General features: G+C 67.4%; 53 protein-coding genes and 2 riboswitches (1 of these 55 running past the window's edge). Of the genes, 32 read left to right on the top strand and 21 right to left on the bottom strand.

Features of this window, described 5'->3' with window-relative positions; all coding sequences use genetic code 11:
- Positions 1–10 precede the first annotated feature (10 nt).
- Both ABH900_RS04500 and ABH900_RS04495 read left to right on the top strand, forming a co-directional pair.
- A complete protein-coding gene (locus tag ABH900_RS04500) occupies positions 11–976 on the top strand; it encodes a hypothetical protein (protein WP_429621710.1) in 966 nt (321 codons plus the stop codon).
- On the top strand, positions 973–1,347 hold the full coding sequence (locus tag ABH900_RS04495; protein ID WP_429621708.1) for a hypothetical protein: 375 nt from the start codon (positions 973–975) through the stop codon (positions 1,345–1,347). The genes ABH900_RS04500 and ABH900_RS04495 overlap by 4 nt, the downstream gene beginning before the upstream one ends.
- 144 nt (positions 1,348–1,491) lie before the next feature.
- Here the strand turns inward: ABH900_RS04495 and accC are convergent, their stop codons facing one another.
- From accC to ABH900_RS04470, 5 genes are all read right to left on the bottom strand, one after another.
- Positions 1,492–2,859 (bottom strand): acetyl-CoA carboxylase biotin carboxylase subunit, encoded by a 1,368-nt coding sequence (gene accC / locus ABH900_RS04490; RefSeq protein ID WP_429621706.1) that lies wholly within the window; start codon positions 2,857–2,859, stop codon positions 1,492–1,494.
- A gap of 12 nt (positions 2,860–2,871) precedes the next feature.
- The gene (gene accB / locus ABH900_RS04485) at positions 2,872–3,351 is read right to left on the bottom strand and encodes an acetyl-CoA carboxylase biotin carboxyl carrier protein (protein WP_429621704.1); all 480 of its coding nucleotides are present in this window, start codon (positions 3,349–3,351) and stop codon (positions 2,872–2,874) included.
- A 54-nt stretch (positions 3,352–3,405) separates the two neighbouring features.
- Positions 3,406–3,831 carry a lysozyme inhibitor LprI family protein gene (locus ABH900_RS04480; RefSeq protein ID WP_429621702.1) on the bottom strand — a complete coding sequence of 142 codons (426 nt, stop codon included), beginning with the start codon at positions 3,829–3,831 and terminating at the stop codon, positions 3,406–3,408.
- Complete coding sequence (gene aroQ / locus ABH900_RS04475; RefSeq protein ID WP_429621700.1) at positions 3,828–4,277, bottom strand: type II 3-dehydroquinate dehydratase; 450 nt, start codon at positions 4,275–4,277, stop codon at positions 3,828–3,830. Before aroQ ends, ABH900_RS04480 begins: the two co-directional genes overlap by 4 nt.
- Positions 4,278–4,550: 273 nt before the next feature.
- Positions 4,551–5,288: a DOPA 4,5-dioxygenase family protein gene (locus ABH900_RS04470; RefSeq protein WP_429621698.1), complete on the bottom strand. Its 738-nt coding sequence runs from the start codon at positions 5,286–5,288 to the stop codon at positions 4,551–4,553.
- A 202-nt stretch (positions 5,289–5,490) separates the two neighbouring features.
- On the opposite strand from ABH900_RS04470, the gene ABH900_RS04465 reads away from it, so the two are divergent.
- Positions 5,491–6,318 (top strand): isocitrate lyase/PEP mutase family protein, encoded by an 828-nt coding sequence (locus tag ABH900_RS04465; RefSeq protein WP_429621696.1) that lies wholly within the window; start codon positions 5,491–5,493, stop codon positions 6,316–6,318.
- 55 nt (positions 6,319–6,373) lie between these two features.
- On the opposite strand, the gene ABH900_RS04460 is transcribed toward ABH900_RS04465, so the two are convergent.
- Positions 6,374–6,907 (bottom strand): hypothetical protein, encoded by a 534-nt coding sequence (locus tag ABH900_RS04460; RefSeq protein ID WP_429621694.1) that lies wholly within the window; start codon positions 6,905–6,907, stop codon positions 6,374–6,376.
- Between the two features lie 127 nt (positions 6,908–7,034).
- Here ABH900_RS04460 and ABH900_RS04455 point away from each other — a divergent pair, with 127 nt between their 5' ends.
- On the top strand, positions 7,035–7,631 hold the full coding sequence (locus ABH900_RS04455; protein ID WP_429621692.1) for an NAD(P)H-dependent oxidoreductase: 597 nt from the start codon (positions 7,035–7,037) through the stop codon (positions 7,629–7,631).
- Between the two features lie 16 nt (positions 7,632–7,647).
- Positions 7,648–8,241 carry a TetR/AcrR family transcriptional regulator gene (locus tag ABH900_RS04450; RefSeq protein ID WP_429621690.1) on the top strand — a complete coding sequence of 198 codons (594 nt, stop codon included), beginning with the start codon at positions 7,648–7,650 and terminating at the stop codon, positions 8,239–8,241.
- A 13-nt stretch (positions 8,242–8,254) separates the two neighbouring features.
- Here the strand turns inward: ABH900_RS04450 and ABH900_RS04445 are convergent, their stop codons facing one another.
- Entirely contained in the window at positions 8,255–9,037 is a 783-nt protein-coding gene (locus tag ABH900_RS04445) for a D-alanyl-D-alanine carboxypeptidase family protein (RefSeq protein WP_429621688.1), read from the bottom strand.
- A gap of 121 nt (positions 9,038–9,158) precedes the next feature.
- Between ABH900_RS04445 and ABH900_RS04440 the strand changes: the two genes are divergently transcribed.
- Positions 9,159–10,706, top strand: a complete 1,548-nt coding sequence (locus tag ABH900_RS04440) for an alkaline phosphatase (RefSeq protein ID WP_429621686.1) — start codon at positions 9,159–9,161, stop codon at positions 10,704–10,706.
- Here ABH900_RS04440 and ABH900_RS04435 read toward each other — a convergent pair.
- Positions 10,703–10,891, bottom strand: a complete 189-nt coding sequence (locus ABH900_RS04435) for a hypothetical protein (protein ID WP_429621684.1) — start codon at positions 10,889–10,891, stop codon at positions 10,703–10,705. The two genes, ABH900_RS04440 and ABH900_RS04435, sit on opposite strands and share 4 nt — an antisense overlap.
- A 99-nt stretch (positions 10,892–10,990) precedes the next feature.
- Between ABH900_RS04435 and ABH900_RS04430 the strand changes: the two genes are divergently transcribed.
- The 4 genes from ABH900_RS04430 to ABH900_RS04415 all read left to right on the top strand — a co-directional run bounded on the left by ABH900_RS04430 (position 10,991) and on the right by ABH900_RS04415 (position 15,133).
- A complete protein-coding gene (locus tag ABH900_RS04430; RefSeq protein ID WP_429621682.1) occupies positions 10,991–11,896 on the top strand; it encodes a LysR substrate-binding domain-containing protein in 906 nt (301 codons plus the stop codon).
- 89 nt (positions 11,897–11,985) lie between these two features.
- Positions 11,986–12,675 carry an HAD-IA family hydrolase gene (locus ABH900_RS04425; protein WP_429621680.1) on the top strand — a complete coding sequence of 230 codons (690 nt, stop codon included), beginning with the start codon at positions 11,986–11,988 and terminating at the stop codon, positions 12,673–12,675.
- Positions 12,672–13,967 (top strand): DUF5690 family protein, encoded by a 1,296-nt coding sequence (locus tag ABH900_RS04420; RefSeq protein WP_429621678.1) that lies wholly within the window; start codon positions 12,672–12,674, stop codon positions 13,965–13,967. Before ABH900_RS04425 ends, ABH900_RS04420 begins: the two co-directional genes overlap by 4 nt.
- A gap of 11 nt (positions 13,968–13,978) precedes the next feature.
- A complete protein-coding gene (locus ABH900_RS04415) occupies positions 13,979–15,133 on the top strand; it encodes a TIGR03364 family FAD-dependent oxidoreductase (protein ID WP_429621676.1) in 1,155 nt (384 codons plus the stop codon).
- 39 nt (positions 15,134–15,172) lie between these two features.
- Here the strand turns inward: ABH900_RS04415 and phnF are convergent, their stop codons facing one another.
- Positions 15,173–15,913, bottom strand: coding sequence for a phosphonate metabolism transcriptional regulator PhnF (gene phnF / locus ABH900_RS04410; protein WP_429621674.1), 741 nt, complete (start codon positions 15,911–15,913; stop codon positions 15,173–15,175).
- Positions 15,914–16,019: 106 nt separating this feature from the next.
- Between phnF and ABH900_RS04405 the strand changes: the two genes are divergently transcribed.
- A complete protein-coding gene (locus ABH900_RS04405; protein ID WP_429621672.1) occupies positions 16,020–17,162 on the top strand; it encodes an alpha-D-ribose 1-methylphosphonate 5-triphosphate diphosphatase in 1,143 nt (380 codons plus the stop codon).
- Between the two features lie 138 nt (positions 17,163–17,300).
- Positions 17,301–19,913 carry a TonB-dependent receptor gene (locus tag ABH900_RS04400; RefSeq protein ID WP_429621670.1) on the top strand — a complete coding sequence of 871 codons (2,613 nt, stop codon included), beginning with the start codon at positions 17,301–17,303 and terminating at the stop codon, positions 19,911–19,913.
- 47 nt (positions 19,914–19,960) lie between these two features.
- Here the strand turns inward: ABH900_RS04400 and ABH900_RS04395 are convergent, their stop codons facing one another.
- Positions 19,961–20,677, bottom strand: coding sequence for a transporter substrate-binding domain-containing protein (locus ABH900_RS04395; RefSeq protein ID WP_429621668.1), 717 nt, complete (start codon positions 20,675–20,677; stop codon positions 19,961–19,963).
- Between the two features lie 81 nt (positions 20,678–20,758).
- On the opposite strand from ABH900_RS04395, the gene ABH900_RS04390 reads away from it, so the two are divergent.
- Entirely contained in the window at positions 20,759–21,130 is a 372-nt protein-coding gene (locus tag ABH900_RS04390; protein WP_429621666.1) for a VOC family protein, read from the top strand.
- Between the two features lie 63 nt (positions 21,131–21,193).
- Here ABH900_RS04390 and ABH900_RS04385 read toward each other — a convergent pair whose 3' ends face one another.
- Entirely contained in the window at positions 21,194–22,033 is an 840-nt protein-coding gene (locus tag ABH900_RS04385) for an arylamine N-acetyltransferase family protein (RefSeq protein ID WP_429621664.1), read from the bottom strand.
- 204 nt (positions 22,034–22,237) lie between these two features.
- Here ABH900_RS04385 and ABH900_RS04380 point away from each other — a divergent pair, with 204 nt between their 5' ends.
- Positions 22,238–24,775 (top strand): methyl-accepting chemotaxis protein, encoded by a 2,538-nt coding sequence (locus ABH900_RS04380; protein ID WP_429621662.1) that lies wholly within the window; start codon positions 22,238–22,240, stop codon positions 24,773–24,775.
- A 78-nt stretch (positions 24,776–24,853) separates the two neighbouring features.
- On the opposite strand, the gene ABH900_RS04375 is transcribed toward ABH900_RS04380, so the two are convergent.
- The 5 genes from ABH900_RS04375 to ABH900_RS04355 all read right to left on the bottom strand — a co-directional run bounded on the left by ABH900_RS04375 (position 24,854) and on the right by ABH900_RS04355 (position 33,012).
- Positions 24,854–27,376 (bottom strand): PepSY domain-containing protein, encoded by a 2,523-nt coding sequence (locus ABH900_RS04375; RefSeq protein WP_429621660.1) that lies wholly within the window; start codon positions 27,374–27,376, stop codon positions 24,854–24,856.
- 500 nt (positions 27,377–27,876) lie between these two features.
- Positions 27,877–28,440 (bottom strand): TlpA family protein disulfide reductase, encoded by a 564-nt coding sequence (locus ABH900_RS04370; RefSeq protein ID WP_429621658.1) that lies wholly within the window; start codon positions 28,438–28,440, stop codon positions 27,877–27,879.
- Positions 28,437–30,818, bottom strand: a complete 2,382-nt coding sequence (locus ABH900_RS04365; RefSeq protein ID WP_429621656.1) for a protein-disulfide reductase DsbD domain-containing protein — start codon at positions 30,816–30,818, stop codon at positions 28,437–28,439. The genes ABH900_RS04370 and ABH900_RS04365 overlap by 4 nt, the downstream gene beginning before the upstream one ends.
- The gene (gene cutA / locus ABH900_RS04360) at positions 30,815–31,153 is read right to left on the bottom strand and encodes a divalent-cation tolerance protein CutA (protein ID WP_010481118.1); all 339 of its coding nucleotides are present in this window, start codon (positions 31,151–31,153) and stop codon (positions 30,815–30,817) included. The genes ABH900_RS04365 and cutA overlap by 4 nt, the downstream gene beginning before the upstream one ends.
- Positions 31,154–31,221: 68 nt before the next feature.
- The gene (locus ABH900_RS04355) at positions 31,222–33,012 is read right to left on the bottom strand and encodes an endonuclease (protein WP_429621653.1); all 1,791 of its coding nucleotides are present in this window, start codon (positions 33,010–33,012) and stop codon (positions 31,222–31,224) included.
- A gap of 357 nt (positions 33,013–33,369) precedes the next feature.
- Here ABH900_RS04355 and ABH900_RS04350 point away from each other — a divergent pair, with 357 nt between their 5' ends.
- The 3 genes from ABH900_RS04350 (at position 33,370) to ABH900_RS04340 (ending at position 36,133) form a co-directional block, all read left to right on the top strand.
- Entirely contained in the window at positions 33,370–33,657 is a 288-nt protein-coding gene (locus tag ABH900_RS04350) for a co-chaperone GroES (RefSeq protein ID WP_429621651.1), read from the top strand.
- 81 nt (positions 33,658–33,738) lie between these two features.
- A complete protein-coding gene (gene groL, locus ABH900_RS04345; RefSeq protein ID WP_429621649.1) occupies positions 33,739–35,388 on the top strand; it encodes a chaperonin GroEL in 1,650 nt (549 codons plus the stop codon).
- Positions 35,389–35,521: 133 nt separating this feature from the next.
- Positions 35,522–36,133: a DUF6445 family protein gene (locus ABH900_RS04340; RefSeq protein ID WP_429621647.1), complete on the top strand. Its 612-nt coding sequence runs from the start codon at positions 35,522–35,524 to the stop codon at positions 36,131–36,133.
- 117 nt (positions 36,134–36,250) lie between these two features.
- On the opposite strand, the gene ABH900_RS04335 is transcribed toward ABH900_RS04340, so the two are convergent.
- Both ABH900_RS04335 and ABH900_RS04330 read right to left on the bottom strand, forming a co-directional pair.
- Positions 36,251–37,414 carry a serine hydrolase domain-containing protein gene (locus ABH900_RS04335; RefSeq protein ID WP_429621645.1) on the bottom strand — a complete coding sequence of 388 codons (1,164 nt, stop codon included), beginning with the start codon at positions 37,412–37,414 and terminating at the stop codon, positions 36,251–36,253.
- A gap of 69 nt (positions 37,415–37,483) precedes the next feature.
- Positions 37,484–38,422: an aspartyl protease family protein gene (locus ABH900_RS04330; protein ID WP_429621643.1), complete on the bottom strand. Its 939-nt coding sequence runs from the start codon at positions 38,420–38,422 to the stop codon at positions 37,484–37,486.
- Positions 38,423–38,528: 106 nt separating this feature from the next.
- Between ABH900_RS04330 and ABH900_RS04325 the strand changes: the two genes are divergently transcribed.
- From ABH900_RS04325 to ABH900_RS04300, 6 genes are all read left to right on the top strand, one after another.
- Positions 38,529–39,236, top strand: a complete 708-nt coding sequence (locus tag ABH900_RS04325; RefSeq protein ID WP_429621641.1) for a response regulator transcription factor — start codon at positions 38,529–38,531, stop codon at positions 39,234–39,236.
- 32 nt (positions 39,237–39,268) lie between these two features.
- Complete coding sequence (locus tag ABH900_RS04320; RefSeq protein ID WP_429621984.1) at positions 39,269–40,567, top strand: sensor histidine kinase; 1,299 nt, start codon at positions 39,269–39,271, stop codon at positions 40,565–40,567.
- A gap of 72 nt (positions 40,568–40,639) precedes the next feature.
- Positions 40,640–41,140 carry a MarR family winged helix-turn-helix transcriptional regulator gene (locus tag ABH900_RS04315; RefSeq protein WP_429621639.1) on the top strand — a complete coding sequence of 167 codons (501 nt, stop codon included), beginning with the start codon at positions 40,640–40,642 and terminating at the stop codon, positions 41,138–41,140.
- Entirely contained in the window at positions 41,137–41,877 is a 741-nt protein-coding gene (locus ABH900_RS04310) for a DNA alkylation repair protein (protein WP_429621637.1), read from the top strand. The genes ABH900_RS04315 and ABH900_RS04310 overlap by 4 nt, the downstream gene beginning before the upstream one ends.
- Positions 41,878–41,990: 113 nt before the next feature.
- Entirely contained in the window at positions 41,991–42,251 is a 261-nt protein-coding gene (locus tag ABH900_RS04305) for a hypothetical protein (protein WP_429621635.1), read from the top strand.
- 258 nt (positions 42,252–42,509) lie between these two features.
- Positions 42,510–43,583: a 3-deoxy-7-phosphoheptulonate synthase gene (locus ABH900_RS04300; RefSeq protein ID WP_429621633.1), complete on the top strand. Its 1,074-nt coding sequence runs from the start codon at positions 42,510–42,512 to the stop codon at positions 43,581–43,583.
- 308 nt (positions 43,584–43,891) lie between these two features.
- On the opposite strand, the gene ABH900_RS04295 is transcribed toward ABH900_RS04300, so the two are convergent.
- On the bottom strand, positions 43,892–44,509 hold the full coding sequence (locus ABH900_RS04295) for a trimeric intracellular cation channel family protein (protein WP_106469254.1): 618 nt from the start codon (positions 44,507–44,509) through the stop codon (positions 43,892–43,894).
- Positions 44,510–44,591: 82 nt separating this feature from the next.
- Positions 44,592–44,697, bottom strand: a riboswitch (glycine riboswitch).
- A 13-nt stretch (positions 44,698–44,710) separates the two neighbouring features.
- Positions 44,711–44,800, bottom strand: a riboswitch (glycine riboswitch).
- A 40-nt stretch (positions 44,801–44,840) separates the two neighbouring features.
- Here ABH900_RS04295 and ABH900_RS04290 point away from each other — a divergent pair.
- From ABH900_RS04290 to ABH900_RS04280, 3 genes are all read left to right on the top strand, one after another.
- Positions 44,841–45,116 carry a GIY-YIG nuclease family protein gene (locus tag ABH900_RS04290; protein ID WP_429621631.1) on the top strand — a complete coding sequence of 92 codons (276 nt, stop codon included), beginning with the start codon at positions 44,841–44,843 and terminating at the stop codon, positions 45,114–45,116.
- Positions 45,117–45,184: 68 nt separating this feature from the next.
- A complete protein-coding gene (locus tag ABH900_RS04285) occupies positions 45,185–45,616 on the top strand; it encodes a nuclear transport factor 2 family protein (RefSeq protein WP_429621629.1) in 432 nt (143 codons plus the stop codon).
- 5 nt (positions 45,617–45,621) lie between these two features.
- A complete protein-coding gene (locus ABH900_RS04280; RefSeq protein ID WP_429621627.1) occupies positions 45,622–46,077 on the top strand; it encodes a hypothetical protein in 456 nt (151 codons plus the stop codon).
- A gap of 88 nt (positions 46,078–46,165) precedes the next feature.
- On the opposite strand, the gene ABH900_RS04275 is transcribed toward ABH900_RS04280, so the two are convergent.
- The gene (locus ABH900_RS04275; protein WP_429621625.1) at positions 46,166–47,446 is read right to left on the bottom strand and encodes an NAD(P)/FAD-dependent oxidoreductase; all 1,281 of its coding nucleotides are present in this window, start codon (positions 47,444–47,446) and stop codon (positions 46,166–46,168) included.
- A 123-nt stretch (positions 47,447–47,569) separates the two neighbouring features.
- Between ABH900_RS04275 and ABH900_RS04270 the strand changes: the two genes are divergently transcribed.
- Together ABH900_RS04270 and ABH900_RS04265 are read left to right on the top strand one after the other, a co-directional pair.
- Positions 47,570–48,349 carry an NYN domain-containing protein gene (locus ABH900_RS04270; protein ID WP_429621623.1) on the top strand — a complete coding sequence of 260 codons (780 nt, stop codon included), beginning with the start codon at positions 47,570–47,572 and terminating at the stop codon, positions 48,347–48,349.
- 112 nt (positions 48,350–48,461) lie between these two features.
- Positions 48,462–49,082 carry a glutathione S-transferase family protein gene (locus ABH900_RS04265; protein WP_429621621.1) on the top strand — a complete coding sequence of 207 codons (621 nt, stop codon included), beginning with the start codon at positions 48,462–48,464 and terminating at the stop codon, positions 49,080–49,082.
- 83 nt (positions 49,083–49,165) lie between these two features.
- Here the strand turns inward: ABH900_RS04265 and ABH900_RS04260 are convergent, their stop codons facing one another.
- Complete coding sequence (locus ABH900_RS04260; RefSeq protein ID WP_429621983.1) at positions 49,166–51,343, bottom strand: primosomal protein N'; 2,178 nt, start codon at positions 51,341–51,343, stop codon at positions 49,166–49,168.
- Positions 51,344–51,756: 413 nt separating this feature from the next.
- Here ABH900_RS04260 and ABH900_RS04255 point away from each other — a divergent pair, with 413 nt between their 5' ends.
- The 4 genes from ABH900_RS04255 to sppA all read left to right on the top strand — a co-directional run.
- Positions 51,757–52,761, top strand: coding sequence for a hypothetical protein (locus ABH900_RS04255; protein ID WP_429621619.1), 1,005 nt, complete (start codon positions 51,757–51,759; stop codon positions 52,759–52,761).
- On the top strand, positions 52,754–53,329 hold the full coding sequence (locus ABH900_RS04250) for a DUF3106 domain-containing protein (protein WP_429621617.1): 576 nt from the start codon (positions 52,754–52,756) through the stop codon (positions 53,327–53,329). Before ABH900_RS04255 ends, ABH900_RS04250 begins: the two co-directional genes overlap by 8 nt.
- A 209-nt stretch (positions 53,330–53,538) precedes the next feature.
- Positions 53,539–54,903, top strand: coding sequence for an MATE family efflux transporter (locus ABH900_RS04245; protein WP_429621615.1), 1,365 nt, complete (start codon positions 53,539–53,541; stop codon positions 54,901–54,903).
- Between the two features lie 115 nt (positions 54,904–55,018).
- Positions 55,019–55,279, top strand: the 5' portion of a protein-coding gene (gene sppA, locus ABH900_RS04240; RefSeq protein ID WP_429621613.1) for a signal peptide peptidase SppA. It continues 1,662 nt past the right edge of the window; 261 of the gene's 1,923 nt are visible here — the first part of the coding sequence; the start codon lies at positions 55,019–55,021; its stop codon lies beyond the right edge, outside the window.

Here is a 55,279-nt window from a genome sequence, read left to right as displayed (position 1 = left end):
ACCGCCGCCGATGGCCTTCGCTCCGACCCTGAAAACCTGGTTGCTCGTACTGCCGGCGGTGGCCGTGCTGGGCGTGGCCGGCTATCGGGCCAGTGGCCATGTTGGGGCGGGGCCGGTCGCTGCGTCGGACCTGCCGGCAGCGGTGGCCTCCGGCGACAGCAACGCAGTACTGCCGGTGGTGCCCAAGGCATTGGCGCGCCGCCTGGCCGCCTTCGAACGCGGTGATGCGCTGCCTTCGGGCCTGCCGCTGGACCTGCGCGCCGACATCGAAGATGCCAGCGACCTGTATGCCTACGCGCAGCGCCTGCGCGCGCAGGCCGACACCGGCAACCACGAGGCGCGCTGGATGCTCAGCCGCGTGTATGACTATTGCGCGCAGTACGCGCTTGATCCCGGCGGCTACCGGCTGGACAACAACGTACTGAGCGGGCTGGGGCTGACCGCGGCACCGGCCATGGTCGAAGCGCGCGAGCGGGTGGCGCAACGGTGCGGTGGATTCGTGCCGGGTGACAAGCTGGGCGCGGCGCTGGTGCTGTCCGAACGCCGCAAGGCGGCTGCGCAGGGCAACCTGGCCGCCGAAGCGTCGCTGTTCGCCGAGGGTGAGCCGCTGCATGACAGCGCCGCGTACCGGCGTGACCTGGTCGAGCGCGTGCGCACTTCGCGCGACCCGGAAGCCTACATGGCCATCGCGCCCGGCATGGGCGTGCGTGCCGCGGGTGATCGCGCGTTCGACGGCCTGGTGGCTGGCGAGCAGCTCAGTGAACTTGCATGGCGGCTTGCGGCCTGCGAACTCGGTCTACCGTGTGGAGCGGACAGCGTGCTGGTCAACAATTTTTGTGCGAATGGAGGGATCTGTTCGCAGGATGGAGCGCAGGATTTCCGGGATTTGGTGTATGACGCTGCGGTTTCGCGGCAAGGTGCTGGGAAAATGAAGGAATGGATCAGGCGATTGGTTGGAAAGAGGGACGGGCGATGAACTACCGTCGATTCCTGCACGGGGCCAAGTTCTGGTTCTGGGTGGCGCTGTTCGTGGCCTACTCGGCTGGTGCGGTCGGGCTGTTGATGATCGATACCTACGAGGATCGCTACCGGCATCTGTCGAAGGTGGAGCTGACCACGGTGAAGGCGCAGGAAGACATACGCCGCGCCGGTGCCAGCCAGGTGGCTGCGGTCTATCGCGCGCAGAGCGGCATGCCGTTCGCATCATTGCCGGCTGGAAGCACCTTCCAGGTGGTGTGGCCCGATGGTTCCACCGAGACCATGGTGATCGTCGACCCGACTTCGCCCAATGGCGTGCGTCCACTGGTCAATTCGCAGATTCCGGCGACGGCAGCCGACGCGCGCTGACGCCACACCGGTAGCGCCGGGCCATGCCCGACGACGGGTGGACGTCGGCAATGGAACGCCGCCGGGCATGGCCCGGCGCTACCGCAGAAAAGCAGAAAGGGCGGGGAAATCCCCGCCCTTTTCATGTCCAGCATCTGCAGCCGATCAGGTCAGTGCGATCGGCTTGCTCTTGCGCTCGGCAAGACGCTTTTCCAGATAGTGGATGTTCTGGCCACCGGCCTGGAAGCCCTTGTCGCGCATGATCCGCTGCTGCAGGGCGATGTTGGTCTTGATGCCATCCACCACCATCTCGCTCAGCGCCACCCGCATGCGGGCGATGGCGGTTTCGCGGTCGGGGCCATGCACGATCAGCTTGCCGATCATCGAATCGTAGTTCGACGGCACGCGGTAGCCACTGTAGATGTGGGTGTCCACGCGCACGCCGGGGCCGCCCGGCGGATGGAAGCCGGTGATGGTGCCCGGGCTCGGCACGAAGGTTTCGGCATCTTCGGCATTGATGCGGCACTCGATGGCATGGCCGCTGAGCACCACATCGCTCTGCTTGATCGACAGCTTCTGGCCGGCGGCGATCTTCAGCTGCTCGGCCACCAGGTCGATACCGGTGACCATTTCGGTGACCGGATGCTCCACCTGGATGCGGGTGTTCATTTCGATGAAGTAGAAGCGGCCGTCCTCGTACAGGAACTCGAACGTGCCGGCGCCACGGTAGCCGATGCGCACGCAGGCTTCGGTGCACACCTTGCCGATCTGCTCGCGCTGTTCGGCGGTGATGCCCGGTGCCGGTGCTTCTTCCACCACCTTCTGGTGGCGGCGCTGCATCGAGCAGTCGCGCTCGCCGAGGTGGATGGCGTTGCCCTGGCCATCGGCCAGCACCTGGATTTCCACGTGGCGCGGATTCTCCAGGAACTTCTCCATGTAGACCTCGCCATTGCCGAACGCGGCCTTGGCCTCGCTCTTGGTGGTCTCGATCGAGGTCTTCAGCGAGGCTTCGGCGTGTACCACGCGCATGCCACGGCCACCGCCACCCCCGGCCGCCTTGATGATGACCGGGTAGCCGATCTCGCGGGCGATCTTGGTGTTGGCGACGATGTCTTCGCCGAGCGGGCCACCGGAGCCGGGCACGCACGGCACGCCGGCGGACTTCATCGCGCGGATGGCTTCGACCTTGTCACCCATCATGCGGATGGTGTCGGCCTTGGGGCCGATGAAGATGAAGCCGGACTCTTCCACGCGCTCGGCGAAGTCGGCGTTCTCCGACAGGAAGCCGTAGCCCGGGTGGATCGCCTGGGCGTCGGTCACTTCCGCCGCCGCGATCAGCGCCGGAATGTTCAGGTAGCTCTGTGGCGACGGTGCGGGGCCGATGCAGACCGACTCGTCGGCCATGGCCACGTGCTTGAGGTTGCGGTCGACCGTGGAGTGCACGGCCACCGTGCGGATGCCCAGGGTATGGCACGCGCGCAGGATGCGCAGCGCGATCTCCCCTCGGTTGGCAATGACGACTTTGTCGAGCATGGCGTCCGCCCCTTAGCCGATCACGAACAGCGGCTGGTCGAACTCCACCGGCTGGCCGTTTTCGCCGAGGATGGCGACGATGGTGCCGGACTTGTCGGCTTCGATCGGGTTGAACATCTTCATCGCTTCGATGATGGCCAGGGTTTCGCCTTCCTTGACCTGCTGGCCAACGGTGACGAAGGCCGGCTTGTCCGGCGCGGCCGAGGCGTAGAACGTGCCGACCATCGGCGAGCGCAGCACGTGGCCTTCCGGCAGTGCCGGGCCCGGCTTGGCGGTGCCGCCGGTGGAGGCCTCGGTCGGGGACTGCATCGGCATGGCCTGCGGCGCCGGGGCGGGCGGGGCGGCATACATCGGGGCGGCGATCGGAGCGGCATAGCCGGCGACCGGGGCGCGCGACAGGCGCACGGACTCTTCGCCTTCCTTGATTTCGATTTCAGCCAGGTTCGACTCTTCCAGCAGGTCGATCAGCTTCTTGATTTTGCGGAGATCCATGGTGGCCTCTTTGCTCTTGATGTCAGTGTGGTGGGGAGCGCGGTTGCACTCGGGTCAAAGCAGTTCGTAGAACTCGCGCAGCTGCCGCGTACGGTCGCGCGCGAGGGTGATCAGGCAGCGCATCTGTGCGCCGTTGCGCGCCGTCCCGTCGGAATTGAGGGCATAGACCGCGTTGCAGTCGTGGTCGCGCAGCTGTATCCAGGCGCGCTGGGCCAGCACCAGTTCCTGTTCGGCGTTGCCACAGTAGCTGCAACTGCCACCGTTGGCCGGCGCGCGCAGCTGGCGGCGCGCCTGTGCATAGACCGTATTGAGTTCGGCATCAGCGGCTGCGGCCACGTCCGAGGCGCACAGGTCGCTCTCCATCGTGGTGACTGGATGGGCGCAGTCGATGCCTTCATCCTTGCGGTCCAGCGCCATGGCGCCGCCGCAGAGGCTGGCCCACGCCACAACGCCGGCGAGCACGCGCGGCAGCACGTTCACGCGCTGGCCGCCGGCACGCGCAGCAGCGCAGCGTCCATCGCATAGCGATAGCTGTCGGCACCGAAGCCGCACACCACGCCCACCGCCTTGTCACTGAAGTAGCTGTGCTGGCGGAACGGTTCGCGGGTATGCGGGTTGGACAGGTGGATCTCGATGAACGGCACCGCCACCGCCGCCAGCGCATCGCGCAGGGCGACCGAGGTGTGGGTGAAGGCGGCGGGGTTGATCAGGATGAAAGCGGTTCCGTCGTTGCGTGCGGCCTGTACGCGGTCCACCAGCACATGTTCGGCGTTGGACTGCAGGCTCTGCACGGCGTGACCGGCGGCGGCGGCCTGGGCGGCCAGGGCCTGGTCGATATCGGCCAGCGTGGTGTGGCCGTAGACCTCCGGCTCGCGGGTGCCGAGCAGGTTGAGGTTGGGGCCATGCAGGACCAGCAGCTTCGCCATGGGATCCGGAAGACGGGAAAGGGCGGCAGTCTGGCGGAAGCGGCGGATGCTGTCCAGTTCGGCGAAGTTTGCAGTGTTTCAATCGTTCGTTTGAAATTCGTCGAAGGGCTTGTGGCCGTATGGCGGGCGCTGGATCAAGGCGCGCTGAACGCCGTGCTGGCGGGGGATGCGTGCACGTAGGCCGACGATGGCGGCCAGGCCGGGCAATGACGGATGCCGTAATGGGCCCTGGTGCGGTAGATCCACGCCATGCGTGGATGGCGGCTCGATTGCTCAGGTCTCCAACGGCACAGACGGCACCACGTTCGGGAACACTTCCTCCAGCGGCTCCTGCTCGCCCGGCTTCGGTACCGGCCAGGTATAGGCGTTCACCGGCTGCGCCCGGTTCACCCACAACGCGTAGTAGAGATGGTCGGCGCGGCCGTCGCCGGTATTGGGATGGATCAGGATGGTCAGGCCCAGGCTGTTGAGCTGCAGCCACGGCACCAGCACCGGCAGCAGGTCGTTGGTGAAACCGAAGTAGAACGACGGCGTGACGTGCGGGCCGCGTGGCTCCAGGTTCCAGTTGCCCAGCTCCACCGGGAAGCGCTCGGCGGCCCAGCGCCGCAGCAGCGCGGCCTTCTCGAAGCTGTCCTCATCGAAGTAGATGTGTGCGTGATAGCTCTTGATGTCGGTGTAGGCGCGCGGCCGGGTGGGCAGCGTGGCCTCGCCGGGGCGCACGCTGGCCGGGCGCGGGGTGGCCTCGCTGGCGGTGGCCTGGCCCCAGGGGCTGTGTCCCGTTGCTGGCGGCGGGACGATGGCGCGGAAGCCCGGGCGCCCCGGCTCGGTGGTGTTCACGGCGCCGTCGTCACGCGGGGCCGCCGTGGCGGCGGCGCCAGCCAGGCCGCCCACCGCCACGCCGGCGGAGGCGATCAGGCGACGGCGCGCAGGCGAGAGCAGATCGGCCCACTGGGCGTCATCGTCACCGGCGTCGATGAGGGGGGCGGCGGGGACGTGCGGTTGTGCGGGCATGAGGGGCTCCGTTGTGACATGTGGCGGGGCGGAACCGGCACGCTGGTGCAGCAGGCCGGGCACGGTCCAATAAGCAGGAAGCATCACCTCATGCGGCCCGGAGCGGGAGGCGTCGCGGCCGGGAGGGTCGCCACCGCGTCGCCGGCATTGAGCGGGGCCGGTGGCCGGGATAGGGTGATGCTGTACCGTGCTGGAGTCCGTCATGACGTTGTCCAACGCCGACATCGCGTGCAGGCGCGCGACCTTCCGCCAGCTGCACGCACAGGGGTGTTTCGTGCTGCCCAACCCGTGGGATGCAGGCAGTGCACGTTACCTGCAGCGGCAGGGCTTCCAGGCCCTGGCCACGACCAGCGCAGGTTGCGCCTGGAGCGAGGGGCGACCGGATGGCGCCGTTTCACTGCAGGCAACGCTGGAACATCTGCGGGTGATGGTCAGTGCAACGGCGTTGCCGCTGAATGCCGACTTCGGTGATGGTTTTGGCGCCACTCCGCAGCAGGTGGCCGAGGCGGTGAGTGCGGCGATCGACACCGGCGTTGCCGCGTTGTCGATCGAGGACGCCAGTGGCATGGCCGACGCACCGTTGCGGCCCATCGACGACGCAGTGGCGCGCCTGCGTGCGGCCCGGGATGCCATCGACCGTGCCGGTGGTGGCGTGCTGCTGGTGGGCCGAGCAGAGAACTTCTTCGTTGGCGTGCCGGATCTGCAGGATGCGCTGCAGCGTCTGCGTGCCTATGCCGACGCCGGTGCCGACGTGCTGTATGCACCGGGCATCAGCACGCGCGAGCAGATCAGCGCGGTGGTCGCCGCGGCGGGGGCGAAGCCGGTGAACCTGCTGGTGGGTGGGCCGACACCGCTGAGTCTGCAGGAAATCGCTGCGCTCGGCGTGCGTCGGATCAGCCTGGGTGGAGCACTGGCCCGCGCGGCGTGGGGGGGATTGATGCAGGCCACACTGCCGATCGTGCAGGAAGGTCGTTTCGATGGCCTGCAGCAGGCGGCTTCCGGGGCGGCATTGAACGCGTTGTTCCGGTAGATCCACGCCACGCGTGGATGATGTCCGCCATGCGTACTGTGGCGTGGCAACGGCGCTACAGCGCTTCCACGTCGCCCTTCGGCAGCACTACGCCCGGCTCCAGCGCCGGCAGCAGCTGCCGCAGCAGTGCGGGGTTGTCGAGCAGACCGGCACCATCGAGGTAACTCCACTGCGACGTGCCGACACGGCGTACGGCGACCATGAACGAGGTGCTGCGCATCGGTGCTTCGCGAACGCGCAGCAGTGACTGGCGCGGTACGAAGCAGACTTCTTCTTCGCCGGCGGCATAGGTACGGCCGGGTACGCCGGCTTCGTCGCTGATGATGGCAACGCCAGCCTTGCGCAGTTCCTTGACGATGCCACGGGTTGCCTGCGCATAGGCCTCATCACCGCCGGCCAGCCGTTTCAGGCTGGGATGGGTGCGGGCGATGATCAGCTCGGCATCGCCGCGGCCGAACGCAGTCAGCATCGCCTGCACGTCCTGACGCAGTGCTGCCGAGTCGTCAGGGCTCAGCTCGCCAGCGAAAGCGGGAACTACGTTCATGGCCACCAGCAGGGCCAGCAACGGGGCAAACAGGCTTCGGCGCATCGTCCGTCTTCCATGGGAAACCGACGCACTATACGGGGTATGAATACAGCGTCCCATCGATGGCGTTGGTGTCGCAGGAATCATTACTTACTATTGGTAAGTAGTGATTCCTGGAGATCCCCTTCCCATGCACAGCCTCATTGTCATTGCCCATCCCGAGCCGGGCTCGCTGACCCACGCCATCGGCCAGCACATCGGCGGCGCCATCCGCGCTGCCGGTGCCGGCAACATCGTCGCCTATGCCGACCTGATGGCCGAGGGCTTCGACCCGCGCTTCAGCCCCCAGGACCAGGCGCTGTTCCGTGGCACGGGAGGAATACCGGCTGATGTCGCCGCCGAGCACGCGCGCCTGGATGCCACCGACACGCTGGTACTGGTCTATCCGCTGTACTGGTGGTCGTTCCCCGCGTTGCTGAAGGGCTGGATCGATCGGGTATTCACCCAGGGCTGGGCCTACCAGGATGGCGCCGATGGCAAGGTGCAGAAGAAGCTGCAGCGCCTGCGCGTGCATCTGGTCGGTATCGGTGGCGCAGGTGCGGAGATGATCGAGCGGCGCGGCTATGGCGCGGCGATGAAGACCCAGATCGACATGGGCATTTTCGACTACTGCGGCGCGCGGGTGATGTCGTCGGAGCTGCTGCTGGAGGCCGACACGGGGGCGGCGGATGCACATCTGCAGACCGCGCTGGAGATCGGCCGTAAAATCGGTACTCCGATGAGCTGATCGACGTGCTCCGCCGATGCCTGCCAACACCGCACCCACGCGCCGTCGTTTGACCCGCGAGCAACGCGCCCGCCAGTTGCTGGACGTGGCGTGGACGCTGGTGGGCGAAGAAGGCACCGACGCGCTGACGCTGGGGCGGCTGGCCGAAGCGGCAGGCGTGACCAAGCCGGTGGCGTACGACCACTTCGTGACCCGTAATGGCCTGCTGGCTGCGCTGTACGACGACTATGACGGCCGGCAGACCGCAGTGTTCAACGATCGCATCGGCAATGCCCGGGCGCGGCTGGCCGATCGTGCGGCGGCCATTGCTTCCGGCTACATCGATTGCGTGCTCAGTCAGGGCAGTGAAGTGCAGGGCATCCTCGCGGCGCTGGTCGGCGCACCTGAACTGTACGAGGTGCGCCGGCGCTACCAGCAGGACTTCATCGACCACTGCGCGGCCTGGCTGGGCCCGTTCGCCACCGGCGGTACGCTGCCGGTGGCGGCACGCTGGGCGATCCTCGGTGCGGCTGAAACCCTTTCAGAGGGCGTGGCTGCTGGCGCGCTGGACAAGGCCGACGCCGAGGCGGAGCTTCAGCGCTTGATTGTGGCCACGGTCAAGCGGCGCTGAGCCACAGGAGCGGTCAGCCGCCGGCCAGCGCGGCAAATCCTGCCGCCAACTGATCGCGCACCAGTGCGTCGCGCGCGTCGCGGCTTTCAGAGCCCAGCACCACGCTGATCAGGCGTACCGGCCGGTCCCGCCCGGGCACTGCCCGGCATGCGGTGGCGGCCAGGCAGAAGCCTGCGGCCTGGGTGTAGCCGGTCTTCAATCCATCCACGCCGTCTTCGCCAAGCAGGGCGTTCTGGTTGTTGCGGTTGAAGCTGCCATGTGCGAACGCGCGCTGCGCGGTGATCGCCAGTATCTGCGGATGATCGTTCAGCAGGCGGGCGGCCACCACCGCCATGTCGTGTGCGCTGGACGCATGCTTCGGTGTGGTGATGCCGGAGACGCTGGCAAACCACGTGCTGCGCAAACCCAGCTGGCGCGCGTGCCGGTTCATGCGTTCCAGGAATGCAGTCTGCGATCCGTCCAGATGGCGCGCGATGGCCAGCGCAGCGTCATTTCCGGAAATGATCATCAGCCCTTCCAGAAGGCGTCCCAAGGCGACCGTTTCGCCGGGCACCAGGCCCATGCGCGTTTCATCCTCGGCTACGGCGTGCACGTCATCGGCGGCGATGGTGACGGCCTCGTCCCAGCGGCGGCGTTGCGCCTGGACGCATTCGTAAGCGGCATAGGCCGTCATCAGCTTGGTCAGCGATGCCGGTGGTCGCATGGCTTCGGCGTTGTGCTGGTGGATCACCGCGCAGGTCGCAGCATCCACGGTGATTGCGGAGAGCGGCGGGCGCGGCGGGGAAGAGAATGACATGGGTGCAGCGATGGCAACGGGATCTGCGCAGGGTAGCCGGTGTCGCCTGCACGAAGCTGCAACAATGAAACTATATAACACTCCGTTATCGCGGGCCGCCGGTGGCTCGACAGGATGCACGATGACCACACCTTTCCCACGCCGCAGGCGGCATGCCTCCTTGCTGATGGTCCTGGCCGCCCTCACCGGCTGCCAGCCGAACCTGCGCGCCGATTCGGCGCCTTCTGGCGAAGTCCAACCGTACAACGTGATCGTCATGATCAACGACGGCGCCGGCTGGGGCACCTGGGATGCCGCTGCCTACTGGCAGTACGGCAGCCGCGAAGGTGCGCCGTACGCGGACTTCCCCCAGCAGCTGGCGATGACCACCTTTCCGCTGAACTCCAGCAGCCAGCCGACGCGCGACACCGTGCAGACCCTCAGCTATGACGCTGCGAAGGCGTGGGATGACACGCCGGTGCCGGCACCGGATCTGCCCTTCGTCGGCTACCAGTACCTGGCGGCGGTGGCGACTGACAGCGCAGCGGCGGGCACCGCGCTGTCGGCGGGTATCAAGACCTACAACAACGCCATCAACTACAACAACGATGGCCAACCCGTGGAGTTCAACACGCTGCGCGCCAAGCGCCTGGGCATGGCCACCGGCGTGGTCACCTCGGTGCCGTTCGCACATGCAACACCTGCGGCGTTCGCCGCGCAGAACGAATCGCGTAACAACTACCATGCCATCGCGCACCAGATGCTGGCGCAGGGCCACCTGGACCTGGTGATGGGTACCGGTGGCCCTGGCTACAGTGTTGATGGCCGTGCCTGCAGCGCAGACCGTGCCGCCGCGCCGGAAGAAGGTTGCGCGAACCCGTGGGAATGGGTTTCGCAGCAGGATTGGCAGCAGCTGGAAGCGGGCAGCACGATCGGCGCAAACCCGGACGGCCCGTGGCGTCTGATCCGCGGCAAGGAGGAGTTCGCCGCGCTGGCGCAGGGCCGTCTGCCGGCAGATCGTCCGCTGATCGGCGTGCCGCGCGTGGCCAATACGCTGCAGCAGGCGCGCCAGCTGCAGGTGCTGGGCAAGGATGCGAGCACGCCCTCCGGCGTCAGGAAGATCGACAGCGTTCCCGACCTGGCGACCATGACGCGTGGCGCGCTGCAGTTCCTGCAGCAGCGTTCGACCAAGGGCCTGTTCCTGATGGTGGAAGGCGGCGCCACCGACTGGGCGGCGCATACCAGCGCGTGCGGCACCGAATGGCACTATGGCCAGTGCAGCGACCAGCCGCAGTTCGGCCGGCTGATCGAGGAAACCGTGGAGTTCAACGACGCAGTGGCGGCGGTGGTCGAATGGGTCGAGCGCAACGGTGGCTGGGACCACACCTTGTTGATCGTCACTACCGACCACGACAACAGCATGCCGATGGGCCCTGATGCGCAGAACGTGGCCTTCGCGCCGGTGCGCAACAATGGCCGCGGGCGCATGCCGGGGATGAGCTTCCGCCCTACCGGCAACCACTCCAACGCGCTGGTGCCACTATGGGCCAAGGGCACGGGCGCGGAGTTGCTTGGAAAGCGCGTGCGTGGTGTCGATGCCGGTTACCGCCAGCATGTGCGCTGGAATGACGGCAGTTACATCGACAACACCGATGTAGCGGCGGCCGTGCAGGAAGCGCTGCAGCGTTAGGGGTGTGCCGGCCGCTGGCTGGCAACCTCGTGGACCGGGCATTCTGCGGCTGCCGGCCAGCGGCCGGCACTACCGGAAGTGCTGCTGGGCGGTGGTGCTGGCACTGGTGGGGCGGCCAGCTGGCGGGCCAGCTCGGCGCTGGCAATGTGGCCCTGCAGGAACAACAGGCTGCCGAAGATGTTCATGAGCGTGCCTCCACTTGAGTGAACTGCACGATACGGGCAGCATGGGGCTGCAAAAAAGCGACATTTCCGCAAGCTTGCCTTGAGAAAAATTCAAGCCTTATGTCCCGCCCACCATTGCATGCCCTGCAGGGTTTCGTAGCCGCCGCACGGCTGGGCAACCTGTCACGTGCCGCTGCCTCGATGAACCTGACCGTCAGTGCACTCAGCCATCAGATGCGGCAACTGGAAGAGCGCCTCGGCCAACCCTTGCTGATCCGCCAGGCGCGGGGTGTCACCCTTACCCTGGAAGGGCAGCGTCTGCTCGACCAGGTCGGCCCGCATCTGGACGCGATCAACGAAGCCTTCCAGCCCTATGCGGCCCGTGCCGAGCACGTGCTGACGATCAGTGCGGTGCCGTCGATGGCCTCGGCCTGGCTGGTGCCGCGGCTGGGTCACTTCGTCGCTGCGCATCCCCAGATCGAGATCAATCTGCAGTCGAGCGAACGCCTGGTCGATTTCGATCGGCAGCGGCAGTTCGACGCGGCGCTGCGGCTGGGCACCGGCCAATGGCCCGGGCTGGTGGTGGAACCGCTGTTCGACGAGTGGCTGCTGCCGATGGCCAGCCCGGCGCTGATCGAGCGCATGGGAGGGATCGACCGTGTGCCGCTGAACCAGTGGCCGCTGCTGGGTGATCCCGATGGCGCATGGGGCGAATGGTTCGCGTTGAGTGGGCAGAGCCCGCCGCCGCGCTTCGTGGCAGTGCTGGATGATTCGGAGGCACACCACCGTGCGGCGCTGGACGGGGTGGGCGTGGCGCTGGGGCGGGTGACACGGGCGCGCCTGTTGCTGGATTCCGGCCAACTGGTTGCGCTGTCCAGCCAGCGCCTGAAAACCGCCTGGCCGCATTGGCTGGTCTACCCGCAGCGCTCGGCCCGCCATCGCGGCTTTCTCGCCTTCCGCGACTGGCTGCACGCACAGGCTGCCGAGCACGTGCGGCACATGGCGGCGCAGGAGTCGCCAGGCTAGACAGGTGCACTGGCCTGTGCGGCCGTTGTCATCAGGGCGTGGCCGGGCGCGGCGAAGCTGGGCACCTCCGCCCAACGCTGCCTGCCGCCATGCGCTACCGCCTTGCTGTCCTTGATATCGCTGGAACCACCGTTGCCGACCCGGGCCTGGTCGCGCATGCCTTCGCCGAAGCGATGGCCGCTGCCGGCCACGCCATCGAGGTGGAGGACGTGCGCCCGCTGATGGGCTATCCCAAGCCGCAGGCGATCGCGCGGCTGCTGGGGGCCACGGTGGATGACCCGCGCGTGGCACCGATCCACACCGACTTCGTGGCGCGCATGCTCGCGTGCTATCGCCATGCACCGGGCATTGCACCGCTGCCGGGCGCCGAGGCATTGTTCGACACGCTGCGCACGCACGGCATCCGCATTGGCCTGGATACCGGTTTCTCGCGCGACATCGCCGAGGTGATCATCGAACGACTCGGCTGGCACGATCGCATCGACGCACTGGTGGCCAGCGATGAGGTGCCGTCGGGCCGCCCGGCGCCGCACATGATCCAGGTACTGATGCAGCGCACCGGCGTCGACGATGTTGCGACCGTGGTGAAGGTGGGTGACACCGAAGTCGACATCAATGAAGGGCGCAATGCCGGTGTCGGCCTGAATGTGGCGGTCACCACCGGCGCGTTCACCCGTGCCGAACTGCTGCCGTACGGGCCGGACCACATCATCGATCATCTCGACTGCCTGCCGGCGCTGCTCGGCCTGGCACGTTCCGGCACGGTCGCCGCTGCATGAACCGGGCATCGCTGTGGGCGCGCCTGCAGGGGCATCCGCTGGCACTGACGGTGTTCGCCGGCAGTGCCGCGCTGTCCACCTATGCGTGCATGTATGCCTTCCGCAAACCGTTTGCAGCCGCCTCTTTCGACAACCAGCATCTGTTCGGCGCCGACTACAAAGTGTGGCTGGTGGTGGCGCAGGTGCTGGGCTACATGTGCAGCAAGTTCATCGGCGTACGGGTGATCGGCGAACTGCGCACCGAGCGCCGCGCCAGCCTGTTGCTGGGCCTGATAGGTATTTCCTGGCTGGCCCTGCTGGGCTTTGCGTTGGTGCCGGCGCCCTGGAACATCCCGTTCCTGTTCCTCAACGGCCTGCCCCTGGGCATGGTCTGGGGCCTGGTGTTCAGCTATCTGGAAGGGCGACGGACCACCGAAGCGATGGGCGCGATCCTCGCCTCCAGCTTCATCATGGCCTCCGGCGTGGTGAAGTCGGTCGGCAAGTGGCTGCTGCTGCAGGGCGTGAGCGAGTTCTGGATGCCATTCCTGTGCGGACTGCTGTTCCTGCCGCTGCTGCTGGTGTCGGTGCGCATGCTCGAACGCATTCCCGCCCCGGACGCCGCTGACCTGCGCGAGCGCTCGCCACGCCTGCCGATGGACCGTGTGCAGCGTCGTGCCTTCGTACGCCGCTTCCTGCCGGGGCTGGCGCTGATGATCCTCTGCTACGTGTGCCTGACTGTGGTCCGCGATTTCCGCGACAGCTTCGAAGCCGAGCTGTTCCGCGAGCTGGGCTACGGTGGCAGCGCCGGCGTGTTTGCCGCCATCGAAACGCCGGTGGCGCTCGCGGTGCTGGCATTGACCGCCGGCCTGACCTGGTTCCGCAACAACCTCAACGGCCTGATGGCGTTGCACGTGCTGATGTTCATCGGCCTGGCCACCGCGGGACTGAGCACGCTGGCATTCCGCGAAGGCATGCTGCATCCGCTGGCGTGGCTGGGGTTGGTGGGCTTCGGCCTGTATCTGGCCTATGTGCCCTTCAACTGCGTGTTCTTTGAACGCATGATCGCCACCTTCAAGGTGGCCGGCAACGTCGGCTTCGTGATGTACCTGGCCGATGCCTTTGGCTACCTCGGCAGCGTGCTGGTCCTGCTCGGCCACGAGTTTTCCGGCCTGCAACTGTCCTGGGTGCGCTTCTTCTCCAGTGCCGTGATCCATCTGTCGCTGTTGGGCGGTGCCTGCCTGCTGTTGTCCCTGCTGTACTTCCATCACAAGGCGCTGCGCCTGGCCCGCATGCCGGCACTCGCCTCCGTCTGAGTCCATCCCCCATGAAGAACACAACCGCCCTCGTGGTCGGCGCCGGCATCGTCGGTCTGGCCGTGGCCCGCGCACTGGCCGTGCGTGGCTGCAAGGTCACCGTGCTGGAGCGCCATGAACGCGCTGTCGGCGCCTCCATCCGCAACTTCGGCATGGTCTGGCCGATCGGCGTGCCCAATGGACCGCTGTATGAGCGCGCGCTGCGCTCGCGGCAGATCTGGCAGGAGCTGATCGACACTGCCGGCCTCTGGCACGATCCCAGCGGTTCGTTGCACGTCGCCCATGCCGACGACGAATGGGCCGTGCTGCAGCAGTATGCGGCGGCCAATGCGCAGCTGCGCCCATGCCACCTGCTGGACCGCGACGCGGCACTGGCGACGTCGCCAGCACTGGTCGCGCGCGAGCTGCGCGGCGCGCTGTTCAATGCCGACGAGCTGGTCGTCGATCCGCGCCAGGCGATTCGTGCACTGCCGGATGTCCTGCGCGAGTGCCACGGTGTGCAGTTCCATTGGCGCACGCCGGTGACGGCGGTGGAGAGCGGTCGCGTGTGGTCCGGCAATCGCCAGTTCGAGGCCGACCAGGTCTTCGTCTGCAGCGGCCCGGAATTCGAGCAGCTGTATCCGGAACTGTATGCGGCAGCGCCATTGACCCGCTGCAAGCTGCAGATGCTGCGCCTGGCCGCACAGCCGTCCGGCTTCCGCCTGGGGGCCGCGTTGTGTGGTGGCCTGTCGCTGGTGCACTACGCCGGCTTCCGCGAGGCCGCGGACGTCGCCCCGCTGCAGGCACGTTACCAGGCCGAGCATGCCGACCTGATCGAACTGGGCATCCACGTGATGGCAGCGCAGAACGGTCTCGGCGAAATCACCATCGGCGATTCGCATGCTTACGCGCATACGCATGACCCGTTCGATGAGCACGCCATCAACCAGAAGGTACTCGACTACCTGGCCCGCTTCATGCGGGTGCCTGACGCGCGTATCGCACAGACCTGGCATGGCATCTATCCCAAGCTGCTGGATGGCGGCAGCGAATTCATTGCCGAACCTGCATCGGGCGTGACCATCGTCAACGCCATCGGCGGCGGTGGCCTGGGCATGACGCTCAGCTTCGGCCTGGCCGAGGAACTGGTGGACGGCCGCTACAGCGCATTGCGTCGCGCGGCCTGAGGCTATCCATGCGGCGGGTGCAATACCCGCCGCACCGCGCTAGGGATCGCTGCTGACCATCAGCTGCACCCAGTCACCGGCGAAGCAGGTGATGCCGAACTGCACCGGTTGCCCCTGCGGATCGACATTCAGCGAGTGCACGCACAGCACCGGCCGGCGCGTCGATTGCCCGAGTACGCGCGCGACGTCGGCATCGGGCAGGCGTGCCATGACCGTGGTATGCCGGCGCAGGTAGTCGGTCACCCCGAATGCGGCCAGCGTGCGGGTGACCGACGGCGTGCGTGCGAACACGTCGCCCAGCCCCGGGAAGCGGGCAGCCGGGAAATAGGCCTCGCTGTGGTCCACCGTGCGCCCCTCCACCTGGCTGGAATACACCACTCGATGCACGCGTTCGCCGGCCGGCAGGCCAAGCGCACGCGCCACCTGCCGGCTCGGCACCTGCACGCGGCTATCGAGCAGGGTGTAGTGGCTTTCCACGTTCAGGTCATGCATGGCCCGGCCAAAGCGCGTGCGGCGGCTGATCGGGTAGTGGTAGGGATGCTCCTGCACGAAACTGCCGCGGCCGGTTTCGGTGCGCACGTAGCCGCGCTCCTCCAACGCTTCGATCGCGCGCCGCACGGTGTGGCGGTTGACCGCGAAACGCTTGGCCAGCACCTGCGCCGAGGGCAGCTGGTCGCCTTCCACCAGCTGGCGCTCGCGGATCTGCCGCAGCAGCGCCTGTTCGATCTGTTGCCACAGCGGCAGCGCCGAATCGCGCGGCGCGGCGGTTGGCTCGGTCATGGTCATCAAACCTCCATCTGCGGCTGCTGGACTAGACAGGTGCACTGCACGTGCAGGCATATCAACGCGTTGCGGTTGCAGCGGCATGACACAGGCGGAGGAATCCATGGGCGAACGCATCCTCGACAACCTGAAACTGGTGCTGGCCGACGAGGTCGTGCACGGCCATGTGGTGCTGGAGGGGCCACGCATCCGCGCGGTGGAGCAGGGGCGGGTGGGCTTGCCCTGCGCAGAGGACTGCGGTGGCGACTGGCTGCTGCCCGGGTTTGTCGAGCTGCATACCGACAATCTCGAGAAGCATCTGGTACCGCGCCCGGGTGTGGCGTTTCCCGCAGCGGCGGCGGTGCAGGCGCACGATGCACAGCTGCTGGCCGCCGGTATCACCACCGCCTGTGACGCGCTGGCGGTGGGCGACGTGGAAGCCGACAGCGTGCGTGTGCGCAGCCTGCAGGCCGCCCATGCGGCGCTGGCCGAGGCGCGCCGTTCCGGCGGCCTGCGCAGCGACCACTACCTGCACCTGCGTGCCGAGCTGCCGTATCCCGGATTGCTGCCACTGCTGGAGCCACTGCTGGACGACCCGGTGGTGCGCCTGGTGTCGTTGACCGATCACACGCCGGGGCAGCGCCAGTTCCGCGACCTGCAGCGCTACGCGGCCTACTACGGCCTGCCGGCCGATACACGGATCGGCTATCTGGACGACCTGCTGCAGGCACGCCGTGAGCAGCAGGCACGCTTTCGCCCCACGCATCTGCAGCACGTGCTGCGCTGGGTGCGCGGGCGTGGCCTGTGCCTGGCCAGCCACGACGACACCCAGGCGTCCGATGTGGATGAGGCGCTGGCCTGCGGTGCGAGCATCTGCGAGTTCCCGACCACGCTCGAGGCCGCTGCGGCCGCACGTGGGGCTGGCCTGACGATCGTCGCCGGCGCCCCCAACCTGGTGTTGGGGGGATCGCATTCCGGCAACGTGGCCGCGCTGGACCTGGCCCGGGCCGACTGTCTCGACGTGCTGTCCTCCGACTACGTGCCGGCGAGCCTGCTGCCGGCGCTGGGTGTGCTGTGCGCGCAGTTGGGCTGGAACCTGCCACGGGCGGTAGCCACGGTCAGCCATGCGCCGGCACAGGCACTGGGGCTGCAGGATCGTGGCCGCATCGGTGAGGGCCTGCGGGCCGATCTGCTTCGGGTACGCGGATCCATACCGGACTACGTGGCCGAGGTATGGGTGGCCGGCCGTCGCCTGCTCGCCCAGTAGTCGCCACCGCACGAACGCCTAGACAGCTGCCCCGACCTGGCTAGTCGCTGCCGCCAGCGCTTCACCGCGCTCATCGAAAGTGGCCGCCATCGCCGCTCCCCTGTGAGCGGTCCACTTTCCCTTGCCGCCACCATCGCCATGCCCACACTGCCTACGCGCCACCCGCTCACCCTGGGCCTGCTCGCCCTGCTGCATGCCCCGCTGGCCGTCCAGGCCGCCACCCCGGTTGCGACCGATAGCGCACCCGCCACCTCCGCCGTCGATCTGGATACCGTCACCGTGGTCGGCAGCATCGTCAGTGGTGAGAAGCAGGCGCTGGATGCACAGCGCGAAGCCAGCCACCTGATGAACGTGATCAGCGCCGACGGTATCGGCAAGCTGCCCGACCACAACGCGGCCGAGGCGGTGCAGCGGGTACCGGGTGTGTCGATCGAGCGTGACCAGGGCGAGGGCCGCTTCGTCGCGGTGCGTGGCCTGCCGGCGCAGTGGAACTCGACCACCCTCAACGGTGACCGCCTGCCGACCGCCGAGGAGGAAACCACCAGCCGCGCCACTGCCTTCGATTTCTTCCCGACCGAGCTGATCGAGCGCATCGAAGTCAGCAAGACACTCACGCCCGATCGCGAGGGCGATGCCATCGGTGGCCAGGTCAACTTCGTCACCCGCACCGCACCAACGCGCCGCACCTTCGCCGCCAGTGTGGCTGGAAACTACAACGACAAGGCCGTCGATACCGGTACCAGCGCCAACGTGCTGTACGGTGACCGCAGTGCCGATGGCCGCTTCGGCTTCCTCATCAACGGCACCTACTGGAAGCGTCCGTGGGCCACCGACAACTTCGAGCCGCGCCGCAGCGCGGACGGCCTGGGCATCTACCGGCTCGAGCTGCGTGACTACACCGGCGAGCGCACCACTCGCGGTGTCAACGGCGGCATGGAGTTCCTGCCGGCCGACGGCCACCGCCTGTATGTCCGCGGCCAGTACGGTGAGCTGAGCGATGACGAAACCCATTACAAGCACCGCTACCGTTTCGACAAGGACCGCGTCGAACTGCAGAACATCCACAACGAGCTGATCACCGAGTTCAAGACGTTCGAGCTCGGCGGCCAGCACACCTTCGGTCGCGGCCAGGTGGATTGGAAACTGGCCACCGCCGAAAACGGGTTCCGCTACGGTTGTATCCCTACCTGCGCCGACAATGCCTACTTCGTGGTCCAGTTCAACCAGGGCAAGGTTGGTTACCAGGGCCTGCAGGACCGTGGCGTGGGTCGAAATTCGTACAACACCATTGATGGCGGCAACGTCGCCGCCGATACCCCTGAGACCCATCTGCCGCCGGGTTTCGCGATGGACCCGCGGAAGATGGCGTTGAGCGCGGTCGAGCTGTACCGGGTGGCGATCAACGAGAAGGACAAGGCGGTCGCGCAGCTGGACTTCAGTTTCGACGCCAGCGACACGCTGACCTGGAAGATGGGTGCAAAGTACCGTGACAAGCAGCGCCGCGCGCGCTTCTCCGACGAGTTCTACGCCTGGAACACCGCCACCGGCGGCCCGGTGCCGACCCCGGCCGACTTCCCGTTGATGGATCAGCCCGGTCGCAGCGGCTATGACATCGGCAACGGGCGCGACTACGCCCGTGACTTTTCGCAGGTGGTGCCGATGCAGGCCCTGGCCGAATGGTATCGACAGAACAAGCAGCATCTGGTGCTGGTGCCGGGCGACTCGGCGCTGGTGGCCAATGGTGCGGCGCTGGGCCGCAACTTCGACGTGGCCGAGAAGCAGTACGCGACCTATGCGATGGCTACCTGGAAGCCGGACGAGCGCTGGGACGTGGTCGGCGGTGTGCGCCTGGAACGCACCGCCACCGACGTGCGCGGGCGGGTGCTGGAGCGCGATGCCGATGGCAGCAGCGAACTGGTGCCCAACCTGGGTCGCAAGCGCTACACCTCGGTGTTGCCGCAGCTCAATGTGCGCTTCTCGCCGCGCAGCGACCTCAACCTGCGGTTGGGTCTGACCCGCAGCTTTGCCCGCCCGAACTTCGGCGACATCAACCCGGGCGGCTCCTTCATGGAGGCCGATGGCACCTTCACTTCCGGAAACGCCAGCCTGGATCCGACCTATTCGGACAACCTGGACCTGATGGCCGAGTGGTACGCCGGCCCGCTGGGCCTGCTGTCCGGCGGCGTGTTCTACAAGAACATCAGCAATCCGGTGTTCCAGAGCAGCAGCACCGGCAACTTCAATGGCAATCCCAACATCACCTTCTACCGGCCCGAGAACGGCGACGACGCCAAGCTGTGGGGCGCCGAGTTCGCCTTCGTGCGCCGCTTCGATTTCCTGCCGGGCCTGTGGAGCAACTTCGGCATCAACGCCAACCTGACCCTGATGGACTCGCGTATGCGTATCCCCGGTCGCAGCGGCGACGTGCCGATCACCGGCCAGGCCGATCGCCTGTACAACGTCACCGTCTACTACGACGACGGTGCCTTCGCCGCCCGCCTGGCCACCAACCACAAGGGCGCCTACATCGAGTCGCACGGAGACAGCAGCACCACCGATGCCTGGTACGGTGCCAATACTTCAGTCGACTTCAGTGCGTCCTACACCTTCGACCGCTGGACCGTATTCGCCGAACTGAGCAACCTGACCAACGAGCCGTTGAAGTACTACCAGGGAAGCCCGCAGCGCCCGCTGCAGGTGGAGTACTACGGTCGTCGCGCGCAGATCGGGCTGAAGTACCTGTTCCAGTAAGCCGTACCCGCGTTCTGTAGCGTCGAGCCTTGCTCGACGCTACAGAATCATCGCACCAGCGTGACCGCCTGCCCGGCACGGGCGAACGCTTCACCCAGCAACGGGCCGGCCTTGATCGCTTCCACCGTGTCGAACAGTGCCCGCAACGCATCGTCCGGGCGCGAGGCCGGCGCCGCCACCGCCTGCTGGATCGCGGTGAAGCGGTCGGCCAGTACGCGGTGGCCGGGATGCATCTGTGCCCAGGCCGCCAGCGGCTGGCGCACGCCGGCGGCGGCATCCAGGCGCTGCTGGTCGAACAGGGCAATCGCCGCCGCCGAAGTATCCGCCCGCTCGATCGTGGCGTGGTGCAGCTCGCGGCTCAGGAACAGGTCGTAGGCGGCACCGCGGCCGACCGCGATGCGCAGGCCATCGCGGTCCAGGTCGGCAACGTGCCGCGCCGGGCTGTCCTCGCGCACCAGATAAGTGCCCTCGATCTCCACATAGGGTGCGCTGAAAGCGATGCGATCGGCGCGTGCCGGATCGATGGCCAGGAAGGCCAGATCCCAACCGTTTTCGCTGGCCGCGGCGACTACCGAGGCCGCTGCATGGTGACAGGTGAAACGCGCCTGCACGCCCAGCCGCTGTGCCAGCGCAGTGGCAAGCTCCAGCGAAGGCCCGCGCGGTGCGCCCGCATCACCCTGCGCCAGCACCGGGTTGCCCAGGTTGATGGCCACGCGCAGGAACCCCTGCGGTGCCAGCGTGCTTCGATGGTCGGCCAGGGACATGCAGGACTCCACAGGGCAGGGGAGACCAGCATGCCAGCACGGCCCTGCAAGGCTGTGTCAGCATCCGGTTATCCTGCGGGCATGAACCCCATCCTGCACGTTGAGATACCGGTCACTGACCTGGCCCGGGCCATCACGTTCTACCAGCAGTGGCTGCAGGTGGTGGTGGACGAGCCGAGCCTGCTGCACGACTGCAGGATGGCCTATCTTCCATTTGCCGATGAAGCCGCCGGCGCCAGCCTTGCGCTGGTGCAGGGCGCGGACTATCGGCCTTCCGAGCAGGGGGCGCGCATCTACATCGGGGTGGATGATCTCGATGCCAGCCTGGAACGTGCCCTGCGGGCCGGTGCCGAACTGCGCTTCGGCCCGGCCGACGCCGGTGATTGGCGCGTGGCCGAGATCTGCGACAGCGAAGGCAACCGCATCGCGCTGCAGGCGCCCGGGGGGGTGTAGCGTCGAGCGTGGCTCGACTGCTTCTGACGACGTGGGCAATGCCTCAGTCGAGCAGGCTCGACTCTACGGTGTCGCGGCGCGCGAGCGCTGCAGCCACTCGTTGATTGCCGGATCCAGTCGTGGGTCGTCCGGCAGCTGCAGGCCGAAGCGCTGCTGCAGCACCTCGCGGACATCACCCACGTCGTGCAGCGGGCGCTTGTCCGGTGCCTGGCCGGGACGGTATTCGGTGTAGTTGCCGCTGCCGATGGTGCGGCGCCAGTCCGGCCCGGTCAGCGACGCGCGCAGCTGGCCGGGGAAATTGGAGTCGGGGTGGGTGCACACGTACCAGTTGCCCACCACGTTGTCGATCGGTGCCGGTGCCTGCAGGTCGAAGCGGTACATCGCCCGCCAGCCGTCGCTGGATTCGGCCGACAGCACGAAATCACCGTCTTCACCCAGGCGATCCAGCAGGTAGCGCTCGTGTGGCGTGGCCTGCGGTTGGGGGTCATGCAGCCGCAGCGGCACGGTCGGGGTCAGGCTGCCGAAGCCGGCATCCACCAGCCAGTCATCTCCGTCCACGTGCACGCGCAGCAGCAGATGGGTGCGCGCCGTCAGCTCGCCATCGTGCGCTGCCAGCAGAACCCGTGCGCTCAGCGGCTGCGCATCGAAGCCCAATGCCTGCAGCAGCGCCAGCAGGCCGCCATTGAGTTCGAAGCAGTAGCCGCCCCGATGGTCGTCAAGCAGCTTGCGCTGCACGCTGTCCAGGTCGATCGGCACCGCATCGCGCAGCAGGCAGCTGAGCGTCTCGAACGGCAGCAGCGCGTTGTGGCGCTGCTGCAGCCGGGTCAGGCCGGCCAGTGACACCGGCGGTGGTGCATCCAGCTGCAGGCGTTGCAGGTAGCGGGGGACATCGAGCATCGCCATGGAGGCACCGGGCGGGGGAGGGAGGTCCACTGTGCTCCCCCAACCGGGGTTGAGGTCAAGCACCGCGTTGGTGTCATCCCCCCGTCGCCTGTGCCGGGTACAAAGGCCGCGTCCGCCAGCAATCGGTGGGACTGAACCAAAAAACCCCTAAAGTTGCTCCACATCCAGGCCGATACAGGTGCGTCCTTCCGTCTGGAGCCTGTCATGTCGGCCGTTGTCCTCCACCTCCGGTCCCTGCGCATGCGGCTTGCCGCGCTGCGCTCGGCGTCCCCCGGCCTGCTGCTGTGGCTGCAACCGCACCGGCTGAGCGTGGCCAACAAGCTCAAGGCCACACTATGGGTCTGCGGCCTGGGCCTGGTGGCAATCGCCGCCGTCTACGCCTGGACCGGCCACACCAGCGCGCAGGCTGCACGCAACCAGGCCAGCTACCAGCGCGGCAGCGATCTGGCCGCCCGTCTGGCGACACAGGTGGCCGAAGCCCGCCGCCTGCAGACCCAGTATGCACGCAGTTTCGATGACGCTGACCGCGACCAGCTGCTGGCTGTGCAGAAGGGCCTGCAGGCCGACCTGCAGGCGCTGCGTGCGATGCCGATGGATGCTGGCCGGCGCAAGGCCCTGCAGGCGCTGGCCGAGGCTGCCGATGCGTTCTCGCAGGGTGTGGCGGCGCTGTTCGAGCGCGTTGACGAAATGGGGCGGGGAGACGCCGGTCTTGCCGCGCAGTTGCAGCAGTCCGCCGATGCACTGCAAGCGCAGGTGGATGTGCAGCAGCGTCCATCGCTGGCGCTGTCCCTGCAGAAGATGCGCCGCCAGGAGGCGCTGCTGTTGCTCGACGGTGATTCCGTGCATGCCGACCGCGCCAGCGAGGAAAAACTGCCGTTCGATCTTGCACTGGTGGGGCTGCCCACCGCGGTGCAGGACACCTTGCGCGCCGGCATGGAGCATTACCAGGTGGCCCTGCTGGGCTATACCGCTGCCCGCGTCGGCCTGGATGTGGAGGCGCAGTCGTTGCTGGACACCGCTGCCGGCGTAGCGCCGGCGCTGGCCGCGTTCCAGCAGGCCCAGGTGTCGGCGTTGGGCAATGCGCAGGCGCGCCAGCAGGCCGGTGCGCGCACCATGAGCGTGCTGTTTGCGTTGACCCTGCTGCTGGTGGCCGGCGTGCTGATCACCAGCCTGGTACTGGTACTACGCGCGGTACGCCAGCCGATCCAGGACACCCTGCGCTTCGCCAGTGACATCGCTGATGACCGCCTGGACACCACGCTGCATGTCTACAACGCCAACGATGAGATCGGACAGCTGGCCCAGCGCCTGGTCGACATGCAGCAACGGCTGCGTGCTCGCATCGAGACCGAACGGGCGGTGGCACGCGGCAATACCCGGGTGCGCCAGGCGCTGGACAGCGCGCAGACCGGACTGATGGTGATCGATGCCGAAGGTGAGGTGGTCTATGCCAACCCGGCGCTGCTTGAGCTGCTTGCGCTGCAGGCCGACGTGCTGGTGAGCAGCGATGCGGTGAGCCTGCATCCGGCACTGGGCAGCCTGGCCGGCGTACGCCAGCGCGAGGAGCGCGAGATCGGCCACGCCGGTGTGCGCTACCAGCTGATCGCCAACGCCATCATCGACGAAGGGCAGTTCCTCGGCGTGGCGGTGGAATGGCGCAGCCGCGCGCTGGAAACCCTGCTGGAAACCGAGGTGGCTGCATTGGTCGATGCCGCTGCACACGGTGACCTGCACGGGCGCATTGTGCTGGACGGAAAGCAGGGCTTCGTACGCACGCTGTCGACCAGCATCAATCGCCTGCTGGCCACGTTTGAAACCAATCTCGGTGACCTGCAGGCGCTGCTGGCCGCGCTTGCCCGTGGCGACCTCAGCGTGCGTATGGAGGGTGAGCTGCAAGGCGTGTTCGCACGCATGCGTGACGATGCCAACGCTACCGTGGCACAGCTTGGGCGCATTGTTACTGGCATCCAGCGGGCGACGTCCCGCCTGGATACCGGCGTCGGCGAGATCGTTGCCGGCCATCACGATCTATCGGAACGCACTGAACAGCAGGCCGCCAACCTGGAAGAGACCGCGGCATCGATGCATGAGCTGACCGATACCGTCGGCCGCAATGCCGATGCTGCTGGCCGCGCCGACGCGCTGGTCAAGGGCGCGGCGGCCGTGGCACAGCGTGGGGGTGAGGCCGTTGGCCAGGTGGTGGCGACCATGCATGGCATCAGCGAGGCCTCACGGCGGATCGGCGACATCACCCAGCTGATCGATGGCATCGCCTTCCAGACCAATATCCTCGCCCTCAATGCGGCGGTGGAAGCGGCGCGCGCGGGCGAGCAGGGCCGCAGCTTCGCGGTGGTGGCCGCGGAAGTGCGCCTGCTGGCGCAGCGCAGTGCCGAGGCGGCCAAGCAGATCAAGGGACTGATCGAGGATTCGGTGGCGCGCGTCGGCCAGGGCAACCGGCAGGCCGAGCAGGCAGGCACCACGATGGGCGAGATTGTCGGCAGCGTGCAGCAGCTGGCCGAACTGCTGGCCGGTATCCGCAGTGCGTCGCAGGATCAGCATGCCGGCATCGCGCAGGTGAACCAGACCATCGTGCAGATGGAAGCCAGCACCCAGCGCAATGCCAGCCTGGTGGAAGAGGCCGGTGCCTCGACGGCGCAGATGCAGGCGCAGGTGCATGCCTTGGCCGAAGCAGTGGGAGTGTTCCGGTTGCAGCCGGTGCCGCACGCGGCCCGCGCGGCCTGACCGTGGTCGCCGGGCCTGGGCTGGCGCTGCCCGAGGCGGATTTGAAACGGTAGCGCCGGGCCGTGCCCGGCGCGGGACTCAATACACGTCGCGGCGATAGCGGCCGTTTTCCAGCAGTGTTTCCACCGCCTCATCGCCCAGCGCCGCGCGTAGTACCTGGTCCACGCCTTCGGCCATGCCCTGCAATGAGCCGCAGACGTGGATCACCGCGCCGCGCTGCATCCAGTCGCGCAGCGCATCGGATGCCGCGCGCAGGCGATCCTGCACATAGCCACCGTCGCCATCGCGCGAGAACGCCAGATCCACCCGTGCCAGATGGCCGTCGGCCTGCCAGGCGTCGATCTCTTCGGCGAACAGGAAGTCATGCGCGCGCTGGCGTTCGCCAAACAACAACCAGTGTCCGTGCTCGCCGGCCTGCGCAGCTTCGCGCAGCAGGCTGCGCAGGCCGGCAATGCCGGTGCCGTTGCCGATCAGCACCATCGGTGAACCGGTGATGCGGTTGAATCCGGGATTGCGATGTACCCGGGCAGCGATGCTCGCACCCACCGGCGCATGCAGCGACAGCCAACCCGACCCGAGCCCGGCGCGGCCCACTTCGTCGTGCACCAGCCGCACCACCAGTTCCACCGCGCCGTCATCCGCGCATGAGGCGATGGAGTACTCGCGCCCTGGCAGCAGCGGCAGCCCGGCCAGCCACAGGCAAGGATCCTGCACGGTCAGCGCGGCGTCGGCATCGGGCAGCTCGCGTTCGCTGGCCAGGGCCAGCAGCGTGCGCGGATGGCCTTCCATCAGCAGTGGCTGCAGCGGATCCAGCCCGTGTGCCTTCAACACTGCGCTGGCATGCCGCGCATTATGGCGGGGGGCGATATGCAGGATGTCGCCTGCCTGCCACTGCACTTCGGCCGGCGCCGCAAGACGGATACGCCAGATGGCTCCGCCGATGCTGCCCGGATTGAGGCGGTCGCGACCGAGAAGGCGCCACTCGTGCATCTGCGTAGCGGCAGGCAGCACGCTGTCATCGGTGACGATGCCGGTCAGCACACCCAGTTGCCGCTGCCATTGGCGCAGAGCCGGTATCGCCGCAGCATCGACATCGATACGCTCGAACAGCGGGCGCGCGCCGTTGCCGATCAGCCATCGGTCGACCTGGCGGCCGAAGCCGCAGTAGTGCGGATACTGGCGGTCACCCAGCGCGAGCAGGCCGAAGTGCAGGCCCGACAGGTCCAGCCGTTGTGCAAGAAGTTGTCGCGCGACACGTCGTGCCGCGTCCGGTGGCTCACCGTCGCCGAAGGTGCTCAGTACGAACAGCGCCTGCACGTTGCGCCGCAGCTGTGCAGCATCCACGCGGGCCAGTGGCAGCACCTGCACCGGATGGCCTGCGGCCTGCAATTGTGCCGCCGCGCGCCAGGCCAGCTGCTCCCCCAGCCCGCTTTGGCTGGCATGCACCACCAGCCACGGCGCCCCGCTGTCATCGGCGGTTGCCACAGGCAGCGTCTGCCGCAACCCACGCGCGGCGCGCTGGCTGCGGCGGCGGTCCAGGTACAGCATCCAGCCGGTGATGAAGAACAGGCTCATGCCCAGGCTGCTGAGCATCACCATCACGCGCCCCGGCACGCCGAAATAGCTGCCCGAATGCAACGCGAACACGCTGGTGGCCAACTGGCCGCCGGTGCCTTGGCGGGCATAGGGGCGGCTATCGAGGATGGCGCCGGTGCCCGGGTCCAGCTGCAGCAGGTCGTGTGCACGGTCATGCTGGCCACCGCGCTGCAACGGATCACCCGCCATCACGCGCACGTTCAGCGCCTGACCCGGTTTCTCCGGCAGGCGCAGGTCGATGAAACCGGTGCGCACGCCAGGCAGGGCATACAGCGTGGTTTGGACGCGTTGCAGATCCAGCCCCGCGTCGGTGGCGATCTTGTGCCTGGCTGGCGGTGCGACACCCAGCACGGTGTTGGCCGCATTGCGGTACCAATCGAACGACCACCACAGACCGGTCAAAGCGCTCATCAGGTAGATCAGCAGTACCCACGTACCGACCACCGAGTGCAGGCTCCACAGGAAGCCCCGCCCGCTGCGCTTCCACTCCACTGCCAGCCAGCTGCGCCAGTGCCACCAGCGGCGCGGCCAGCGCAGGTACAGGCCGGACAGGGTGAAGAACAGCAGCGCTATCGCACAGCTGCCGGTGATCCACTTGCCGCGTTCGCCGGCGGCGAGGTGGCGATGCAGGTCTTCGACGAAGTCGAAGAACGCCTGCCCCCGCAGGGCGCTGAAACGTTCACCGCTGTACGGGTCGAAGTACACCCAGTGCTGCTTGCCACCGGCGAAGCGCGCCACCGATGGCCGCTGCCCGGTTGCATCGATGCGCAGGCGCTGCAGTGGACGTTCGTTGCCGGCCTGCAGCAGTGGCACCAGTTCACTGAGTGCGAGCGGGTGCTGGCCGTCGGCATGATGTTCGGCGATCTCAGCGAAGCCGGGGTTGGCCGCGCGCAGCAGCTCGTCCTCGAAGGACAGTACCGCGCCGCTGAGGCCCATCACGGCCAGAACGGCACCGGCGGTGATGCCCAGCAGCCAGTGCAGTTGGAACAGGACGTTCTTGAACATCGAAAGAGGAGGGCCCGGAAGGCTGCCGCTCGCATCCTGCGCAACAGCAAATGAGAATTAGTCGCGGAATTCTCCGTGGCGCCCCGGCTGCGGTCAAGCAGGAGGTATCGGCCGGGCGGCGGACGCCGTAAACCCCCGCAACCGGACCCACCCCGCCTTCAACAGTTTCTCGCGATCTGCAGTAGATCCACGCTATGCGTGGATGCTCTTCGTTCAACTGTCGAAATAGTCGATTTCGATGGGCATTCATCCACGCATGGCGTGGATCTACCGTGTTGACCAAGGCCGACACCTACCTACGGCACCGGGAAACTGTCGAGGGCGGGGCGATGTGGGCCTGCAGGACCGTTGGCGCCATGGATGGCGCCATCGAGCCCCCATGGATGGGTTCACGGCGTGTCCTGCAGGCCCACATTGTCCCGCCCAACTCTCAGCGTCGCAGAGCCGCTTTGGCTGTTGCCGTTGCTTCGGCGGGTGCAGGGTGCAACCCTGCCGAACCCTCACTTCACCCAGCCGTCGATCTCGCCGTGGGCGAACGGTCCCAGCTTCGCCTTCAGCAACCGCCCCTGTGCATCGAACAGCACGCTGTAGGGCAGCAGGCCCTGCGCATTGCCCAGCTGCACGCTGGCGTCGTGTGGGCCCGGCGTCTCGATGACGATCGGATAGTCCACCGGCACCCGCTGCAGGAAACCACGCACGTCGTCCGGGGTATCCAGCGCCAGGCCCAGAACCTGCACGCCGTTGTCGCCCTGGGTATCGGCGAAGCGGGCCAGTTCGGGCATTTCTTCCACGCAGGGGGCGCACCAGCTGGCCCAGACATTGACCAGCAGCGGGCGGCCGGCGAAGCGCTGGCGCAGCGCCAGCGGGTGTCCCTCAAGGTCTGGCAGGGTCAGTGCCGGCATTCGATCGCCCACCTGCAGGGTGGGCTTCACGGCAGTGGCTGCAGAAGCAGCCGGTGACGCGGCAGGCGTGGAAGACGCCGGCGTCAGCCGATGCCCGGCCCACAGGCCCAGGCCGGCGGCCAGCACCGCTGTCCACAGCAGCGCTGGCCGTTGCCACTTCACCGGGCGGTGCGCAGCAGCGCTTCCTCGACCACCGCCTGGGTCAGCAGGGTCGGCAGCACGGTCGGCGGCGCACCGGGGCCGTAGACCACATACAGCGGCACGCCCACCGCTTTGTGCTCTTCCAGGAACGTGGTGATCTGCGGGTCGACATTGGTGTAGTCACCGCGCATGTACACCGCATTGGTGCGTTTGAGCAGTTCCTTGAACTCCGGTCGCGACAGCACCGCGCGTTCGTTGGCCTTGCAGCTCACGCACCAGTCGGCGGTCATGTTGACGAACACCACGCGGTTGTCGGCACGCAGGCGGTCCAGCAGCTGTGGCGAATACTCGACCACGTTGTCGCTGGCGGCCTGCGCGGCGCGCGCCGGAGGGGACAGCTGGGTCACGCCCCACGCCGGAACCAGTGCACCGATCGCCAGCAGCACGCCCAGCAGGGTCACCGCCCGCGAGCCGGTCCAGCGGTTGCGCTCGAACAGCCACAGGCCGAAGGCGAACAGCAGCAGGCCACCCAGCACCAGCGCCATGCCGTCCACGCCGCGCTGCTTGCCCAGCACCCACAGCAGCCACAGCGCGGTGGCATACATCGGGAAGGCCAGCACGTGCTTGAGCGTTTCCATCCACGGGCCCGGCTTGGGCAGGCGTCGTGCCAGTGCCGGCACGAAGCCGATCAGCAGGAACGGCAGCGCCAGGCCCAGGCCGAGGAACAGGAACACGGTCATCGCCTTCAGCGGCGGGGCAATGAACGCGTAGGCAATCGCGCCGCCCATGAACGGGCCGACGCAGGCACTGCCGACCACGCAGGCCAGCGCACCGGTGAAGAAGTCACCGGCCGGGCCGCTGCGGCTGGCCAGCGATTGGCCGAGGTTGCCGATGCCACCGCCCAGGGTGAACACGCCGGACAGGCTCAGGCCCACCGCAAACATGATGTAGGCCAGCGCTGCCACCACACCCGGGTGCTGCAGCTGGAAGCCGATGCCAACGGCGTTGCCGATCGCGCGCAGGCCGACCATCAACGCACCGATCACGGCGAAGGCCACCAGCACGCCCAGCGTGTACCAGAGCGCATGGCTGCGCGCGCGCTCGGGGCTCTCGCCGCTCTGCGCCAGGCTCAACACCTTCAGCGACAGGATCGGCAGCACGCAGGGCATCAGGTTCAGCACCAGGCCACCGGCCAGGGCCAGCAGCAGCACCCACACGAACGAACGGTCCGGATTCGGCGTGGTGACCGGCGGGCGCGTACGCAGGGCGTTGTCACCGCGCGCATCGGCGGCGAATTCATTGTCGGCAGTGGCAGCGCCGGTGGCGGCCGCCGTGTCCGCAGTGTCGTTGGGCACGGTTGGCAGCAGGCGCAACGGGGCCCCGTTGGCGGCTTCGCGCGGAGCAGCAGCGGTGGCCAGCGGGCTGATCATCCCGTTGCGCGGCGGCGCCGGGTCGGCACTGGCGCTGAGCTTGCCGGCCGGAATCGACAGCTTCACCCGGCGGGTCATCGGCGGGTAGCAGATGCCATCGGTCTGGCAGCCCTGGAAGGTCACCACCAGCGTGCTGTCGACCGCGTCGGTGACCGTGCGGCGCAACGGCAGCGGCACTTCCACCTGGTTGAAGTACACCGAGACATCGCCGAAGTGCTCGTCACGATGCGATTGCGCGGCGGGCCAGCGCGGCTTGTCGGCCAGCACGCCGGCGCTGCCCTCCAGCTTCAGTGAGGTGCGGTCGCGGTACAGGTAATAGCCCGGCGCCGGGCTGAAGCGCAGCAGCAGCGTGTTGCCGTCGCTGGCGATGGCATCAAAGCCGAATGCCTGTTCTGACGGCAGCGGCAGCGCCTGGCTGGTGCTGGCTGTGCCCGGCAGGCGCAGGCCGCCGCTGTTGCCGGTACCGGCCAGCGGATTGTTGAACGGGCTGGCCGCACCGGCACGCGCGGCAGGTGTGACGGCCGGGGTACCGCCGCCAGGCAGGGTGACCTGCACCACGCGCTTCTGCGGTGGGTAGCAGACCCCTGCATCGGCACAGCCCTGGTAGCGCACTTCCAGGCTGAGGGTGCTGGCGGCGTCGGTCGGCGTGCCCGGCAACGTGGCCAGCAGGCGTTCGCGATAGGTTTCGACCTCGCCGAAGAAATCGTCGTGGTGCTTGTCACCCTTGGGCATCTGCAGCGCGCCGGCATTGAAGGCCGGGTCGGCCTTGACGCTGGTGCGGTGGCGATACAGGTAATAGCCCGGCGCGATCTTGAACTGCAGTTGCACCTGGCCGCGTTCGGGGGCGGTGGCGGTCAGCGCGAACGCCTGGTCCACCGGCAGCAGGTCCTTCTCATCCAGCGCGAAGGCCGGCAGCGAGAGCCACAACAGGGCGCACAAGGCGGCGCCGCGCGCAAACAGAGTCTTCAATCAGTGTCCTCCCGGGTCTGTGCCCGGATCCAGTCCAGATACGCCGGCAGGCCGGCCCGGGTTTCGACCGCGATGCACTCCGGGAGTTCATACGGATGCAGTTCGACGATCCGGGCAATCGCGTCATCGACGCGGCTCGCGGTGGTTTTCACCAGCAGCTGCAGCTCGGCGTCGGTGGTCACCTCGCCCTGCCAGCGGTAGGTCGACTGCGCGCCATCGAGGCGGGTCACGCACGCGGCCAGGCGCTCGCCGACCAGTGCGTGCGCGATGCGCTCGGCACTGGCCCGGTCCGGGCAGGTGGTCAACAGCAGCAGGACGGGATCGACGGTCGACATGACCGTCGAGTATAGGGCCGCCGCCGGGTCAGGGCCCGGCGGCGGCAATGGACCGCTGCGTTGCGCGGTCAGTTGGCCAGCTGGCAGGTCGCCGGCTGGGCCGAGGTGAACAGGGCCGGGGTCGCCCATTCGGGGTGGTCGACGAACGGGTTGCGGTTGCCCTGGAAGCTGTAGACCACGTCATTGCGCGCACGCTCGGCATCATCCGGCGGATCGGACAGGTGCCAGTCGATCAGGGTCGACAGCAGGCCCATGTAGGCCGGCGAGCTGCTGGTCTTGACGATCTTGCTGCGGTCGTCGGTCAGCTCCAGGTCCGGCTCGGACTGGCCGGTCGCCGCATCCTTGCCGCCCTCGTAGCGGATCGCCATGTACATCACCGCACGCGCCATGTCGCCCTTGCGCTTGCCCCACACCTCGAAGGTGCCGGTGTTGCCGTCCGGCGTGCGCACCCAGTTGGAATTGCCCGGGTAGCCGCCGCTGCCGCCGCCCTGGCCGTTGTTGGCCTCGGTTGCGCGCTCGCCGCAGTTGGCATCGCACTTGCCGAACGGCTTGTTGCCGCGGTCGGCGTTCCACTGTGCGTCGGTCAGGTACAGCATGTGGGTGTCGGTGTACGGCGCGTAGGGCAGGCCCTTGTCACCGGTGGTGGTGGCAAAGCCCAGCGAATTCGGCCAGGTGTGCTCGCGGTTGTACTTCAGGCCACTGCCGCTGCCGGCGCGATCGGTCACCTTGGCGTAGCTGCGGTTGCGATACGCATCGAGGATGCGGTTCGGGTTGTTGGGATCCTCGTCGGCGATCTCCAGGATGGTCCAGGTGCTGGTGCCCGAGCCGCTGTACGGATAGGCGGTATGGCCCTTGATGGTGGCATGCAGCGAGCAGCGCAGCTGGCTGGGGCTGGAGGTGTTGACCTTGGAGTAGTAACCGGCCGGCACGCCCGGGTTGCCCGGGTCGGGGTTGCCGCCGGTGCTGGCCACGGTGAAGGCGATGCGGCTGTCGGCGGCCGGGTGTGCGCCCTGCAGGTCGGTGATGCGCGCGGCGCGGATGTCGAAGCGGCAGGCTTCACCGGCCACCAGCGCGGTGTTGGTGGACAGCTTCACGCTGCGGCCGCTGGCGGGGAAGGTCAGCGGCACGCTGCCGGAGGTGCCGCAGCTCAGGGCGAAGGCGCCACTGGCCAGGTTCACCGTCTCGCTGAACACCACTTCCAGATCGGCGGCGGCCGGGAAGGTGCTGCTGCCCTGCGCCGGGGTGGTGGTGGAGACCGACGGCGGCGTGTTCGGGCCCGGGGTACCGCCTCCGCTGAAGGCCTGGCCGTTGTTGCAGCTGCCGAAGGTCTGTTTGGCCGACTCGGCCCAGGTGAAGTGGGCGTACTGGCTGCCGCTGCCGGTCAGCTGCAGCGACGTGCCCGGCGCCGTGCTGTTGGTCTCGGCCACCGGAATGTTCTGGCTGGTCATGCCGGCGGCAGGGCCACCGGAGGCGGTGATGGCGCCCTCGTAGCTGAGGAACTGGACCACCTTGCCGCTGGCATCGACCAGCGCGATGCCATCGTTCGGACCGTTCTGGATGCCGTTGGTCGGGTAGTTGACCACGGCGATGGTGGCGCTGCCGCAGCCGGCGGCGGTGCCGGCCGGGACCGCGTTGTTGGCGTAGACCACGGCAGCCGAGGCATTGGCGCCGTTGTACAGGTACAAGCGGTAACCGGACAGGTCTTCACCGGCAGTGGCGACGACTTCGATCGCTTCGCCGACGTCACCGGCGGCGGTGCTGTCGTCGTAGTGCAGTTCGTTGATGAAGACCTCGGCCTGGGCCGGCGCAGCGGCCAGGGCCAGCAGGCAGGCGACGGCAAGCGGGGACAGCAATCGCATCGACTACTCCTTGTGATTGGGAATGCGCGGCCGAGCCTAAGGCCGATCCAGTGACACTTTGTCGTAAATGAACGTCAGATATCTGACAGTGCGACGCGGGTCACCAAATGTCGAGGGCTCAGGACCTCGGATTGTGGCGTTGCACCGGCCTGAACGCCTTCATGCGCGGTAGGGTCTCCTCTCTGCGGCGCAGCAAATTTTTTTCCGCGATCGGCCTTGAAAGGACCTGGGACAGCTCCATCTCTGTCCTGCTCCCGATTCGTCGGGCTTTTTCACGAGCAATGCTGGCAGTCACCTGGGGTGAGTGCTAACATCGCCAGACTTTTTCAGACCAATCAATAACTTAAGAGGTCTCACATGAGCATCAAGCCGCTGCACGACCGCGTTGTGGTCAAGCCGATCGAAGCCGACGAAGTTTCCGCCGGTGGCATCCTGATCCCGGATTCGGCCAAGGAAAAGTCCACCAAGGGTGAAGTCGTGGCCGTCGGCCCGGGCAAGCCGCTGGACAACGGCAATGTGCGCGCGCCGTCGCTGAAGGTCGGCGACAAGGTCATCTACGGCCAGTACGCCGGCAGCTCGTACAAGAGCGAAGGCGTCGAGTACAAGGTCCTGCGCGAAGACGACGTGCTCGCCATCATCGGCTGAGCCCTGGCGCGACCTGCTTTTCCGTAAGACATCCCTTTTCGTCGCCGGGCCCGGCCCGGCGCAAACACAGAGGTAACTGCAATGGCTGCCAAGGATATTCGTTTCGGTGAAGACGCCCGTTCGCGCATGGTGCGCGGCGTCAACGTTCTCGCCAATGCCGTCAAGGCCACCCTGGGCCCGAAGGGCCGCAACGTCGTGCTCGAGAAGAGCTTCGGTGCCCCGACCATCACCAAGGACGGCGTCTCCGTCGCCAAGGAAATCGAACTGGCTGACAAGTTCGAGAACATGGGCGCGCAGATGGTGAAGGAAGTTGCTTCGCGCACCAACGACGACGCCGGCGACGGCACCACCACCGCCACCGTGCTGGCCCAGGCCCTGATCCGCGAAGGCGCCAAGGCTGTTGCCGCCGGCATGAACCCGATGGATCTGAAGCGCGGTATCGACAAGGCCGTCGTGGCCGCCGTTGCCGAGCTGAAGAGCATCTCCAAGCCGACCGCCGACGACAAGGCGATTGCCCAGGTCGGTACCATCTCGGCCAACTCGGACGAGTCGATCGGCCAGATCATCGCCAATGCGATGAAGGAAGTCGGCAAGGAAGGCGTGATCACCGTTGAAGAAGGCTCGGGCCTGGACAACGAGCTGGACGTGGTCAAGGGCATGCAGTTCGACCGCGGCTACCTGTCCCCGTACTTCATCAACAACCAGCAGTCGCAGACCGCTGACCTGGATGACCCGTACATCCTGCTGCACGACAAGAAGATCTCCAACGTCCGTGACCTGCTGCCGGTGCTGGAAGGCGTCGCCAAGGCCGGCAAGCCGCTGCTGATCGTTGCCGAGGAAGTCGAGGGCGAGGCGCTGGCGACCCTGGTGGTCAACACCATCCGCGGCATCGTCAAGGTCGTGGCCGTCAAGGCTCCGGGCTTCGGTGACCGTCGCAAGGCGATGCTGGAAGACATGGCCGTGCTGACCGGCGGCACCGTGATCTCCGAGGAAGTCGGCCTGTCGCTGGAAAAGGCCACCATCAAGGACCTGGGCCGCGCCAAGAAGGTGCAGGTTTCCAAGGAAAACACCACCATCATCGATGGCGTGGGTGACAAGGCTGCGGTTGATTCGCGCGTCGCGCAGATCAAGACCCAGATCGAAGACACCTCCTCGGACTACGACCGCGAGAAGCTGCAGGAGCGCGTGGCCAAGCTGGCCGGTGGCGTGGCAGTGATCAAGGTCGGCGCTTCGACCGAAATCGAAATGAAGGAAAAGAAGGATCGCGTCGACGACGCCCTGCACGCCACCCGTGCGGCCGTTGAAGAAGGCGTGGTCCCGGGCGGCGGCGTTGCCCTGGTCCGTGCGGTCTCCGCGCTGGCTGGCCTGAAGGGTGCCAACGAAGACCAGAACCACGGCATCCAGATCGCCCTGCGCGCGATGGAAGCCCCGCTGCGCGAAATCGTTGCCAACGCCGGCGAAGAGCCGTCGGTCATCGTCAACAAGGTCAAGGAAGGCACCGGCAGCTTCGGCTACAACGCCGCCACCGGTGAGTTCGGTGACATGCTGCAGTTCGGCATCCTGGACCCGACCAAGGTGACCCGTTCGGCGCTGCAGAACGCGGCCTCGATTGCTGGCCTGATGATCACCACCGAAGCCATGGTTGCCGAAGCTCCGAAGAAGGACGAGCCGGCCATGGGTGGCGCCGGTGGCATGGGCGGCATGGGTGGCATGGGCGGCATGGACTTCTAAGGTCCACGCCCGCGCCGGTAGCGGCCGACCTTGGTCGGCACGCTTCCCCGCTGTAGTGAAAGACCCCGCCGCAAGGCGGGGTTTTTTTGTGCCCGGTTGCCGCCGTCGCGGCGCATCGCTACGCTCGGTGACCATGCCTACCTCGTTCATCATCGTCGACGACTTCCTCTCTCCCGCCGATGCGCAGGGCCTGCGCGAAGCGGCACTGGGTCTGACCTATCCCGTGCAGGAAGGTGCGTTCCCGGGCCGCAATTCGCAGCAGCGGCTGGATCTGGATGGCCTGTCCGGCGCGGTATCGCGCCTGGTCAACGAAGCGCTGCGGCCGGTCAACCCGCTGCAGTCGCACGGCAAGTTCCGCCTGACCCTGGCCGGCGATACCGGTCGCGCCAAGGTGCACGCCGATCACTCGCACTGGTCGGGCATCCTCTACCTGAGCGCGCCGGAGCACTGCGAGGGGGGCACCGAGTTCTTCCGCCATCGCCGTACCGGCACCGAGCGGATGGCGCTGGATGCGGCCGAGCTGGCCGCGCTGGGGTATGCCAACGGCGGCGATATGCATCGGGACATCATCGAGCGCGACAGCAATGACGACAGCGCCTGGGAAATGACCATGCGCATTCCCATGCGCTTCAACCGCCTGGTGCTGCTGCGCCCGTGGTTCTGGCATACCGCCGGCCCGGCCTTCGGTGACCGCCCGGAGAATGGGCGGCTGGTGTATCTGATGTTCTTCGAACAGGCGCGCTGAGGGAAGGTCATCCACGCATGGCGTGGATCTACCGCGGTAGCCATTGCCACAGCAGATCCACGCCATGCGTGGATGCTCCGATTCTGCCGCGTTCGGCACGCAGGCGTTGCCGCACCCTCATTCGACGAATGCCTTCGCCGCGCAGTATTCCCATTGCCAGGGCACGCCGGTCTCGCCCAGCACGAAGGCCACCAGCGCCGGGAAGGTCGCTTCGGCACGCACATCGTTGCCCAGGATCACCACGCAGCGCTGGCGCCGCTCCACGCATACCAGCGTATTGCCCACCGCATCATCATGGCCGCCCTTGTAGAAGCCTGCGCCTTGGGGGCCGCGGAACGTCACCACGCCCAGGCCCGCGGCCAGGTCCTTGCGTTGCTGTGCCTTCGGCAGCTCAGGCTGCAGCGTGGGGAACTGGCTGGCGGTGGTGATCGGCAGCTGCGGCCGAACCAGTTCCCTGCGCATTGCTGCTGACAGTCCGTCGCCGCGCACATAGCCGGCTGCGAAGCGGGCCATGTCGGCGATGGTGGTATCCATCGAACCGGCGGCGCGCACCCGGCTGCGCTCATCATGAGGCTCGGCGGTACCCTCCATGGTCCAGCCATCGGCCAGGTTGGGGGAGAAATCCTCGCGCCACATCATGCTGGTCCGGGTCATGCCGAAGCGGTCGAACACCTGCTGCTGCATCAATGTGCCCACGTCCTGGCCCAGCCGCCCGCGCTCGATCACGAACTGCAGCAGGATCAGCCCTTCACCGGAATAGCCGTAGCGGCTGCCCGGATCGAAGTGAAACTTCAGCCGCCCGTCCGGCTCGAGGAACCCGAAGTTGGCAAAGCCACTGGCGTGGTTGAGCAGCACGCGCGGGGTGAGCTGTCGCCAGCGCGCATCACCGGCCAGCACGCTGTAGTCGGCGTACTTCCTCGGCTCGGGCGGATAGTCCGGCAGCGGCTTGTCCAGCGCCGTGGCGATGCTGGCATCCAGCTCGATCCGCGCATCCTGTGCCAATTGCGCGACCAGATGGCCGAAGGCCATCTTGGTCAGTGACGCGGCGTACATCACCGTGTCGGTGCGCAGAGGCGCGCCCGCGGCGTTGCGTTCGCCGTAGGCGGCCACGTGCACCACCTTGCCGCCATCGATCACCGCCAGCGCCATGCCCCGCGCATGCGCGGCCCGCATCAGCCGCTGCGCTTCGGCATCGATACGGGCCGGCGAAGGCAGTGTCGGTGGTGCGGCCAGCACGGCCAGCGGAGACAGCGTCAGCAACAACAGGGCAGCACGGCGCATGCGTGGACCTCCTGGCGGGACGTGGCGCGATGCTACGCCAGCCCACCGTCCGCGTCATGGCCGCCGGGGTCAGGTGGCTGCCTGGCGGCGCAGGCAGATCCGCGCGGCGCCGGCGCTGATGTCCACCTGACTGGCGACCATCGCGTCGGCGCCGAGGATCAGCGCAGGGCGTGCTTCCAGTCCGATCGAACCGAACACCGACAGCTCGCTGATCCTCACCTCCATCGCCGGGTGCTGCCATCCGGTGCCGGACATGCCGGACATGCCGGACAGGGTGTACAACCACGTCGCCTGCGGCTTGCCGCCCAGCCCCTGCGTGCCTTTCTCCCGCACGCGCAGACGCTCATCGCTGCCGTCGATGCGCAGGCCAAGTGCGCGGGCGGCTTCCGCATTGAGTACGGTCTGCGCGGCACCGGTGTCGACCACCGCGATCGCTTCTACCCCGCTGTCGCCAAGCTTCACGGTGATGAAGCCGAAGTGTTCAAGGCCCTTGCGCCGATCAGGCAATGCGTTGGCCTGGCATCCGGTCCCATCGACGCCAAGCTGCCCGGGCTTCCACAACGCCAGTTCACCACGGCCGAAATCCCAGCGGGTATCCCAGCGGCCCGTCAGGTCGTTGCCGATCAGGCCGTCAACCGCGGGATCGTCGTCCTTCTGCAGGTTGGAAAGATCGGCCTGTACACCGCTGACGCGAAGCCGCCATCCGCCGATCCGCCATGAGGCTGTGTGCATGCGCTGCAGCGGGGCGTTGCCTGCGCTGGCACCCTGGGCATGCGTGGTGGCGGACCGGGTATCCTCCAGGCCGTAGCGGCGTGCCACACGACCATCGACGAGGGTGGCCCCCGCGGCACTGTCGACCACGAAGCGCAGCGGTTCGGCACGGCCGTCAAGCGAAACCGCCACTGCCGGGTGGTTGCCCTGCATCCACATCGGCAGCACGTGTTCAGGTGAGCTGGCGGCCAGCGTGGGGAATGCGGCGGCAAGCAGGGACAGCGGGGTAAGGCGCACGGGAGTCTCCGGGGTTTGATGTGGAGGTCCATTGGCGCGCATCGGCGTATCGCGGCAATATCGGCGTTGATACCGTCCTGATACACACCTGCACGATACTGGCCGCATGAACACTCCTGCCCGGGTCATCGTTGTCGATGACGATGCCAGCATCCGCGATGCCATCGCCGACTGCCTGCTGCTGCATGGTTACCAGGTGCGTGTGGCAGCCGATGCCGCGGCGTTGGATCTGCTGCTGCAGAGCGAGCGCCCGGACGCCATCATCCTGGACTGGATGATGCCCGGCGAAGATGGCCTGTCGGTGTGCCGCCGGCTGCAGGCGCGGGCGATCCCGATCCTGATGCTGTCGGCGATGGGCACGGCGCCAGACCGTGTGATCGGCCTGGAAATGGGCGCGGACGACTATCTGGCCAAGCCCTTTGATCCGCGCGAACTGCTGGCGCGGGTGCGCGCCCTGCTGCGTCGGCAGGACAAGCTGCGCACGCAGGTGCCCACCGAGCTGCGCTTTGCCGGCTGGCGATTGCTGCCCGATCAGCGCCGCCTGCTTGCACCCGATGGCAGTGAACTGGCGCTCAGTCGAGGGGAATTCGCCCTGCTGCGGGTACTCGTCGAGCGTGCAGGGCGGGTGCTCGGACGGGAACAACTGCTGTCGTTGACCCGCGGCGAAGACAGCGACAACGTCGACCGTGCCGTGGATCTGGCGATCAGCCGGTTGCGCCGAAAACTGGGCCAGGCGGTTCCCGGTGCTGAGACCCTGGTGCAGACATTGCGCGGCGAAGGCTACCGCTTCGATGCCGAGGTACAGGTGCTGTGAGGGCGCGCTGGTCCACCGCGCGCTGGATCGCGATGCTGGCGCTGGCCAGCCTGCTGTTGGCCACCCTGGCCAGCGTGGCGGTGGTGGGCTGGATGCCGCGACCGGCGCCGCCACCGATGCGGCTGGATCAGGCCATGCAGGTGCTGCGTGGGGAACAGGCGCCGGAGCCGCTGGGCCTGCATCTGGCGATGCAGGACGGGCCACCACAGGGCAGCGCCAGCGACTGGCTCACACAGTTGGCGGCGCTGCAGATGGGCTTGCCGGTGAAGGATGTACGCCTGGTCTGGAGCGGGCAGGGCAAGGCGCCCGATGTGCAGGTCATCGAGGGCGGCGCGGTGCTCGATGCCACGGCGCGGGCCGGTGTCCTGAAGGCGCAGGCCGCGGTGCTGACCGCCATGCAATGGCCGCCGTTCGAACTGGGCGTGCGCCGGGCCGATGGTCGTTGGCAGGTGGCCGGCAGCGATCACAGTGATCTGGCGGCCTGGCGTCGTCAGGTGGTACTTGCGCTGTTGGGCGGTGCCGTCCTGCTGGCACCGCTGGCGGCGTGGGCGTCGATCCGGCTGGGGCGCCCGCTGCGGCGCCTGGCCCAAGCCAGCGCGCATGTGGACCTGCAGGCTGACACGCCATTGCCTGATGACGGCCCGCGCGAGGTGCAGGTACTGGCGGCGGCGATCTCTACGGGGCGCGAGCGGCTGCGGGCACAGGCGCAGGATATGACCCATATGCTGGCCGCAGTAGCGCATGACCTGCGCACCCCTTTGACCGGCCTGCGCCTTCGCGCCGAGTTCGCCCCCGCGCCACAGGCGGCCCGGATGGTGGCCGACATCGAGCGCATGGACACGATGATCGAGCAGGTGCTGGACTACGCCCGTGGGGAACTGCAGCCGCTGCAGATGCGCTCGCTGGACCTGGTCGCCCTGCTGGAGGAATGCGTGCAAGCGGCGCTGCTGCGTGGTGTCGAGATTTCCATCCAGGGGCCGGATACGTTGCCCTGGCGCGGCGACGCGCTGCTGCTTCGGCGCGCGGTCGACAACCTTATCGACAATGCCGACCGCTATGCTGGGGCCGTGGAGCTGTGGGTCGCCGTGGTTGACCATGGGGTACAGCTGGACGTGATGGACCGCGGCCCGGGCATCGTCGAGGCCGACCGTGTACGCCTGCTGCAACCGTTCCAGCGCAGCGAGAGCTCGCGTAGTCGCGCCACCGGCGGCGCCGGGCTCGGACTGGCAGTGGCCGCCAATGTGGCAAGGCGGCACGCTGGCGAACTGCAGCTGCTGGACCGGGAGCGCGGCGGGCTGATCGCGCGCCTGCGGCTGGGAAAGCTTTCCTGAATTCGACTTAATGTTGCAGATTCTGGATTATTTGTTGCATGATTAGGCGCCTAATCATATGGCGTGCATGAGATGGTCGAAGCCAAGCACCATGCCCTGCTGGATGAGGCGCAGCGACGCGGCCACACCAACGTCGCGCAGCTGCGACTGTGCTTCCAGCTGCTCTCGCTGTCCTCGTCGATCGATCGCGACTGCGCCACCCGGCTGGCACCGCATGGGCTCAGCGAAGGTCGCTTCATCGTGCTGTTCCTGCTGCACGGTGCTGGTGGCACGCTGCCGCCACACGCGCTGGCCGAGCGCGCAGGCGTCACCCGCGCCACTATCAGTGGCCTGCTCGATGGCCTGCAGCGCGAAGGCCTCCTGCAGCGGCGCAGCGATGCCGAAGATGGCCGTCGCCTGCAGATCGTGTTGACCGTGCAGGGCAGGCGCCTGGCCGCGATGCTGTTCGACCAGCACACGCAGTGGATCGGCGGTCTGTTTGATGCGCTCGACGCAGGTGAACAGCAGCAGCTTTCGACATTGCTGCACAAGGTCTGGCAGCGCACCGACGGCGGACGAGCGTCCGTAGCATGAGCGCGACGATTCCTGCCGAACGCCTGCGCACGCTCAACACCGGCAGCGTCGCCACGACCCATCTGGCCGAGTGCCTGGCGGTGGACTTCGCTGCGCTGTTGTCAGTGGTGGCGCCTGCGCTTGAACCGGAGGTGCTGCAACTCATGCGCGACGCCTCGAACAAGGGCATCACCCAGCGCATGGCGTTGGCCGCCACGCTGCTGCGCGAAGCGGGGCTGGGCGATCCTGCACAATGGCACACACACGCCTCCGACACCGTGCGTGGCTGGGCCTGTTACCTGATCGGTAGCGACCGCACTGCAACGCTTGCAGCGAAACTTCAGGCAATGCGGCCGCTGGCCGATGATCCGCACTTCGGCGTACGCGAATGGGCGTGGCTGGCACTGCGCACGGACGTCGTGGCCGCACCGCTGCAGGCACTTGAGATCCTGCAGCCGTGGACGCAGGACGCATCACCTTCACTGCGACGCTTTGCCTGCGAAGCACTGCGCCCACGTGGCGTCTGGGCCACACACATCGCGCTGTTCAAGCAGCATCCAGAACATGCATTGCCGCTGCTTGAAGCACTGGCCGACGACCCCGAGCGCTATGTGCAGGACTCGGTCGGCAACTGGCTCAACGATGCCGGCAAGACCCGGCCGCTCTGGCTGCAGGAGTTGTGCGCGCGCTGGCAACATGAACACGACAGCGGCGCCAACGCCTACATCCGCAAGCGCGCACTGCGTTCGCTGCGGTAGTGCCGGCCGCTGGCCGGCAACCCCGGATCACTCCAGCGGGCATGGCACATGCGCCTGTCACCCAGACGCGGTAAACAGTGCATTGCCCCTGTCCATCCGCACGGAAGTCGATCATGCAGAGCACGCTCCAGGTAACGCTGTACGGTCCGCTTGGCGACACCCCGGCGCTGCAGCTGCCGCAGGTGGAAGGGCCGTCGGTGGCGATCCCGGAGCCGGCTCTGCGACGGCTGGTCTCCGATCTCTACACGGCCCGTTCCCTGCTCAACCCCGAGCAGCTGGACGAAGCCCGGAGGGAGCTGGACCGCGTGCTGGAGCACTGGGCCGATATCCACGAGGGCCTGCTGCTGGACCTGGAAGTACATGGCAGCCGCTAGGCCACCGCTGCGCTGAACCGTTACTCCGGTTGCGGATGAAACATTTTGCACTGCGCAAAAGCTGTGCTATCAATACATCCCATGAATGCAGCCCACACCAGCTTTTATTGGTATTACTTTCCGAAGCCCCTGGCGGAGGAAGGACTGCGCTCACCCTGAAGAAAGCTTCAGACGCATTCCCGAAAGCCGCCAGCGAACCTGGCGGCTTTTTTCATGCCGCCACGCTGGGGACCCCCAACGTTCCGGAGACCTCCCCCCATGCCCCCGCACACCGACGACCTGCGTATCCGCACCATCGAACCGCTGACACCGCCCGCCCAGCTGCTGGCGATGCTGCCGTGCGACGATGAAGCCTCCGACACCGTCAGCGCCTCGCGCGCGGCCCTGCACCAGATCCTGCATGGCCGCGACGACCGCCTGGCCGTGGTGGTCGGCCCGTGCTCGATCCATGACCCGAAGGCCGCCATCGAGTACGCCCAGCGCCTGAAGCCGCTGCGCGATGCGCTGGCCGGCGAACTGGAAATCGTCATGCGCGTGTACTTCGAGAAGCCGCGCACCACGGTGGGCTGGAAGGGCCTGATCAACGATCCGGACCTCGATGGCAGCTTCAGGATCGATAAGGGCCTGCGCATCGCGCGTGGCCTGCTGCGTGACATCAACAAGCTTGGCCTGCCGGCCGGCGTTGAATTCCTCGATGTGATCTCGCCGCAGTACATCGCCGATCTGGTGGCGTGGGGCGCGATTGGTGCGCGCACCACCGAAAGCCAGGTGCATCGCGAGCTGGCCTCCGGGCTGTCGTGCCCGGTGGGCTTCAAGAACGGCACTGACGGCAACGTGAAGATCGCCGCCGATGCGGTCGGCGCGGCGTCCAACCCGCATCACTTCCTGTCGGTCACCAAGCAGGGCGGCACCGCCATCGTGTCGACCACCGGCAATCCGGATTGCCACGTGATCCTGCGCGGCGGCAAGCAGCCGAACTACGACGCAGGCAGTGTGGCCGATGCCTGCCAGGCGCTGGCCAAGGCCAAGCTGCCGACGCGCCTGATGATCGACGCCAGCCATGCCAACAGCCTGAAGAACCCCGAGAACCAGCCGAAGGTGATCGATGACATCGCCGTTCAGTTGGAAGACGGTGAACAGCGCATCGTCGGTGTGATGATTGAAAGCCATCTGGTCGGTGGGCGCCAGGAACTGGTCGAAGGCCAGCCGCTGGTCTACGGGCAGAGCATCACCGATGGCTGCATCGACTGGGACACCACCGTGACGGTGCTGGAGCGACTGGCTGCGGCCGTGCGCGCCCGTCGCGAAGTGAAGGTGTCCGAAGCCGCTTGATGGAAGCCGCCTGACGGCGGCACGTGTGTGGATGGCGGCCAGCGCCTGCGGGGGTGCGGCCGCGATCAGGGCCGGTCGGAGTTGGAGACCGGCTCGTCCGCACCGGCGATGCGCCTGGCGCTGCGCAAGAGCGACAGCGCCAGGTACATCGCCGGGGTGGTGTGGATACCGAACGGCAATGATGCGTTTGATGCGGTAGATCCACGCCATGCGTGGATTCTGCATTCATGTAGCGTCGAGGCATGCTCGACGAGCGCGCGAAGCATGGGTTCCAAACAATGGAAACCCACGCTCACCGAACGCGAACCTCAATGCACTTCGTCGTGGTACACGAATTTCGGCATTTCCCAGCGGTAGTGGATCGCCAGCAGGCGCAGCGCAAAGCCGCCGCCCAGGCAGCACAGGATCGCCGTGGCATCGGCCACGCCCCAGTGCAGCAGCAACAGATAGGCCGCGCCGGTCAGCAGCGCGATGATCGCGTACAGCTCCTTCTGGAAGATCAGCGGCACCTCGTTGCAGAGGATGTCGCGGAGCACGCCACCGAACGCACCGGTCAGCATGCCGGCGATCAGCACGATGGGCAGGGCATGCCCGGCCTCGCGTGCGATCGAGCAGCCGATCAGGGTGAAGGCGATCAGGCCCAGTCCGTCCAGTACCAGGAAGGTGCGGCGGAAGTGATGCATCCAGCGTGCCACCCAGGTGGCGATCAAGGCCGCGCACACGGTGAAGCCCAGGTACTCGGGATGCTTCACCCAGCCCAGCGGGTAGTGGCCGAGCAGGATGTCGCGCAGCGAGCCGCCACCCAGGGCGGTGACGCAAGCGATCATGACCACGCCGAACAGGTCCATGCGGCGGCGGCCGGCGGACAGGGCGCCGGTCATGGCTTCGGCGGAAATGGCAATCAGGTAGATGATGGACAACAGCATGGGACAGGCTCCGGGCGCGGTGGGGCCGACAATGCGCACATACCGCCACTGCCTGTGCAATGACGGGATGACGATGACCGGTGCCGCTCCCGCTGTCCTTTTGCCTGAGAGTTCAGCGGCGTAGGCCGCGTGCCCCTTCGGCGGATCGTCCCGGGCGTACCCGGTGACCTCTCTCCAGCTCGGCGAGTCGAATGCATGGTTGGTGGGATTCCAGCCCACCGGCCTGAGCGATCATGGGAGCCTGCGCCTTCGGCGGGCACCAGCGCGGCGCCTCTCTCCTGCATTCGGGCGCCAGTATATCCGCTGCAGTGCAGCACGGCATAATCCGGCCATGGCCCCGTCCCTCCGCCCGTGGTTCCTGTACCTGCTGGAATGCCGTGATGGCAGCTTCTACGCCGGCATCAGCACCGACGTGGACGCGCGCTTCGCCGCCCACCAGGCCGGCAAGGGAGCGCGCTATACCCGGGCCCGGCCGCCGCTGCGCATCCTGGCCGTGCGCGAATACCCGGACCGCGCCGCCGCCTCGCGCGCCGAATGGCAGCTCAAGCAGCAGCCGCGCGAACGCAAGCTGGCCTGGCTGCAGGCGCCGGATCCCGCGCCTTTGTAGATCCACGCCATGCGTGGATGGGCCTTGTTCATGCCATGATCGCCCAGCCCTCAGCGCTGGAGACCCGGATGTCCGTCGTTGCCCTGTCGTTCGCGCTTTCCGCAGCGGCAAGCCCCGCTGCCGACGCCACCACGATCGCAGCCATCGAAGCCACCTGCCACGACTATGTCGACGGCCAGCTGGAGGCCGATCCGCAGCGCGTCGCCCGTTCCCTGCACCCGGATCTGGCCAAGCGCGCAGTCCTCGGCGACACACCTGACGAGCGCCTGGGCTTGCGCCGCATGTCGAAGGAAGAACTGGTGGCGCTGACCAAGCAGGGTGCGCTGAAGACCCCGAAGGATCAGTGGGACCGCCGCTGCACGGTGCTGGACGTGACCGGCAACGCCGCCTCGGTGCGGTTGGAAACCCCGTGGTTCGTCGATTACTTCCACATGGGCCGCTTCGACCAACGCTGGGTCATCGTCAACGCGCTGTGGTACCCGAAACCGAAGGCGAAGTGAGCGCGATGCGCGCTGCCGGCAAGGTATGGATCTCCGTCGTCGTACTGGTCACCGGTATCGCGCTGCTGCCTGGCCTGCTGTATCTGCTCGGGCTGGCATTGGTGGACGGTCGACCGAAGCCGGCCGACCGCACGCCCAGTGGTGTGGCCGCATGCAGCGGTGAACCACGGGCGGGATACCAGCCGATGAATCCCTGGCACTTCACCGCCCAGTTCTTCGACAAGGACGGAATGAAGAAGAAAGTTCCTGAAGTGGAGCGGGAGGCCTTCTGGATTGCCCGACGCCACCTGTGGCGGCAACCGCAGCGCGGCATGCTGCGCTGGCATCTCAGCAGTACCGCACTGACGATCTGGATCACTCGGCATTGGAGTACCGCGCAGATTGCCGATACCGCGAGGAAGGAGGACTTCTGCCGGACATGGTCGAAACGGCGGGTGCCCGGTGGCCCGGTGGCCCGGTGAACCGGTAGATCCACGCCATGCGTGGAGGGTGTTGACGGGGTCAGAGCCCTTTCCTGCGGAAAGGGATCCGACCCCGTTGCGTGCGGCGCTACCGCTTCGGCCGCCGGTCGTCCTGGTCATCGCCGAAGATGATGCGCGCGCTGCGCTGGTAGCTCCAGTACGCCACGGCCCAGTTCAACAGCACCACGAGGCGGTTGCGGAAGCCGATCAGGAAGAACACGTGCGCGGCCAGCCAGAACCACCAGGCCAGCACGCCGGACAGCTGCAAGCGGCCCAGGTGCACGATCGCGGCCATGCGGCCGATGGTGGCCAGGTTGCCGAAGTCGGCGTACTTGAACGGACCGGGTTCGGCCTTGCCGTGCAGGCGCGCGCGGATCACTTCGGCCACGTACTTGCCCATCTGCTTGGCGGCAGGTGCCACGCCAGGCACTGGCTTGCCGTTGGCCTGGTTCAGCGCGGCCAGATCGCCGGCCACGAACAGCTCCGGATGACCGGGCAGGGTCAGGTCCGGCTGCACCTGGACGCGGCCGGCGCGATCCAATGGCACGTCCAGCGTACGCGCCAGCGGTGAGGCGGCCACGCCAGCGGCCCACACCACGGTGCGCGCCGGCACGAACTGATCGCCGAGCTTGAAACCCTGGCTGTCGATGTCGCTCACCGGTGTGCCGGTCAGTACTTCCACGCCCAGCTTTTCCAGCTGCCGGCGCGCCTTCAGCGAAAGCACTTCCGGGAAGGACGACAGCACCCGCGGGCCCGCCTCGACCAGCCGCACCTTGGCGCTGGCCGGGTCGATGTGGCGGAACTCGTTGCGCAGCGTGTGACGCGCGATCTCGGCCAGCGTGCCTGCCAGCTCAACACCGGTCGGACCACCGCCGACCACGGCGAAACTCAGCCACGCCGCCTTCTTCGCCGGGTCCGGTTCGGCCTCGGCGCGTTCGAAGGCCAGCAGCAGCTTGCGGCGCAGCGCGATGGCGTCGTCCAGGGTCTTCAGGCCGGGGGCATCATCGGCCCACTGATCGTTGCCGAAGTAAGCGTGGGTGGCACCCGTGGCCAGCAGCAGGCTGTCGTAGTCCAGCGTACTGCCGTCGGCCATGCGGATCTGCCGGGCATGCTTGTCGATGGACACCACTTCGCCCAGCCGCACTTCCACGTTGCGCTGATGGCCGAGGATGTGGCGCAGCGGTGCGGCGATATCGGGCGCGGACAAGCCGGCGGTAGCCACCTGGTACAGCAGCGGCTGGAACAGATGGTGATTGCGGCGGTCGACCAGGGTGATGCGTATGCGCTCGCGGGCCAGGGCACGGGTGGCCCAGAGGCCGGCAAAACCACCGCCGACAACGACCAGGTGGGGAACGCGCTCGCGACTCATCGACTCACTCCAGTGGGGGCATTGGGGGAAGCGCCTGGCATCTTCGCACGCCGGCCCCCTGTCACGTCAGCGCCCGCGTGGATCGGCGATACTCGGGTTCAGGCAACCGCCCGCGAGGAGTCCATGAGCGAACCGGAAAAGCGCATCGCCCTGTTGATCGACGCCGATAATGCGCCGGCCTCGAAGATCGACGAGGTCCTGGCTGAAGTCGCCCGCTACGGCGTGGCCAACGTGCGCCGCGCCTACGGCAACTGGAAGAGCCCTCGGCTGAAGGGCTGGGAAGCGGTGCTGCACGAGTATGCGATCCGCCCGATCCAGCAGTTCGCCTACAGCAAGGGCAAGAATGCCTCGGACATGGCGATGGTGATCGACGCCATGGACCTGCTGTACGCACGCAACCTCGATGGCTTCGCCATCGTCTCCAGTGATGCCGACTTCACTCCGATGGTGATGCGCCTGCTGACCGACGGCGTGAAGGTGTATGGCTTCGGCGAAAAGAAGACGCCCGAGCCGTTCGTCAACGCGTGCTCGAAGTTCACCTACCTGGAAGCGCTGGGCCAGACCCATGCCAGCGTGCCGGATGCCGAACAGGCATCGAGCGAGCTGGCATCGAACGAACCGGTCGCCAACGACGATGCCCGCCCGCGCAAGAGCGGCGCGGAGATGCGCAGCGACACGCGGCTGGTGAAGATGCTGCGCCGCGCGGTGTCTTCGGCCGAGGGCGAGGATGGCTGGTCGCACCTGGGCCCGGTCGGCAGCCAGATCGGCAACCAGGCGTCGTTCGATCCACGTAACTATGGCTACGGGAAGCTGAGCGACCTGTTGGCGGCCATTGGCCTGTTCGAGCTGAAGAAGGATGGCAAGTCGTCCTACGTGCGCGCGCTGCCGAAGAAGAACCGGTAACGCGCGGCGACGCAGCGCCGCCGGGCATGCCCAATGCAGCCATTGCGCACGCACACACCCCGGCCGATCAGGCGTATCGTTGCCGCTCGTACTACCAGCAGGGAAAACCCGAATGTTGAAGATCTGGGGCCGCCGCAATTCCAGCAACGTCCGCAAGGTGCTGTGGTGCGCCGAGGAGATCGGGCTGCCGTATGAGTCCATCGAGGTCGGTGGCAGCCACGGTGGCACGCAGACGCCGGAATACCAGGCGATGAATCCGAACAGCCTGGTGCCGGTGATCGAAGACCATGGCCTGCCGCTGTGGGAGTCGAATGCGATCGTGCGTTACCTGAGCGCGCGCTACGCGCTGGGCACGCTGTTCGCTGAAGATCCGATGCAACGCGCGCAGGCCGAGAAGTGGATGGACTGGAGCACCTCGCGGATGGCGCCGCTGTACAGCGACCTGGTCTGGGGCATCATGCGCACCGCGCCGGCCGACCGCGACGAAGCGCGGATCAACGCCGCCATCGTGCGCGCCGGTGATTACCTGGCGATGGCCGACGCCACGCTGGCCACGCAGCCGTGGTTGTCGGGTGACACGTTCGCGATGGGCGATATTCCGCTGGGCTCGCAGATCTACGCCTGGTTCGAACTGCCGATCCAGCGCCCGGACCTGCCGCACCTGGCCGAGTGGTATGCGCGCCTGCGCGAGCGCCCGGCCTACCAGCGCGGCGTGATGTCGCCGCTGACGTAGGCGGGAATCGCGCGCGGTCGTATGTGTTGATGCAACCGTAAACGGTAGCGCCGGGCCATGCCCGGCGGATGCGGCGCCAGCCCTCAATACAGATCCGTCGGATCCACATCCAGCGACCAGCGCACCTTGCGTGCCTCCGGCAGCGCATACAGCTGCGGCACCAGCTGCGCCAGCACGCCATGCAGCGGCGGTCGCTGCATCGCTGACAGCAACAGCTGCGTGCGTTGGTAGCCGGCACGGCGTGGCATCGGCGCCGGCATCGGTCCATAGGCTTCCACCACGTTCTGTTCGCCCAGCAGCTGCCGTGCCGCCAGCAGGAACGCGTTGGCATGCTCGACCTGCTGTGCTTCGGCGCGCATCAGCGCCAGGTGCGCGAAGGGTGGAAATCCTGCGGCCTGACGCTGGTTCAGTTCGGCCTGCGCGAATGGGTGGTAACCGCCATTGACCAGCGTTTCCAATAATGGGTGCCCGGGGTGATGGGTCTGCAGCCAGACTTCACCCGGATCACGCGCACGCCCGGCGCGGCCGGCGACCTGGATCAGCTGCTGCGCCAGCTTCTCGCTTGCGCGGAAGTCGGCCGAGAACAGGCCTTCATCAATGCCGACCACCACCACCAGCGTCAACTTGGGCAGGTCGTGGCCCTTGGCCAGGATCTGCGTGCCGACCAGGATGCCGGGCTGGTCGCCCAGTTTCGCCAGCTGCTGCTCCAGCGCATCCCGGCGTGAGGTGGTGCCGCGGTCGATGCGTACCACCGGGAAGTCGGCGAAGGCGGCGCTGAGGTGTTCTTCCAGGCGTTCGGTGCCGATGCCCTGTGGCTGCAGTGCCAGGCTGCCGCAGGCCGGGCACGCCAGCGGTGCCGGCTGCCGCGCACCGCAGTGATGGCACTGCAGACGACGGCCACCGCCATGCACCGTCATCGGTGCATCGCAGCGCTGGCACGGCGCGGTCCAGCCGCAGTCGTGGCACAGCAGCACGGGCGCGTAGCCACGACGGTTCTTGAACACCAGCACCTGCTGGCCACGCTGCAGGTGTTCACCGATGCCGGCCAGCACGTCGGCCGACAGGCCGTCGTGCAGCGGACGCTTGCGCACATCGAGGATGCGCACGCGCGGCGGCCGTGCATCGCCCGCGCGCTGTTTCAGCCGAAGGTGCGTATAGCGTCCTGCATAGGCATTGTGCAGCGTCTCCAGCGAAGGCGTGGCGCTGCCCAGCAGCACTGGAATGCCCAGCGCTTTGGCTCGCACCAGGGCGAAATCGCGCGCGTGGTAGCGGATGCCATCCTGCTGCTTGTAGCTGCCGTCGTGTTCCTCGTCGACGATCAGCAGGCCAGCCTGCGGCAGCGGCGTGAACACCGCCGAACGCGTGCCGACGATCACCCGCGCCTCGCCGCGCGAAGCCGCTGCCCAGACGCGGGCGCGCTCGTTGTCGTTCAGGCCCGAATGCAGTGCATGCACGGCGATGCCGAGACGGCCGCGGAAGCGGGCCAGCGTCTGCGGAGTCAGGCCGATTTCCGGTACCAGCACCAGCGCCTGCCGGCCCTGTGCCAGGCAATGGATGATCGCCTGCAGGTAGACCTCGGTCTTGCCGCTGCCGGTCACGCCATCCAGCAGGAATGGCTGGAAGCTCCCGGCGGCGGTGATCGCCGCCACGGCCTCGGCCTGGTCGGGGTTGAGGGTCGGGCCGGGCAGCGGCTGCGCATGCTGCGGCGCCACGCTCAGCGCCACGCGCTCGGCCAGCTCGCGCTTGGCCAGGCTGCGCGCGGCAGCGCGCCAATCGTCCATGCGTTCGCCGAGCACGTCCTCGTCGACCACGGCTTCGGCCAGCAGCTCGGCCAGTTGCCGGGGACGGCTGCCCGCACGCAGTTTTTCACGCTGGGCTCGGCCCTCGGCAGTCAGCTGCCAGCCCCAGTGGTGGGTCTCGGGCAGCGCCTCGCCGTGGCGCAGCGGTCCGGGCAGCGCGGCACTCAGCACCTCGCCCAGCGGCGCGTGGGTATAGCGCGCCAGCCACTGCAGGCTGTTCCACAGCTCGCCCTGCAGCAGCGGCTGCGGGTCGCACCAGGCCAGCGCTTGGCGCAGGCCCTGGCCGTCGTCGCTCTGGCCGTGGCCGGTCACCACGCCCACCAGTTCACGGTTGCCGAAGGGCACCTTCACACGGCAGCCGATCGCGACGGCCGGCGCCTCGCCTTCCGGCGACAGGTAGTCGAACAGGCGGGGCAGGGGGACGGGCAGGGCGACCTGCAGGGTCGGAATGGGGGCAAGCATCGGGCCAGTGTAACGGGCCATGCGCGCGCGAATGGCCGCGAGTGGAGCGCCCCGGGGGCGTCCGTTGAATCATAAATGTCACCTAAATATCGGTGTCCATTGGAGATTCAGTCTTATCCACATGTTCTGTGGATAACGCTGTGCGTTACCCGTCGGCGGGCGCGGGGGAGGCCGATGGCGACGGCCTCACCCTCGGGTTGGTCAAAAAATCGCCACACTTTAAAGTCCATTAAAATCAATATCTTAAGTGTGAAACAATGCTGAAACAGAGTGAATTCAGCTGGATGCCACAGATTTTCGCTAGGGGGGCGTGGTGCTGTGCACAACCTGCAGCACGAAGTGCCCGTTGGCGCAAGTCCTGCCGGGCATCGCTGGCCTGCCGCTATCATGCCGGCAGACCTTTGGAGTGATCGATGACGGCTGTGCCCGCCCCTGTTTCCTCGACCGCGGCCGGCGCACTGTCGGCGTTCCTGCGTGGTGTCGAGCGCCGTGCCCTGGTGGTGGCTGAGCTGCAGTGTGGCGACGCCGCCCGTGCCGAGCAGACGCTGGTGGCCGTGATGCGCGCGTTTGCCGCCGTCGCCAGCGACCTGCCGATGGCGCAGTGGCCGACCCGCTTCTGGACCCTGCTGGGGCAGCGCCAGGCATTGCGCGAGCCGCTGGGCGGCCAGTGGCCCGCAGCGCTGGCCGCGCTGGGCGAGATGCCGCCGTTGCCGCGCCTGGCCCTGCTGCTGCGGGTGGGCGGCAGCCTGGATGAGGGTATTGCGATGCGCGTGCTCGACCAGGACGAAACGGGTTACCAGCACCTGCTTGCCGACGCCTGCCCGCGTGACGCCCTCGGCCAGCCCGACGCCTCGGCCTGGCGGCAGCTGGCCGAACAGGTGCAGGCGCGTATCCGCGATCTGCCGGCCAAGCGCCTGCAGCAGCTGCAGCAGCCGGCCGCGCCGATTGCCAACAACGAAGCGCCAGCCTCCAGCTGGCGTGCACCACCACGTGATGAACGGGCCGCCGCGACCAGCAAGCGCCGGCGGCCGAACGCCAAACCGCGCTGGCGCGGTCCGCTGATCCTGCTGGCCACCGTGGCCGTTCTGCTGGTCGCAGCACTGGGCTGGCGCCACTGGCAGGGACGTTCGTTCGGAAGTGATGCACCGCTACCGGAGGGCGTGGTCGGCGAGGCCGGCCCTGTCACGGTGGAAGCGCTGCCGCCCAGCCGGGTCGACGCCACGCCGGATGCGAACCCCACTCAGGCCAATGACGACGCCACGATGTTGGCTGATCGCGACTACCCGCTGGTGGCCGACGCAGACCTGTACGCGTGGACTGCCGCCGGCGGCCCGCTGCCAGTGGACGAATCGCAATCCAAGCCGAGCCGGCCTGAGCCGGCCAGCGCCACGCTGGAAACCGCTGCTGCCGATGAATAAGACTGTCTTCGCCGGCGTGCTGCTGGCCCTGCCGCTGTCGTTGGCCGCTGCGCCGCAATCGATGAACGTGCCGTTGCCGCCGCCTTCGCCGGCCACGCCGATGGCGACGCCAGCATCGACCGCCTTGCCGTCGGCGTTCGCCCAGCTGGATGCGCAGCAGCAGCGCCAGCGTCGCGCCGACTACGCCGCCTGGCGCGCGTTGCCGGAAGGAGAACGCGAACGCATCCGCCAGGCCGCTGCGCGTTTCAATGCGATGCCAGCGGACCAGCAGCAGCGCCTGCGCCTGCAGTTCCGCGAGCAGGACCAGGCGTTCCGCGACGGTTGGCGGCTGGGCCCGCAGCTGGGCCTGGAATTCCCCAAGCTGCACGGCTTGTTCGGGTTCGTGCCGGCGGAGCAGCGTGAGGCCGCGCTGGCGGTGCTGCGCCAGCTCAGCCCGGCCCAGCTGGCCCAGCTGACCCTGGTCGCACAGCGCACGCCACCGCAGGAACGCGACGCCGTACGCGCTGCTTTCCTCGGTGTGCCCGCCGCCGAGCGCGACGCCTGGCTCAAACGCCAGGCCGGCCAATAAAAAAGGGACGGAGGGAATTAAGTCGTTTCCAGCCCGCAAGTGCCAGATGCGACGTAATCCCCTCCGTCCCCTTTTCAGGCGGTGGGGGCTGTTGAAACCCAGCATTCACGCCATGTCATGGGAATGAACACGCCGCGCGCGTAAGATGGGCGCCCGCAACCCGGTGCCTGTGCCCTTCGCGCGCAACCGTAGTTCGCGTCAAGCACCTTATGTCTACTGCAACCTCCACGCCGCGTTTCCGCAAGGAAGTCGGCGCCACCGGTCTGCTCGCCCTGCCGCTTGTGCTCGGGCATGTGTCCACCGGTCTGATCTCCTTCGTCGACAACGTGATTGCCGGCCACCACGCCACCGCGACGCTGGCGGCGGTGACCATCGGTACCGCCCTGTTGTGGCTGCCGATGCTGATCCCGATCGGTACCCTGATCTCGCTGACCGCCTCGGTGTCGCAGCTGCATGGCGCCGGACGCGAGCGCGAGATCGGCCCGCTGTTCCGCCAGGCGCTGTGGTTGGCGCTGGGCCTGGGCCTGATCATGTTCACCTTCCTCACCGTGGTGCCCCCGCTGCTGCCCGCATTCGGCATCGCGCCGGACATCGTGCCGGGTGCGACCGCGTTCCTGCATGCGGTGCGCTGGGGCGGCCCGGCGCTGACCCTGTACTTCTGCATGCGCTACCTCAGCGAGGGCATGCACTGGACGTTGCCGACCATGCTGCTGGGCTTCGGTGGCCTGCTGATACTGGCACCGATGGGTTATGTGCTGGCCAATGGCAAGCTCGGTTTTCCGGAGATGGGCGCCGAAGGGCTCGGCATCGCCTCGGCGGTGATGATGTGGCTGCAGGCGATCGCCTTCGGCACCTATCTGTGGTTCACCAAGCGATTTGCCCATCTGCAGCTGTTCTCGCACTTCGAAGGGCCGCGCTGGAAAGCCATCTGGGAGCTGCTGCGCACCGGCCTGCCGATCGGCATCACCGTGCTGATGGAAGGCGGCTTGTTCATCGTCACCGCGCTGCTGATCGGCCGCCTCGGCGCCAACGAGGCGGCTGCACACCAGATCGCGATCAACGTCGCGCAGCTATGCTTCATGATCCCGATGGGGGTGGCCGAGGCCACCACCGTGCGCGTCGGCCATGCGGTCGGCCGTGGTGATGGTTTCGGCGTGCGGCGCGCGGCGTGGGCGGGCTACGCGATCATCATGGGCACGCAGACGCTGTCGGCGGCGGTGCTGCTGTTCGGCCATGACGCCATCGTCGGCGTCTACACCAACGATCTGGCAGTGGCCGGGCTGGCCTCGACCCTGCTGCTGTACGCAGCCACCTTCCAGTTCCCGGACGGCATCCAGGTGCTGTCGGCCGGCGCGCTGCGTGGCCTGAAGGACACCCGCGTGCCGATGTTCATCGCCATGTTCGCGTACTGGGGCCTGGGCATGCCGCTCGGCGCCGGGCTCGGCCTGGGGTTGGGCATGGGTCCGCAGGGCATGTGGATCGGCCTGATCGTCGGCCTGACCGCCGCGGCCATCCTGATGGGCTGGCGCCTGCGCCGCAGCAGCCTGCGCATCGGCCAGTCGATGTTGTCCTGACCTTCCCGCCCGCCACGCCGACCCGTGGCGGGCGATCCCCTGACTTGTGTCCGATGCCGCATCACGCGGCACCGGCTATGCTGGTACCACGGCAAGAAGCCATCCGGAGCGTTCCATGAATCAACCCGTGCCCCCGCTGCCCCCGGCGCGTCGCAATCCCGTCGCCAGCTTCTTCATCGGGCTGTGGGACGTCATGAACTTCACCCGCCGGTTGATCCTCAACCTGGTGTTCTTCGGCCTGCTGTTCCTGCTGCTGGTGATGTTCGTCATCGCCGCCGGCATGGGCGCCGGTGCCAGCAAGTCGCTGCAGGACCGCACCACTCTGGTGATCGCGCCGGAAGGCCGTCTGGTCGAACAGTTCAGCGCCGATCCGGTC

The organism is Stenotrophomonas sp. AN71 (assembly GCF_050435725.1).
GTDB lineage: Bacteria > Pseudomonadota > Gammaproteobacteria > Xanthomonadales > Xanthomonadaceae > Stenotrophomonas.
The sequence above is the reverse complement of the archived record's forward strand: the minus strand, read 5'-3'. Positions and strand labels throughout refer to the sequence as shown.

Coding starts and splice junctions, on each gene's coding strand:
- ABH900_RS04315 (WP_429621639.1), top strand. CDS start 40,640: ATGGTCGAAGCCAAGCACCATGCCCTGCTGGATGAGGCGCAGCGACGC.
- ABH900_RS04430 (WP_429621682.1), top strand. CDS start 10,991: ATGTCCCGCCCACCATTGCATGCCCTGCAGGGTTTCGTAGCCGCCGCA.
- ABH900_RS04295 (WP_106469254.1), bottom strand. CDS start 44,509: ATGCTGTTGTCCATCATCTACCTGATTGCCATTTCCGCCGAAGCCATG.
- ABH900_RS04375 (WP_429621660.1), bottom strand. CDS start 27,376: ATGTTCAAGAACGTCCTGTTCCAACTGCACTGGCTGCTGGGCATCACC.
- ABH900_RS04245 (WP_429621615.1), top strand. CDS start 53,539: ATGTCTACTGCAACCTCCACGCCGCGTTTCCGCAAGGAAGTCGGCGCC.
- ABH900_RS04300 (WP_429621633.1), top strand. CDS start 42,510: ATGCCCCCGCACACCGACGACCTGCGTATCCGCACCATCGAACCGCTG.
- ABH900_RS04335 (WP_429621645.1), bottom strand. CDS start 37,414: ATGCGCCGTGCTGCCCTGTTGTTGCTGACGCTGTCTCCGCTGGCCGTG.
- ABH900_RS04250 (WP_429621617.1), top strand. CDS start 52,754: ATGAATAAGACTGTCTTCGCCGGCGTGCTGCTGGCCCTGCCGCTGTCG.
- ABH900_RS04325 (WP_429621641.1), top strand. CDS start 38,529: ATGAACACTCCTGCCCGGGTCATCGTTGTCGATGACGATGCCAGCATC.
- ABH900_RS04340 (WP_429621647.1), top strand. CDS start 35,522: ATGCCTACCTCGTTCATCATCGTCGACGACTTCCTCTCTCCCGCCGAT.
- ABH900_RS04435 (WP_429621684.1), bottom strand. CDS start 10,891: ATGAACATCTTCGGCAGCCTGTTGTTCCTGCAGGGCCACATTGCCAGC.
- cutA (WP_010481118.1), bottom strand. CDS start 31,153: ATGTCGACCGTCGATCCCGTCCTGCTGCTGTTGACCACCTGCCCGGAC.
- ABH900_RS04390 (WP_429621666.1), top strand. CDS start 20,759: ATGAACCCCATCCTGCACGTTGAGATACCGGTCACTGACCTGGCCCGG.
- ABH900_RS04270 (WP_429621623.1), top strand. CDS start 47,570: ATGAGCGAACCGGAAAAGCGCATCGCCCTGTTGATCGACGCCGATAAT.
- ABH900_RS04310 (WP_429621637.1), top strand. CDS start 41,137: ATGAGCGCGACGATTCCTGCCGAACGCCTGCGCACGCTCAACACCGGC.
- ABH900_RS04260 (WP_429621983.1), bottom strand. CDS start 51,343: ATGCTTGCCCCCATTCCGACCCTGCAGGTCGCCCTGCCCGTCCCCCTG.
- ABH900_RS04385 (WP_429621664.1), bottom strand. CDS start 22,033: ATGGCGATGCTCGATGTCCCCCGCTACCTGCAACGCCTGCAGCTGGAT.
- ABH900_RS04280 (WP_429621627.1), top strand. CDS start 45,622: ATGCGCGCTGCCGGCAAGGTATGGATCTCCGTCGTCGTACTGGTCACC.
- ABH900_RS04460 (WP_429621694.1), bottom strand. CDS start 6,907: ATGCGCCGAAGCCTGTTTGCCCCGTTGCTGGCCCTGCTGGTGGCCATG.
- ABH900_RS04305 (WP_429621635.1), top strand. CDS start 41,991: ATGCAGAGCACGCTCCAGGTAACGCTGTACGGTCCGCTTGGCGACACC.
- ABH900_RS04350 (WP_429621651.1), top strand. CDS start 33,370: ATGAGCATCAAGCCGCTGCACGACCGCGTTGTGGTCAAGCCGATCGAA.
- ABH900_RS04380 (WP_429621662.1), top strand. CDS start 22,238: ATGTCGGCCGTTGTCCTCCACCTCCGGTCCCTGCGCATGCGGCTTGCC.
- ABH900_RS04405 (WP_429621672.1), top strand. CDS start 16,020: ATGGGCGAACGCATCCTCGACAACCTGAAACTGGTGCTGGCCGACGAG.
- aroQ (WP_429621700.1), bottom strand. CDS start 4,277: ATGGCGAAGCTGCTGGTCCTGCATGGCCCCAACCTCAACCTGCTCGGC.
- ABH900_RS04395 (WP_429621668.1), bottom strand. CDS start 20,677: ATGTCCCTGGCCGACCATCGAAGCACGCTGGCACCGCAGGGGTTCCTG.
- ABH900_RS04355 (WP_429621653.1), bottom strand. CDS start 33,012: ATGCGATTGCTGTCCCCGCTTGCCGTCGCCTGCCTGCTGGCCCTGGCC.
- ABH900_RS04455 (WP_429621692.1), top strand. CDS start 7,035: ATGCACAGCCTCATTGTCATTGCCCATCCCGAGCCGGGCTCGCTGACC.
- ABH900_RS04400 (WP_429621670.1), top strand. CDS start 17,301: ATGCCCACACTGCCTACGCGCCACCCGCTCACCCTGGGCCTGCTCGCC.
- ABH900_RS04450 (WP_429621690.1), top strand. CDS start 7,648: ATGCCTGCCAACACCGCACCCACGCGCCGTCGTTTGACCCGCGAGCAA.
- groL (WP_429621649.1), top strand. CDS start 33,739: ATGGCTGCCAAGGATATTCGTTTCGGTGAAGACGCCCGTTCGCGCATG.
- ABH900_RS04290 (WP_429621631.1), top strand. CDS start 44,841: ATGGCCCCGTCCCTCCGCCCGTGGTTCCTGTACCTGCTGGAATGCCGT.
- ABH900_RS04420 (WP_429621678.1), top strand. CDS start 12,672: ATGAACCGGGCATCGCTGTGGGCGCGCCTGCAGGGGCATCCGCTGGCA.
- ABH900_RS04465 (WP_429621696.1), top strand. CDS start 5,491: ATGACGTTGTCCAACGCCGACATCGCGTGCAGGCGCGCGACCTTCCGC.
- ABH900_RS04285 (WP_429621629.1), top strand. CDS start 45,185: ATGTCCGTCGTTGCCCTGTCGTTCGCGCTTTCCGCAGCGGCAAGCCCC.
- ABH900_RS04470 (WP_429621698.1), bottom strand. CDS start 5,288: ATGCCCGCACAACCGCACGTCCCCGCCGCCCCCCTCATCGACGCCGGT.
- ABH900_RS04265 (WP_429621621.1), top strand. CDS start 48,462: ATGTTGAAGATCTGGGGCCGCCGCAATTCCAGCAACGTCCGCAAGGTG.
- ABH900_RS04255 (WP_429621619.1), top strand. CDS start 51,757: ATGACGGCTGTGCCCGCCCCTGTTTCCTCGACCGCGGCCGGCGCACTG.
- ABH900_RS04445 (WP_429621688.1), bottom strand. CDS start 9,037: ATGTCATTCTCTTCCCCGCCGCGCCCGCCGCTCTCCGCAATCACCGTG.
- ABH900_RS04495 (WP_429621708.1), top strand. CDS start 973: ATGAACTACCGTCGATTCCTGCACGGGGCCAAGTTCTGGTTCTGGGTG.
- accB (WP_429621704.1), bottom strand. CDS start 3,351: ATGGATCTCCGCAAAATCAAGAAGCTGATCGACCTGCTGGAAGAGTCG.
- accC (WP_429621706.1), bottom strand. CDS start 2,859: ATGCTCGACAAAGTCGTCATTGCCAACCGAGGGGAGATCGCGCTGCGC.
- ABH900_RS04425 (WP_429621680.1), top strand. CDS start 11,986: ATGCGCTACCGCCTTGCTGTCCTTGATATCGCTGGAACCACCGTTGCC.
- ABH900_RS04320 (WP_429621984.1), top strand. CDS start 39,269: ATGCTGGCGCTGGCCAGCCTGCTGTTGGCCACCCTGGCCAGCGTGGCG.
- ABH900_RS04500 (WP_429621710.1), top strand. CDS start 11: ATGGCCTTCGCTCCGACCCTGAAAACCTGGTTGCTCGTACTGCCGGCG.
- ABH900_RS04440 (WP_429621686.1), top strand. CDS start 9,159: ATGACCACACCTTTCCCACGCCGCAGGCGGCATGCCTCCTTGCTGATG.
- phnF (WP_429621674.1), bottom strand. CDS start 15,913: ATGACCGAGCCAACCGCCGCGCCGCGCGATTCGGCGCTGCCGCTGTGG.
- ABH900_RS04275 (WP_429621625.1), bottom strand. CDS start 47,446: ATGAGTCGCGAGCGCGTTCCCCACCTGGTCGTTGTCGGCGGTGGTTTT.
- ABH900_RS04415 (WP_429621676.1), top strand. CDS start 13,979: ATGAAGAACACAACCGCCCTCGTGGTCGGCGCCGGCATCGTCGGTCTG.